Raw genomic sequence first — 56,107 nt, 5'->3', positions numbered from 1 at the left:
GTGTAAAAACTCACCTTCACTTTCATGCCACTCTCTGCGCGCCTGAATCTCGATCAGTTGGTAATCGTGCCTGCCACACCGCGAAAGTACGAGCCGAGCAGCGTGTCGATTGTTGCCGTCGGGTCGAGTGCCATGTGGTAGTGATAGGTGGCTGTGCCTAAATGGCGGGTCGTCGTCGTATGGCCATGGAGTTGGTCAAGAGTCGTTGCTGAGGCACCGGTGATGCCTGCGGCTGATCCGTCAGAGGTGCCAGTCGAGGCGGTCAGCGTGATGTCATCTGCAGTGGTCGCAGTTGCATTGTCGCATTTCTTGCCATAGATCAGATAACCGTCGAGCGCAATACCGATCAGGTTTGCATCGTTGTTGTCGGTTCCGCTTGCACCCACTTTTCGCACACCTGCATGGTGGTGGTAGACGCCCGCGTTCTGCGGATGGCCGTCAAAACCGTCAAAGGTTGCGGCCTCAGCAGCGAGTGTATCGGGCGGTGCAGCTGCATTGTTAAAGATCGCCAGGCCATTGACTGTCACACCGACGGCGACGTAGCCATTTTGCGTGCCGGTCAGCGTGCCCGTTTTGAGTGTCGGTGTGGCGGGAATTGTAAATTCGAGATTCTGAACGAAGATAGTATTGGTACCTGCAGAAGTGTTGCCGCTGGGTAGCGCGGCCCATAGAGTCGCATTGCGTTTATCGACTGCGCATGCACCGGCCGATATAAGACTGCAGTAATAAAAGCTCACGTGATTCGGCATATTCACACTCTTAAAGACATTGTTCGCGCCATTCACATAGGCGGTCTGGCATTTGAAATTGTCTCTGATTGCTGCCGGTAAAGCTGCATCCATCGTTGTGTTGACACTATCAATGCAAGTGGCACCCAAAGTTGCAGAAGTTGGTGTAACCGAAGCGCTCAACGTGCCATAGGTCTGGCTCATGCTGTAGGTAACAGTCTTCACGCTCGAGTCGTTGTTCCCGCTCTTGCAGGCAATCGCTCTGAGGTTTGTGGCATTACTGACAGAAACAGCCGCTGAATACAGTGTACCAGTAGTGCAGCCTGTTTTGGCTGCGTTGCAGACCGGCGTCGCCGAAGTGCTGTAGCAGATTGCCGCCCCCGAAGTTGTTGTGCTGATCGTGATATTGTGCGGGCCGGCAGTCGAAAACGCCGATACCGACGGCGTATAGGTCGGTGTCGAAGTCGTCGTGGTTGTCGTACTTGTGGTCGTGGTATTGGTCGTCGCCGTCGAGTCGCTGCTCGAGCAGCCCGAAATAGCGAGTATAGCCATAGCCGTAATTGCGAGTATAGTTGTTTTCATCATTTGCCTCTGGTACGGGGATAATCCACCCCAATATACCGGACACTTTTTTTTCGAGCATTTGTCTGGGCTGCCCTTTGGGCAGCCCAGACAAATGCGATACCTTATTGCCTTGACCGCTCCGCAAGGGCACGGCAGTTGCGTTGACGCTTTTTTGTTTAAGGAGATAACATGGGTGATAATGACAATGATTCATATAGTGAATCGAGCACACAATCATGGGGCAGCCGCCTCATGGGGTCAATCAAGGGAGTCGCATTCGGCCTCTTGCTGTTTTTCGCAGCATTTTTTGTTCTCTGGTGGAACGAAGGCCGCTCGGTAGAGACGTATAAGAGCCTGCAAGAAGGCAAAGGCGCGACGATAGCGGCTAAAGCCGACAGCGTCGATTCTTCGCTCGACGGTAAACTGATACATGTCTCGGGCCCCGTATCGACAGAAGAGACGCTGACCGACGACACTTTCAAGGTCGAAGCCGAGAAGGTGTTGTCATTGCGCCGCACGGTGCAGATGTACCAGTGGCAAGAGAGCTGCACGAGCGAGACCGAAAAAAATCTCGGTGGCAGCACAACCACCAACACCAAGTGCACGTATAAAAAAGACTGGGCCGGCAAAACCGATTCTGCTTCTTTTAAGAAGCCGCAGGGTCACACCAACCCACCGATGATCTACACCTCTGAAACGGTTACGGCCGCCAATGCAAAACTCGGTGCGTACCGCCTGCCGCAGAACCTGACATCAAGCCTCAGCTCGTTCGTGAAGCTCGAAGCGAGCGACGCGGTGCTTGCGAAAGTACGCACCGTTGCCGCAAAGCCAGTCGCTGCAACCAGCGAAGGTATCTTCATCGGCATGAATGCCTCAAACCCGCAGGTCGGCGACTACCGCGTTAAATTTGAAGTCGTGAAGCCCACCGATGCAAGTGTGATTGCGGTGCAGCAGAGCAGTTCTTTCGCGCCTTACACGGCTGATGCGGGTGGCAGCATCTATATGATTTCTCAGGGCGTCGTGACCGCGCAGCAGATGTATAAATCTGCCGAATCGTCAAACGCCTTCATCACCTGGGTTCTGCGCCTCGTCGGCTGGCTGATGATGACGATTGGCCTCAGTATGCTCTTTAAGCCCCTCTCAACCCTGCTCGATGTATTGCCGATTCTCGGCAGCATCATGAGCTTTGGCACGGGGCTTGCCTCGGCGATCGCGGCGTTTGCTCTGTCGGTGGTCACAATCGCCATTGCCTGGTTCTTCTACCGACCGGTGCTTTCGCTCATTCTCATCGGCATAGTGGTGGGAGTGATCGTGTTCATGCGCCAGCGCGGCGCGGCGAAGAAGGCAGCGAACTAAACGAAACCGATTATTTCCGGCGCAAGCCGGGAATAATCGGTTTCTATTTGACCCGGCGAATTTCGTCGCGGGTTCGTCGGCATGAACCTGCGCGAAAGCAATATCGAAAAGCTGAAAAAACGCCACTTTGATGTGATCGTCATCGGTGGAGGCATCAACGGCGCAGTTTCGGCTGCCGCGCTTTCGGGCAAGGGCGCAAAAGTTGCCCTCATTGATAAAGGTGACTTTGCTTCGTTCACGAGTCAAGAATCGTCGAACCTTGCCTGGGGTGGTATCAAGTATCTCGAGACGCTGGAGTTCGGCCTCGTGCGCAAGCTCTGCATGTCGCGTAACCACCTCATTCGCAGCTACCCATCGACGGTGCAAGAAATTCGCTTCTTTACCACCATCGAGAAGGGTTTTCGTTTCCCTGTATGGTTCATTTGGCTGGGTACCTGGTTCTATTGGCTCATCGGTAATTTTTTCACACGTACCCCGCGCTATCTGACGAAACGCAAGATCAACAAGCTCGAACCGGGCATCAACACCGCCAACGCTGCCGGTGGCTTTGAATATTCGGATGCATACCTGCACGACAATGACGCTCGCTTCGTTTTTGGGTTTGTGAGGCAAGCCATGAACAACGGCTGTATCGCAGCCAACTACGTCGCCGCAACCTCGGCAACAAAGGCCGACGGCAAATGGCAAATCGCCGCGAAAGACATGATGACCAAAAAGGCATTTCGTATCTCAGCCGATATTGTCGTGAATGCCTGCGGTCCCTATGCTGACTCGTTTAATGAAGCAGCCCAGGTTTCTACAGAGCACCAGCACGTATTCTCGAAGGGAATTCACCTCATCGTAAACCGACTTTCAAAAGAAGAGCGCGTACTGACTTTTTTTGCCGACGATGGTCGCCTGTTTTTCGCAATCCCCATGGGGGCTAAAACCTGTATCGGTACAACCGATACGCGGGTAACTGCACCCGAGTCATTCGTCACCCGTGAAGACCGTGAGTTCGTGCTGAACAATATCAACAAGCGGATGAAGCTTGCCGCTCCGCTGACAGAAAAAGACATTATCGCAGAACGCTGCGGTGTGCGCCCGCTGGTTGTGAAGAAGGGTAAAGGCGGCGGTAAAGACTGGATTCAGCTGTCGCGCAAGCATGAGATTGAAGTCAATAAAGGCCGCAGGCAGATTACGATCTTTGGTGGCAAACTGACCGACTGCCTCAACGTCGGCGACGAGGTGAGTGAGTTTGTCGAAGAGCTGGGTGTCGCTCTGCCTTATCCGAAACGGCGTTGGTATGGCGAGCCGCACGAATCGTTTCGTGACGAATTCTTTCATCAGGCCAAACTCATGGACCTCGACGGCTACACCGCGCCGCAGGCCTCTGAAAAACTCTCGACACGCTTCTGGCGGCGCTACGGAGCGCACGCGCTCGTGCTGCTCGAAGAAATTCGCGAGAACCCTGCCGAAGCTGAGCTTCTGATTGAAGGCGCCGAATACACGCGCGTTGAAATCAGAGAGGCTGCCGGCCGTGAAATGGTCACCAAGCTCGAAGACTTTCTGCGCCGCCGCTCGAAGATTGCGCTCATCGCGCGCAAAGAAGACATACGCAATTCAAAAGGCATGAAAGAAGCGTGCAAGATTCTGTTCGGTAAAGACGCACAGAAAAGGTTTAAAGAATACTTTGGTTAACAAATCCTGAATTTCGACCTTATCTGGCGCGCGGCAAACATCCGGAAAAGAGGCAAGCCTCGTCGTTTGCAAAGCCAAACGACTGATAAAGCGCTGCGCTGCTTGCCTCTTTTCCGGTGCCGCTCGCCAGCAGCGGGTTTCCCAAAGGGAAACCCTTAGCTATAACTTTGCGCTTGTTCGAAGAATCTTTGGTTCGCGTATTGTACCAATTGCCCGTTGCGAAGACGGCCGTCGGGCATTTGCGCGAGTTTCTTTTGAAAGTCGTTGTGAAGAGCCAAAAGGTTTTTCAGAAGATCGTTTAGGTAGAAATCCCTCACTGTGTCGGCGTTCCATTGTAGCTGCCATTTGGCTTTGTGGCTGAACACCTTGGGCGACCATTTGCGGTAGCGATTGAGCACGGCGTCAGCCGGCTTTTTCGTGAGCGGAAATATCAGCGTCTCAGGCCAGGGATAAAATACCATGAGGCAGATGCCGTTGGCATAGATGTATTCGGTAAACGGAATGCGGCCGCCGCGAAATTCGCTGGGTTTGGGGCGGCGATACCAGATGTGCGTCAGCTCGCGTGCTTCGGGGTTTATTGCTTTCAGAATCAGTTCGGTAAGTTCGGCGGGCTCGACGGGAAAGAACGCATCTTTTGAGGGAGCCTCTTCGACGACGAGCGGCAACACGTCAGATTTCTTGACGGGCATGAGCAGGTCGACCCGGTCAAACACCTTGTCGGGCGCTTCGTCGGGGTCGCTGCCGTAGATGCGGCTCTTATGCCATTCGTTCTTGTTCGTCAGCGGCATACTGATTTTTGGGTTAGAGACATGACGACAAACGCATAGCGTTTGTCGTCATGTCTAAACATATCTGTAAATGCAGAGAAAGTGCAGCACGCTGCCCGTCAGCACGAAGAGGTGCCAGATCATGTGGTGGTAGGGCAACCGTGCCATCGAATAGAAGATCGTGCCGGCTGTGTAGGCAATGCCCCCCGCGAATAACAGCCACACGCCGCCCGCCGAGAGGCCGATATAGACCGGCTTCACAAAAAAGATCACGAGCCAGCCCATGAGTATGTACGTCGTGAGCGACACTGCTTCATAGCGGTGGCCGAATATCATCTTGAACGTGATGCCAATGATCGCTAGGCCCCAGACGATGCCAAAGAATGTCCAGCCGATGGGGCCGCGCAGTGTCACGAGCAGAATCGGCGTGTAGGTTCCCGCAATTGCGAAAAAAATAGCACTGTGGTCCATCCGCCTTAAAAATTGTTTTGTTCTGGGGTGCCATAGCGCGTGGTAGAGGCTCGAGGCCATATAGAGAAAAACCATCGATGCACCGAAAAGGCTATAGCCCACGATTCGCCACGGGTCTTTGAATTCGACGCCGCGCACAATGAGAAACGCAGTGCCCGCGATCGCCAGGCCTGCGCCGATGCCGTGCGTCAGCAGGTTCGCAATTTCGTGGCGCATCGCGGTTCTGAAGCGCGCATGGTGGCCCTTGCGGCGCAGCTGCTGCGGTGGCAGTGCCTGCGCGACGACTTTACTGGTAGCTCTGGGCTGCTTGCGTTTGGGTGCTTTGGGTGAGGATTTTTTCACCACACGTTTCTTTTTCGCCAGGGTTTTGGCTTTCGCTTTCTTTCTCACGGGAGTCTTTTAGATGCATATCGGCGGCCGTGCGTTGCAAGAAATCTGGCTGCGTTGACTATTTCTGGCCGATCGCTGCAAAAAATTCTTTACCGGTTTCACCGTACATCGGTTCAGAGCCGGTGCTCATATTCGCGATCACCTTTTTCGTGTTGGGCTGCTGGTCGGTGATTATTTCGGGCAGGTTGTCGGGCAAGGCGATCGAAGTCGAATCGTTGCTCGAAGATTCTGGCCTTACCCGCATATTGAAATATATTTTCACGCACAACCCGTTCACCGGCTACCAGAAAGATTTGCGCATTCTGCTCTTTGGCGTTGCGGGGCTTGCCCTCATCGTCGCAGGTGTCGTGATTGCTGTCTATTTTGTTTTTGTGACCTCGGCCAGTACCGGCAGATAAACAACGATCAGGCGGTCGCGAGAATGCGGCGGTGCGCAAATCGGGCGCAGCAGACAAAATGAATTGACCGACTCGTTGCGCACCTGAGTCTTGCATACCTATGGCAAATGGCACCGCGGCGAAGACCAAGAAACCCTATTTCTGGCAGCGCAAATACTTCATCGACAAGCGCTTTCAGGGCAAGTTTATTCTGCGCTATTCGATTGTCGTCGCCATTTCGGCGGTTCTCGTAATTGGTGCCCTTTTTGCCCTCAAGAATAAGGCCTATAGCCTGCTACCCGACGGCGCATCAGTGCTCGCGCAAATGGATGTCGATAACCACCAGGCCCTCGCAAAAGACAAAGACGGCAAATGGGTAATCGTCGCCGAAGGCCAGGGACAAGAGTATTTTCCGCTCAAGGTGACCTCTGGCGGCTACAAGTTCTACAACGCGTTCGACCTCTACATATGGCCGGTGATTGTCGTCACGCTACTCAACATTCTCATCATCATGATCTACAGCGTGTTCTTTTCGCACAAGGTTGCCGGCCCCATCTTCAAAATCAAGAAGCACCTGAACCACTATCTGGCAACCGGCGACTATGAAGATATCAAGCTACGCAAAGGTGACAACCTCGACGACCTCGCGAGGCTGGTGAACCATGCAATACACCGGCACGAGCATAAGCACAGCTACGATAAACCTGGCCCGGGCACCGGAGGGCAGGCATAGCCGATGCGCCTGTTTCTGATTTGTCTGGCGTTCTCGTTAACCGGCACTCTTTTTGCCGAGACAACGCGGCCTGAAATTCTCGACCGTATTCGCGATTACGACATGCGTCACAGCGACCTCTTGGTCAAGATTGTGCGCGATGCCGAAACGCTGCGCTACGCAAAAGTGCGCGCGCTCGAAAAGATGTCGGTCATTTACCGGCAGTCAAAAGCAGACGGTGAAATCGTCGCTCCCCGCTATCTTGATGGTCTGAATTTTGGGCTCGTCAACAAGAGTCCCGATGTGCGCGAGGCCGCCTGTACTGCCGCGATCGTGTTCAACGAATCGGCGATCGCGCCAAAACTCGTGGTGAATCTTGCAAACACGCTCAAAGAAGAACTCAACCCGGCGGTTATCTATGCCTGCGCGCATACGCTCGCAACGTACACCAAACATGCTGAGATTATTGTGCCAGCTTTGCTCAGCCGCGTTGATCGCTATCTCAACGACTTTCAGAATTCATCTGCTGACGAAAAAGCGCTGCGTGAAGTCTGTCTTGCACTCAAGGGCATGCACGCGCGAAAGGCGTTTATACCCCTGCTCAAAGTGCTGCAGTCACGCTACGATGAAGATGTGAAAAGCGCCGCGCAAGAAGCGATACAGGCGATCAAAATACAATAATCGCTTATTGCCTCGCGGCTTCGGCCCTTTCATAGACGCGGTGCATGCGGTTTCGCCGCAGCATCGCCTCGGTCTTTTTTACCATCTTGTATTTCTGCCATTCAGCTTCGGTAAAGTATTCGGGTGTGAGCGCATCTTTCTGATGACAGCTCGCCGGCGGCTGCAGTGAAAACATATGGTTCCAGCTGGCGGTTGTGAAACAAAATGGTCTCGGGGGATATACAAAAGTTCTCGGTAAGTGCCGCACCGAAAAACTTCTGGGGTTATAGCGGTCTGCGTCTTCGTACGCGATCTTGACCGCAACACGTTTTGAATCCAACACCACTTCGATGAGTTCGATATCTGCCGGGCCAGACATGATGTCTTTAATCTTGAGGCCCCCCGTGTAGATCAGACGGCTCATGGCAGCGCCAAAGCCCGAATGCGGGTTTTTTTCGTCGTGATAAAAAGGGTGGTACGCAATGTGAATCTCGCCCGCCGCATTCTTGGCCATTCGGTAGAGCATTCGATCGGGCTTGCCATAAAGTGCATGCGGTTGAACAACAGGGGCAAACTCTGCGGCGAGCCGGTCATCGCGCAGCGGCGTAAAGTCACCCACCGACATGTCGGTTTCTGTTAAGGGGCGCAAAACCCAGAAAGCGACGACGCCCGACACGATCAAGAGGCTTGCAACAATTCGAAGTCCCTTGTGGCGCAGCGGTGCCGGCATATCAACCCCGCGTGCGGCGGTTCAGCACTAGTCGAAGGTCGATGCGCACATTTTTTTCGATGGGGTTGAGCGCGCTGTTATACGTGATGCCGAATTCTTCGCGGTCAATGAATATGCTGCCGGTGAGGGTGGTGCGCTGTTCGTTGCCCTCGCGCAGCAAACTGATTTCCAGACCCTTTGATTTGCCGCGAATCGTCAGGTCGCCTTCAACCGCGAATCGACTGGCTTTTTGCAAATTGGCGTTATCGGGCTTCACCGACCTGACCCTGAACGTGTGCTGCGGAAAAGCCGTGCAGTCAAAAAAGTCGGGACCTCTCAGGTGATTGTCACGGCGTTCGTTGTCAGTATCAATCGACGCGCACTCGATTGCGAGATCGCCGACGACATGGTAGTTGCCCGATATTTTGCCTTTGAAATCCCATTTGCGAAAAAGGCCGTGCGCCTTGATCACCCGCGACTGCGCGACGAAAGCGATTTGTGACGCGTCGCCGTCGATTTCATACCAAACCGTCTTGCCGGCAGCGTGCGCAGCGGCCAGAGCAAGAACACAGGCAAGAACGAGGCCAGTCAGGTATATGCGCATCGGTTTAACCCTGCCAGTTGCGGCGCCTTGACCACGCCCTGTATTGCCCGTAATGGTGTAGGCCGAAAAACAAGAAATAGTTGAGATAGACGACGGCATAGTAACCGCGCTGAATCCAATTGCTGACGAGCATCAGGTAGACGATAATTAGAGCCTGAAAAACTGCCAGAATCCACAGAGGCACTGGTATGAAGAAGAAGAGCAGCACTTCGTTGCGGGGGTATAGAGCAGCGACCGCAAAGAAAAGCGACATCTCAAGAGGCATGAACGTATCGATTGCAAGGCCCGTCGCGAGCGAATAGCCGACTGACATGATCAGGCCGATTAGAAAGTAGAGCGTGGTTTTGAAAGGGCCCCAGGCCTGCTCCATGATCTGCATGATAGAGTAGATAAAGAAGAGAACGATGATGATCCAAAAGTCATTGCTCAGCGGCAGTGCAATAAATGTGATCACCCGCCAGATCTCGCCGCGCATCACTAGCTCGGGAATCAGCATAAACTTCATTTTCGCGAGCGGTGAAATCTGGTACGCAAAGAAACCAAATGCCTGCATCACGACGAGAATTAGCCCGAGATTCTCAATACCGAAGCGGTAGTACTTGCGTTCAAGGTTGTCGATAAATCGCGGAGTTTGAATTGACATAAGGTTTGATCTTTGAGGGAAAAACTTCTATTCGCCATGCGGCGAATAGAAGTTTTTCCTTTTGGTGCTATAGTGTTTCGACCATACAGAAATTACGTTATCCGACTGATTGCCGCCGGTTTGTTCTGTCTGCAAATCACCGTCTGTAAGTCGGCGCCACAGTCGATCGGCGGGCCCCCGCCTAAACTGACAGTTGAGCAGTTTATGCTGCAAGACTGGCAGCGGCAGGTCGAATATCTTGAATCGATCGGCAAATTCGGCAGGTCGGGTGATGACGACAAAATTATCGGCGCTGCGCTGACCGACGATGATTCGGCAGTGGTCGTCGCGTCTTTGCAGGTCATTCTCAAACTCGAGCGCGATGAGCATCTGCCACAGGTTTTGCCCCTGCTGAAGCACGACGACGCCATGATACGCTGGCATGCGCTGCTGATCGTCGAGAGGCTCGCGAGCGACCAGCGCCTCATTACCGAGGTTGCCCGCCTCATGAGTGACAAAGAATGGCTCGTGCGCGAAGCGGCCTACCGCACGCTGCGCAAGTACAGCAGCGAGCGCAAGACCAAGACGTATTTCTATACAGTGTTGCTGAATCTGAAAGAGCGCAACACATCGGTCGTCGTCGAAATTTACCGCACGCTCGTGTGGTACGACGATGAGTCTGCCTGGCCATACGTGATCAAGCGCAGCTACCATTGCAAGTCGGCTTCTGAACTGATTTTGGTGATGCGCGAACTCGCCCGTACCAAAACCCGCGAAGCACAGGTGCGCCTCAAAACGCTCACCCGCAGCCAGAGCGTGATCGTGCGGCAAGAGGCCAATGAGCTGCTGAGAGAATATTATTAGGGTTTCCCTAATAATATACCATTCGGAAAACCGCTTTACAGATTAAATGCCTGCGGTCAGGTACGGATTCGCGTATGCGTATCTGCGGCTATATCGTGACTGCGTTGTTCGCCGGTAGTCTGAGTGTGTTGCATGCTCAGGCGCGATTTGTGACGCTGAAAGGTAAGGTACAGGTTTTCGAGGGTGGGCGCTGGGTTAAGGCGGCTTTCGAGAACAGGCTCACGCAAGAAAGTAGCGTGCAGGTTGGCTATCGTAGCGGGGCAGTAGTAGCGCTACCTGAAGGTAGCCAGGTGGCACTCAAAGAAAATACGGTGCTGAGTTTTAACGAGCTCGCAACCGATCTCTCAAAACCACGAACCGAGCTTTACATTCAGCAGGGTGGGCTGGGGGCCTATGTCAAAAAGCCTGCAAGCGGGCAGAAGAATTCTTTTATCGTCAAAACTCCCACCGTCGTGGTTGGCGTTCGGGGGTCTTTTATGGAGCTCGCCCGCCACGGCACACAGCACGAAGTCAAGGCGATAGAGTCCGCGGCCTTTTTGCGCAACACAGCAACGCCTGCAACCAACCGCGAGCGCCTGCAAAAAGCATTTGCGGTACTCGAGCGCGCATACCTCATGGATCGCGATGAAAAGAACCGTGCGGCAAAACTCGCAGAAAAAGCCCAAAATGACGATGACCGGCAGGCATTCGTCGCGCTGCAGCAGCCTTCTGTTGATACGCCCGAATTTGTTCAGGCACTCCAAGAAATTAAGGACCATCGTACGCTGACTCGCGAGCTATTGACCCGGCAAGAGAAGGTGTTTGAGGCGAACCAGGGCGACCGAAAAGCAGTCGTTCAGGCTCTTATGCAGGTACGCGCGCTGACCATGCTGCAGCTACTCTGGGCAGAGGCAGCCTACAAGGCAGAGCTTGAGGCATACCTCGTCGCGCTAAAACAGGCGAATCGTAAGAAAGAGCAGACAGACGATGACGACGAAGTATTCTTTAACAATCTTGAATCTGCTTATGTACCGCAGGGCGATTCGGCCCGCTCCAGCGGCGAACTGCATGGCCCCTATTCGACACGCACTTTTGATTCGCGTGCGGAGCGCAATTTTTCATCGGGGTCTTCGGCTGCAGAGCAGTCATTTCTCGGCAATATTACCGACATTCAATCTGGCTTTGGCAACGACGTTCAGGGTCTCTACAATTCTATCAACTCAGTCACCCAACCATCTTCAGTAGGCGAGCCCACGCTGCAGAAATTTTAGGGGGATTTATGAATTTCATGAGAGCCGTCGCGTGTGGGGGGGTAATCCTCACGATGCTTCTTTCTGCCGGCTGCGCCAAGAAGCAGCTGCCCGAGGCCAAGGTCAAAGGTCTGGCGAAGTTTCAAATCAATGGCGGGGCGCCCATATCGCAGGCTTCGAGCGATGAGTATAACCCGTACGTCATTCAGATGGGTAATAACTACCTGGTTTTGGTGTTCGGCTCGAACCGTGCGTGCGGTACCTGCACGGGGCATAACCTCTTTATCGCGCGTTCGGCGAGCGCCTACAACAACGATGCAGTTTTTCCCGCATTTGACAATCCCACTGTGATCACAATTGCCGGCACGCCGCTCAACTACGCGAGTCGCATACAATTCGCCGCGACCGCGACCGGCAACAATGTGCGCGTCTTTCTCACCAACACCGGTGGTAACGTGCAGCAGACCGCTGCGATTGTGCCGACCGGGCCATATGACACGACGCTCACGAACATCGCGAATACTGCAGGCCTGGCTTCGACTGTTCTCGGCGTCGAGATCACCGGTAATCGCCTCTACGCCCGCCAGGCAGGCAGCGTCTATGCAATCAACCATGCTTCGGCGGGCGACCCGCTGGCAGGCATGGCCACGGGGCAGACTGCGTCATCGGTTGCCAATCTCGATGGCAGCTTCACGTCGCGCAGTGACGGGTTCTTTTCGCTGATCGATGGCACTATAACGAGCATGTCACTTTATGGTAATGGCGGCAATCTGGCGGTGGTGAACAACGCGATCGCCAAAGCGCGTATCACGGCTCGGCAGGTCACCGTCATGGGTGGTCTCGGTGGCGGGTTCGGCGGAGCCCTCATGTTTATTTCGGGCACCGAATTCGGAGGCACGAGCGAAGACATGTATGTCGTCGACGGTCTCACTGTCTGGGAGATGTGGCAGCAGATAAACCCCAAGCCACCCGGGCCACCGAGTACCGGTGGTGGCGGCTCAACCGCTGTTGCCGAGCCGGCATATTCGCCGACTGCAGGGCATTATGGTATGCCGCTGAATGTTACGTTAAGCTCCACAACTTCGGGCGCTGTGATATGTTACACTACCGACGGCGTGACTGACCCCGTTTGCGACGCCTGCCTGCACCACCGGGAGCACCTACAGCAGTGCCATCAGTTTCTATAACCTGACGCGCACTTTTCGCGCACGCGCCTGCAAGGCAGGACTGACTGATTCGGCGGTCGTGGCTGCAACGCATGTTTCAGATGGCGGCCAGCCCAGTACACCCACGTCGCCCGTCGCCGATGGCACCACATCTTCGCAGGTGCAACTTACATGGGCGGCGTCATCAGACCCAGGCAACCTGACGCCGGTCTCGCAGCTCGTGTATGAAATCTGCCAGACGACGGTGAATAACGGATGTAATACGTTTACAGCTACCTTCACCAGCTCGGCCGGCGCGACGAGTTACAACTCCAACGGTCTCTCTGCTTCAACCACTTATTACTACCGCATTCGTTCGCGTGATCTCGCCGGTAACACCAGCGGCTACACAGCGCAAGTGAGCGCCACGACCGCCGCCGGGCCGACAGTGAACGCGCCAACTTTCAGCCCCGTAGCCGGTACATACAATACAACACAGAATGTGACGATCAGCACCACAACGGGCTCGGCAACAATTTGTTATACGACCGATGGTGTTACGAATCCCGTTTGCGATGCGACACCGACGTGCACGACCGGTACAACCTATAGCGGCGCGGTGGCCATTTCAGCCACGCAGCAACTCAGGGCAATCGGCTGTCGCAACGGCTATACCAGCTCGACTGTCACGAGTGGCACCTACACCATCGACTCTGTCGCACCCGTCATCAGCGCGACTGCCCCCGCGTCGAGTGCGACTGTGTCAAATACGCAGGTGAGCTTCACGTTCTCAGAGGCCTGCGCCTCAGGCAATGTCACATGGACGCGAACGGGTGGCTCTGTCGATGGCGGTTCGCCTCACATGCGCTCGCTGGTCGGCTCAGAACTCACGTCGGGTGCGCACAATAATATCACACTGACCAACAACCCAACCCTTGTTTCAGGTGCAATCTATTCGATCGCATTCAATTGCACTGATGCCGCTGGTAATGCGGCGACGACGGTCACGAGCACGAATGTGACCTTTAGCGCAACCCCCGGCGTCACGCGCATTTGGGAGACCAATGGAAGCGTCAATACATCAGTGATCAGCGGCAACACGCTCTATATCGGCGGGAATTTCACGTTTATCGGCCCTCAGACAGGTGGCGGCGCACCCATTGATACCTCAAGCGCGGCGATCTCCCCGACCAACCACCTGTACAATAATGGCAGCATCTACGCCGTCGTTCCCGATGGCGCCGGTGGTTGGTATGTTGGCGGCACGTTCACTCAAATCGGCGGCATGGCGCGCAACCGGCTTGCACGCATTAATGCCGATGGCACGTTGCATCCATTTGACCCCGATGTGAACAACATCGTGTACGCAATGCAGCTCTCGGGCACCACGCTTTATATTGCCGGCACGTTTACCTTTGCCGGTGGCCAGACGCGTAATCGTTTAGCAGCTATTGATACGACGATTGCAACTAACAATGCAACGGCATTTGATCCTGCGCCGAACGGTGCCGTTTATGGGCTGCTCTTGAGCGGCACGACGCTCTATGTGGGTGGCGGATTTACAACCATTGGCGGCCAGACGCGCAATCGCATCGCTGCGCTCAACACAACGCTCGACACAAACAACGCCACAAATTGGAACCCGAATGCAAATAATTCAGTTAGCGCAATGGCAATTTCGGGTACCACTATTTATGTGGGTGGTACATTCGGCAGCATTGGCGGCCAAACGCGCAGCCGTATCGCGGCCCTGGATATCACTACCGGAACCGCCACCTCGTGGAACCCCAACGCCGATTCAACCGTTACGGCACTCGTGGTTGCTGGCACTGTCGTCTACGCAGGCGGTGGATTTACGACGATCGGAGGGCAGGCGCGCAGCCACATTGCGGCAATCGATACAACCTCAGGTACGGCGACCACCTGGAACCCTTCGGCTAACAGTCCGGTAAACGCCATGGCGCTTTCAGGTTCTACGGTTTATCTCGGTGGCGATTTTACTATGGTCACGGGATTCGTTCGCAACTACATCGCCGCGATCGATTTGGTCACGGGAGCCGGCACGGCGTGGAACCCCAATGCGAACAACATCGTCTACACGCTCGCCATTTCGGGGACGACCGTATATGCTGGCGGGTCGTTCAACAATATTGGGGGACAAGCCCGCAATTATCTCGCTGCGCTGAATGCTACGGTGAATACCAACAATGCAACCGCGTGGAACCCCGGTGCGAGCACAACAGTGAATTCGATCGTCGTAGCGGGAACAACGCTCTATGCAGGAGGCAATTTCAGTACGCTGGGCGGGCAATCACGCGCCTACATCGGGGCCGTCGACACGACGATAAATACCAACAACGCAACCACGTGGAACCCGGGTGCAAACACCGTTGTGAACGCCGTGGCGATTTCGGGCACGACGCTTTACGCGGGCGGCTCCTTTACTTCAATAGGTGGCCAGACACGCAATTACATTGCGGCGCTCGATACAACCATAGATACCAACAACGCCACAGCATGGAATCCGAATGCCAACGGCATCGTGAATGCATTTGTCAGTTCGGGCACTAACATCTACGTCGGCGGACAGTTTTCTTTCATCGGCGGGCAGGCGCGAAATTATGTTGCGGCACTCGATACCGCGACGGGCAGCGCGACGGCATGGAACCCATCGGCCAACAATACCGTCAGCACAATCGCTCTTTCGGGCACAACACTCTACTTGGGTGGCTCTTTCACGAATGTCGGCGGTCTTGCGCGGAACCGACTCGCCGGGCTCGATACCACGATCAATACCAACAATGCAACAGCCTTCAACCCCAATAGCAATGGCATCGTGCGCACGATTTCACTCTTGAACCAGACCCTTTATGCAGGGGGCGACTTGACCATCATCAATAGCAAGACCCGCAATCGCCTTGCGGCAGTGGATTTGGTAAGTGGCACCGCCTATTAGCACAATATGAAAGACTTACTCAGAATCGCAACAGCGTCGGTGATGCTGGCGTTAGCCGCCGCTGCGCAGCCCCTCAGCGAAAACCTCATTCTCGATGAAGAGCTTTCGGCGCTCCGTGCAATTACCGTCACCAAAAAAGCCACCTTCTCAGACCTCTGCAAAATGGTGCTGATTCACCGCAATGAGCTTGAGAAGTATAATACCGACGAAGAGCGCTGCGCGCGCCTGGCCGAGCTCAAAATATACGATACCACCTCGGTGGGGCATATTCATCTGAAACCTGTGACCAAGGGTGCGGTCGCGAAAGCCGTTCTGAATCTTTACAACCTCGAAAAAACCCTGCTCTTTCGGCTGACCGGTATAGAATGGTACGCAATCCAAAATGCTGAAATTCTTTCTCTGATCGAAAAAGGCTCGAATAGTTGGGATAACCTAAGCGGCGAAGAGTTGGTGACAATTATGGATATCGCGATGCAGCGTGCGCAAGAACAATCAACCTGGATGCTGCCAAAGAATCCGTACAAAGAATTTGGTTTCGAGACTTACCCCGAAATGGAACAGAAGACCAAGCCACTTGAGCCCGAGAAAAAATCTGAAGAAAAAGCAGACGAACCTAAACCGGCCGCGCCGCCGGCTGAAGACAAGTGATGCCCATGAAAGTTCGATTGTACTCTATTTCTCTCGCGCTGCTGTGTGCCGTCTTGGTTGCACCACTGATTGCACAAGCTAAGCCTGCCGTGAAGCCCCCGGTTGCCAAGCCTGCCGCGGGTTCTGAAGCCGCCCCGCCAAAGAAAGTTTCGCCACCTGTTTCTGCGCCGGCTTCTGAGAGTGACGACGAAGCCGATGAAAACCCCGAGGTGAAATCTGAAGCAAAACCTGAAACTAAGCCAGAGGTCGAATCCACCAAGAATGAGAGTGCGCCGGCACTGGTTGTGACCCCACCGCCCGCAGACGCAGACGAGCCACAGAACCACCACTATCTGCGCGGTGGACTTATGGCAACGAACACGTATTATATCGACCCGGTCATCAACCCTGGACTCTTCGCCGGCTTTTATCGCCCGTTCGCTAAGTACGCCTACAACGAAAAATACAGCGCCACGGCGCGCGGTCTCTTGACTGTGAAGCACTATATCGAACCCATCGGCGCTCGGCAGCAGACGAAGGGCACCGGCAGCTTCGAAATACTCGCGGCCGAAGCAAAATATGACCGGCATACTTTCACTGCAGGCCGCAGTTTCTACATGATCGAGCAGGGCCTGTTATTCGCCAACTTTGCCGACGGTTTTGGCTACACGGGCAGGTTTCCGTTCGGGCAACTGCGCGGCTTTGCCACCTATTCGGCCGAATATGGCGCCGCAGCCTGCGCGTTGAATGTCACAGGTTGCAACGGTGACCCGGGGCCATTCGTGAATACGCCGAACCTTTTGCCCGATTCGGGTGTGCAAAATTCTGGCCGGCGCATATTTTTCGCCGCTGAATATTATACGCCAGAGTACCTCGGTGCGCAGGCGACGGCATACGCGCTCTATTCGCGCGACATGATTAGCGAAGATGCCTCACGCACGAAGTATGCGTATCATCCCTGGTATGGCGGTTTGGGTCTGAGGGGATATATCGTGAATTCGAACCTGCGCTATCGTGCAGATATGATCTACCAGGGTGGCAGTACGTACAATCTCGTGCTCAACGGTGTCTCTGCGCCGGCGACAATTTCTGCCATGGCCGCTCTCGTGAATTTCACCTATAATCTTCCCGTTCTGACGCAATACGATTCACAACTGACTGCTGAAGTTGCAGCGGGCTCAGGCGATGCGGATGCCTCACGCATGACGAATGCTTCGCAGTCGAATACCGACGGCTCTTATACCGCGTTTCACAACTTCGGCAGCTTCTCTGGTGGTCTTGCGTTAAAGCCGCGACTCGCCAACCTGCAAGTCGTAAGGCTCGGCACGTACTTTCGTCCGCTGAAGCCGAACTTTGCCCTTCGTAACCTCGCCGTGCAGCTCAAATACAGCTATTACCGCAAAAGCGTCGCGCCGGGCGGCATCTCTGACCCGGCGGCGACTGAGGCGAGCAGCGATGTGGGTCATGCGGGTGATCTCGCGGTGACATTCAACCCGATGGCCGACCTGCAGTTCTTTTGGGGCTTTGGTGTGTTTAAGCCCGGCTCGGCTTACCCAGTGCTCAACTTCGATGGCACAGATGGCCAGGCCTGGCGCTATGCGCACCTGATTAGTCTCACGCTGATTTTTTGATTTGACGCGGCGCACACAAACATCCTGTGTGCGCGCATGACGCCCGAACGCCTGATTGTTAACCCTCTTTTAGAAATCCGCCTGAAGGGCACACAGGCGCAGATGGGCGCGCAATATGGTGAAATTCTGGCAGCCGAGGGTGGTTACGAACCGCTGCTCGATTTTTATCCACGCATGGCAGAGTCGCTGCTCCTCTCAGGAGTGCCGCGCCGCCTGCGTAACGGGCCCCTGCGCCGTGTCGCGGGCCAGCTGATGCACTGGGCCGTGAACTCGATGTCGAAGGGCCGGCTGCCACAATTTACCGAGCGCGCGCATGCGATCGCCCGCGCTGCGAATCTCTCGCCCGAGATGGTGCGGCACATGCTGGTGATGGATGTCTTTCAGAACAGTATCGGCGTTTTGGGCCGCGTCGGCGCCCTTCGACAGGTGCAGGGCGATGCCGGGTATTCGGGCCGACCGCTGGTGCACGCACTTGGCGCGTGCACTTCTGCAGTCACATTCGGCCCGCTGTCGGCAGACGGCGAACTGATGCATGCGCGCAACTTCGATTTTCCCGGTGTCGGTGTGTGGGATAAATCGCCGACGATCGTTTATTGTTCACCCGAGCATGGCATACCCTACGGTTATATCGGCGCGCGTGGTGCGGATGTTCCCGGTATTACGGCCTTTAACGCCGAAGGGCTGACTGTCACCTTTCACACGCGTTTTCACCGCGACGTCGATTTCACCGCCACCGGTGTCATCGATCTCGGGCACGAAATTGTCAGCAACTCGCGCACCATTGAAGATGCGATCAACATTGTGAGCCGCCACAAAGTAGCGTCGACCTGGGGTATCATGGTGACATCCGCGAAAGAAAGGAATGCCGCCGTTATCGAGACGACTGCCAAAAAGATGCGCGTCACCTGGGCGAAAAACGGCCGGCATGGCCAGACGAACCATTACCTGCACAGCGACATGGTGCCGGGCGAAATCGCCACGAGCAACGGTTGGACATCGTACACCGTCGATCGCCTGCGCCTCTTAGAGAAATTTTTTGCCGAAGCAGAACAGCGCGGCGGTGCCACGCTGACAGATATGCAGAATCTGCTCGGCGCCGACTTCGAGGTCGATGCACCCGGAGTGCCCCGCATGCTCGGCTCGCTCATCGGCTATGTCATGTCGGTGCAGTCAGTTGTGTTCAAACTGCAGTCAGGTATCGTATCGCTGTCGCTGGGTGAAGCACCGACAGGCTGGGGCCCTTATTACAACCACGAGATCAATTGGTCAGGTGACGCATTGAAGCTGGTAGACCCGGCGAAACAGAAGCTGAGCGCTGTCACCGCACACTATGCGAGTGGTGAAGCGTTGGCTGCGTACCGCCATTTTCAACGCGCGTTTCTCACTGATTTTCAATGTGGCCCGCTCGAACAAGTGCGCGAACATGTTGCGCAGGCTTCGGCTTATGCAAGCGAAGACAGTTCGCTAAAATTTGTCGAAGGCGCGCTCGCGCTTGAGGCGCGTGAAGCCGACGTCGCATACCGACATCTGGTGCAAGCGGCGCAGCGCGAAACCTCACCCTACCGCAAGGCGCAGGCATTGCTCTGGGCGGCGCGCGCGGCAGCTGCATCGGGTCGCGGCAGCGAGGCAGCAAGTCTTCGAAAAGAAGTCTTCGTACTCAGCCACCACAACATTGCGCACTTCAAGCAGGCAGCGGCGAAAGACGCAAACCAGCTGATTACGAAGCGCAACTATTCTGATATGGTGCTGAGCCTGAGCATGTTAGATGCTGCTTAAGTAATCAGCAAAGCCTGATTACTTAAGCAGCTTTCGAATTGCCTGAAAAAAGTGCAACCTTTCGAGCGGTGCATTCAGCCAGCCACACGTGATGCAGTAATATTTGTCGTGCGGTGCCGCATGGTGAACCGCGTGGTGCGCCACTGGCAGAATGACGTGCGCGCTTTGCAGCGCGCCGACGAGCCTGGGCGGTGAATCCATATGCGACCATTTGTGAATCTGGTTTGTCAGAAATATACTCAGAAAAAAGAGCACGAAATATAAACGCAGCAAATAATCATGCGTGGGCGATGTCGCGACCCAGATGTAGATCATCGGCGGCAGCGAAACGAGGCAATTGGCGCCATTGGTTTCAATAAAAGAGTGGCGCGTGATCGCCTTCGGGTCGACATGGTGCTCGCGAAAGGCATAAATGAAAACTTTGCCGAAGAATGGCGTGTCAGGGTTGCCGAAATTGTCTGCGAGAAAGTGAACCAGGCCCGAAACAAAATCGGCGCTGAGCCAGGCGGCAAGCACCATCAGCAGAATTTTTGCGGCGAGAAATTCAGAATTTTGTGACGTTACCGCAAAGCTCGTGATGCCCGAGTAAATCAGCAGCGCCCCGAAAAGAGCGAAGAGTGCAATCGCAGCCGAATCGAGCGCGAGCTGCCATTTGGGATATGCCTGAGTTTCCATAGTTGTCCGTCAAAGCTATACGATGGGGCCGCTAAATCAGATTTCACATAAACCGGCACGCCGAGGGCCCGAGCCCTGTTGCGGCAGCGGCTCTGTTGACGTTTACCAATGTACCGAAGGTCGGACTTGAACCGACATGGGGTTGCCCCCACCGCATTTTGAGTGCGGCGTGTCTACCATTTCACCACTTCGGCGGCTTGCGAATAAAAAAACCCGCTAACGCGGGTTTATTTATTCGCAATGCGCCGAAAACTATAAATCCTGCTCTATGTATTTGCCTTTGCCTCGAGCGACGATCTTGCCGATGTCGTCTTCGAGTTCGGCGCGGTTTTCAATGACGCGCTTGTTCTTCTTCACAAAATAACCACGCAGGTAGAGAGGCTCATTGACTTTCGCAAGCTGCAGGTAACGGATTGTGACTTCGCCGGTATTGACGTTCAGATTCAGCGCCTGGTTGATTTTCATCATAACTTCGTCGAGCATGACCGCAATAATGCCTGGGTGCACGCACTCAGGCTGGTTGCCCTGAAAATGCACGGGCAATACAATTTCACCGTATGCTGTTTTGGTGTCTTCGTCGAAGCGCAGGTCGAGTTTCAGCCCTTGCTCGTTGTCGGGGCTGGTACCGAAACTCAGATTCTTCTGTCTTCTCAGTACCTTCATGGGCCAGTGTTACCTTTTGTAACACTTTGTCAAGAAGTATACAGGGTGTGCACTATTGCTCCGGCTTACATTCCAAAACGAAGTGCGATAGGGCTGCGAAAGTAGACCTCGGCCGGGGTTCGGTAATTCAGCCGCTTGCGTGGTCGGTTATTTAGTAATTTAAGCGCTGCGTCAACCTGTTCCTGGTCGATGCGCCGAAAATCTGTGCCTTTGGGAAAAGACTCGCGCAGCAGGCCGTTCGTGTTTTCGTTCGTACCTCTCTGCCATGGCGAGCCGGGGTCACAAAAGTAGATGCCGCAGTTCAGCACTTGCTGCAGGTCGCGGTAGCCACTCATCTCGGTGCCCCGATCGTAAATGATACCCCGCAGCCGTTCGTTATCGATGTCGGCGAATAGGTCGCGCGCTGCAGCGTTAAACTGTGTCACCAATTTGCGCTCCAGTTTCGCCGCGAGCAAGTAACGCGAATGCCTTTCGACGAAAGTTGCAATCTGCCCGGTGCCCATTTTACCCTCGACCAAATCGCCCTCCCAGTAGCCGGGTTTGCGTCGCGTCAAAGCTTCGGCTGGCAGGTCGTGAATGCGAAAAAACCCTTTGTTTTCAGCCTCAATCCTCACTTTGCGCTTGTATGGTTTGCCTTTGCGGCGCAGGCACAGGCGATAAAAATTCGATGTGCCGGATTTCTTGCGCACATGATTGTAAATCGTCTGCATGCAGACACCGTCGAAACGTTCTAGGCGCATGCGGCCTGCGATCTGTTCTGGTGACAGCGTCGACTTGAGCGATGCTCCGATCTCTGACCAAAGCTCTGGTGTAACCTTCGCGGCGTTGGTATTAGTCTGGCGCTTTCGCGCCTCGTCTCTGGCGCACCGCGCGCTGTAATGTCGTGGCATTGAATTACGCCGAATCTCTCGAAAAATAGTGCTCGGGTGTCGCTTAAGATTTCTGGCGATTTGGCTGGCCTTGAGGCCCTCAGCAAGGCTTTCTTCTATACGCAGTCTTTCATCATTTGATAGTTGAACGTAGGGTCGCATCCGGGGGCTCCGTGGTCGTTTTTCGCAAATCAACCTCGAAACCCGGGAGCGGCCTTACATTACTTTATCCCTTTCGCACTTCGTTTTGGAATCTGCCCGGAGTGTCGTACAAGCAGTGGCTGCGCCGTCGAATGATCGTATTGAGGTTGGATAGATGATTTATATGTGTCTTCGTCGCTGCGCGCTGGCCTTTACTGCAATTCTGCTGGCGGGTTGCGCCAATATTGGCTTGCTCGACCAGCTCGAAGACCCGGCCGGCGCGAACAGATCATGCGGTGCTGATTGCCGCATTTTCGTCACACAGGCCAACTTCAATGCGAACCTCGGCGGTGCCCCTGGCGCAGACCAAAAGTGCAAACAAGACTTTAATAATCCACGGGGGCCAGGTGTGGGCCCATGGAAGGCGATGCTCGCCGTGGGTGCTCCCTCGCGCCTTGCGTGCACCAGCACAAATTGCACGGTAGGTGGCGCTGGCGAGAATATCGACTGGGCGATGAAAGGCAACACCACCTATCGGCGTCCCGATGGAACGTTGATCGGCGTGACAAACGGTAGCGGCATCTTCGCCTCCGGAATTTCGAATTCGATCAGCAGCACGCTGTTTAACGTCTGGACAGGCCTCAACAGCAACTGGCAAATCAACACCAACTGCAACGGCTGGGCAGACAGTACCGCTGCAGCGGGCACAACCGGCACTTCGACGAGCCTTTCTGACACGGCGATCAACGCTTCACAGCCGGGCTGCGGCAGCGGTAATCACCTGTATTGCGTAGAGCAATAGTCTGGCCGTAATATCCTCGCCGACGCAACACTTGCTTGTCGGGGCGTCTCAACACGGTAATTGTGCGCCGATGCTGCGTTCGACACTGGCAAGCTCTACAGTTGTTCTTTTGAGCCTTGTCGCCTCAGGTTGTAGCAATATTGGCCTGCTCGAGCAGCTTGAGAACCCCGGCGCAACAAAAGTTGAAAGCTGTGGCTCGAATTGTCGAATATTTGTGAGCAGCAATACCTACACCGGTGCCCTCGGCGGCCCCGCTGGCGCCGATACGAAATGTATGAACGACCCCAGCAGGCCTTCAAGCAAGACCATATGGAAGGCTTTGCTCGCGCATCCGTCGCAGCGTATTGCTTGCACGTCTGCTAATTGCGGTGGCGGCGCGGGAGAGAATTCTAATTGGGTCTTAAAACCGAATTCAACCTACAGCCTATTGAACGGTGCAATCGTATCAACGACTAATAGCAGTGGCATTTTTAACTTTCCGTTCACGACCGTAATCGGCGGAGCCGGTGCTGGGGTATGGACCGGAATTGCCAGCAACTGGCTTCAAGGCGGCAACTGTACTGGGTGGACATTAGCGGATTCATCGCTCGCAGCCGTCGGCAATGCAGGCGATTCGACCATGCAGGCAATCAACTGGACGAACTCAGTGTGTACGTCGGGCTCACTGCTGTACTGCGTCGAACAATAGCCGCGTTTTTGGTGCTCTGGCGCAATAGAAAGCAACTACTGCTTGTCGGTGCGTCATGCCCTGCGTGGGCTGCGCCTATGAAACCATGCAGGCTCATGTCCCTATTCTTGACTTTGTGGATATCGAATTGTATGAATATTGGCCTACTTGAGCAGCTCGAAACCCCCGGAGGAAAAACGGTCAGCTGTGGCAGCGATTGCCGCATTTTTGTCACTTCTCTTGCTCACTCAGGCGGCATGGGTGGCATCACGGGGGCCGACGCGAACTGCAATAACGACCCCGCAAGGCCACAGGGAAAAACAGTATGGAAGGCCATGATAGGCTCGACGCCGCTGCGTACTGCATGCACCTCAGCCGATTGTGGGGTAGGTGGCGCAAGCGAAAACTTTAACTGGGTGCTCAGACCGAATACGTCTTATAAGCGGGTCGATGGTGCATTCATCGGCAACACGACTGGCAACGCAATCTTTGCATTTCCCCTGCAGTCAACATTTGACCCCAGTGCGACTTTCGTTTGGACGGGGATGACGGGTTCTTGGCAACCATCGGGCAATTGCACGAATTGGTCGGTTGCCGATTCATTGCTCGTTGCGACCGGCGATGCAAGTTCTTTAGGCACGATCGCGCTTTTTTCAACAAATTCAGCATGCAATTCGAGTTTTCGTTTGTACTGCGCAGAGCAGTGAAAAGAAAGCAGCGCGTGAGGTCGGCATGAAATATTTACACGCTATGGTTCGGGTTCGTGACCTCGAAAAGTCTCTTGCATTCTATTGCGGTGCGCTGGGGCTTGTTGAGAACCGGCGCAAAGATTATCCCGAAGGCAGGTTCACTCTGGTCTATCTCGGTGCGCCGGGCAACCGCGAGGCCGAAGTCGAGCTGACGTATAACTACGACGACGAAGATTATGGCGGCGCGCGCAATTTTGGCCATCTGGCATTTGAAGTCGAAGATATTTATGCCGCCTGCGCGAAACTGCAGCAGCACGGAGTGACGATCAACCGCCCGCCTCGTGATGGTCGCATGGCGTTCGTGCGTTCACCCGACAATATCTCGATTGAACTGCTGCAAAGGGGAAATCCTCAGCCACCGCAAGAGCCATGGCTCTCGATGCCGAATACAGGCAAGTGGTGAGGGACACACAATGCCAGCGATAATTGCCGCCGCTGCTGATGCGATTCAGCGCGAAATCGAAGTTCAACTTACGGGTGAGTCGACGTACAAGTCGCTGCTGCTCGAAGAAAAGCTCTCGCTCTTCATCAATACGGCGGCGACGAAAATGGCGATGGGCATTGGAACCGACTTTGCCGCATTGCGCCCCTATATCACTGACTTCGTGAGCTGCGGCGCTTCGATTTACGATGCCCACCACACGATGGATACCGTTAAGCGCGCTTCGCACCTTGGGCTTTCGGGCATAGAGGTGCATAGCGTAGATTTGGGCGGAGCGAGTATTCCCGCGGCGCTCGAAATCGCGCGCAGGCTTTGCGAGAGCGAGCCTCGCGCGGTGCTGATTGCCGGGTCTGAGGCACCGCGCAGTCTCACAGCGAGCAGTCGCTATTACCGCGAAGTGAATGATGCGCTTTTGCACAAAGAATTAGAACTGCATACGCAGGCGAACCTGATCTCGCTCTACGCACTGTTTGCCGACCGGCTGATGTTTGATCACAACCTGACGCAGGCGCAGGTCGACGCCATCACCACATTCTATCGCAACCAGGCGCAGGCCAACCCGAGGGCCGCGACCTGCGGCAAGCCATTGCGCGAAGGCGAGCTGCAAAGATTTCTGGCAGGCCCTTACGCTACACCGATGGTTGCCGTCGCGACCGACCATGCGGTGGCAATTCTGGTCGTCAGCGATGCGCTGCTGCCCAGATTGAAAAAAGAGCTGCAGCTTAAGCTCGCCGACGAACCGCTCTATATTGCCGGCGTTGGGTCTAACTTCACCGACAAGTACGTCTCGCTGCGGCGTGATTTTTCTACCCCAGCCAAGGTTGCCGCTGAGCGTGCGTTTGCGCGCAGCGGTGTCTCGCCACTCGACATCGACTACGCGTGGATCTATGACTGCTTTACACTTATGCTGGTGAAGCAGGCTGCGCGCTATTTTAATCTCGAGTTCAACAGTGTTGCAGACTCTCTTGCCAAAGGCTATATCGAGCTTAACGGCAAAAAAGTTTTTGTGAACCAATCGGGGGGTATTCTCAACACGCAGGCGGCAATTTCGCTCTCCGCTGCCACCGGCCTCATCGATATTCTCGAGCAGGCACAGAAGAATCCGCAGGCCCGTACGTTTCTTTTTGGCGGCAATGGTGGTCTTGATACAGTGAACTCGGTGGCTATTCTCACCCGATCGCCACGCGCCCCGAAGCCAGCACTGATTTCTGAAGAGCGTTTGCCTGCGCAGCGCGCACAGGCCCTGCGTGAAGGTGAGGTCGTGACGCTCTACGCCGCTGTGATGGTGCGGTTCAACCCTGGTACAGATACACCGTTTGCGCTCGGCGCGTTTCGCCGTGGCGACGGGTCGCTTTGCCTGTTACACATTCAAGACCAGGCAGGCAAGGGACTCAAAGAAACACACTCATTGGTGAGGGATAAAACGCAGGCGCAGATTCGTTTTGTCGAAAACAAACCGCTAGCGGTATTGTTGGACTAATTGGTTTCAGCGCAGAATTGATTCAGACTGCCCCGTAACCCGACAGACATGCGAAAGCCTCGGCGTTTGGCCGCGCAAACGCCTGCTAAAGCGGCCGAAACGGCCTGCTTTCGCCTGTCACGATTAACTTGGTTCATTGACTGTAGCGGGTTACGGGGCAGTCTCATTCACCAATCGATCGGCTTGTAGTCTTTCAGAAATTTTCCCCAAACGTGTTCGCCGGTGTTGATGCCGTGCAAGAATGGATCGCAGATACGGGCGGCGCCGTCGACGATATCGAGCGGCGGCTGAAAGTCGTGCACCTGCTGTTTCAGCTCTGCGAGCTGCGCCGGGTCTTCGTCGGTGACCCAGCCGGTGTCGACGGCGTTCATGAAAATACCCTCTTTAGCGAGATCACCTGCCGAAGTGTGCGTCAGCATGTTGAGTGCAGCCTTTGCCATGTTCGTGTGCGGATGGCGGCTTTCTTTGGTGAAACGATAGAATTTCCCTTCCATCGCCGAGACGTTCACCACATGCTTCTTGCCGGTCTTGGTTTCGCGCATGAGGCCGATCAGCCGGTTGCACAAGACAAATGGCGCAACCGCATTGACGAGCTGCAGTTCAAGCATCTCGGCGGTGTCGATTTCACCAATCTTGAGCCGCCAGCTGTTGGTCGTTCTCAGGTCGACCTGCTGCAGATCGGCGTCGAGCTTGCCCGTCGGAAAAAGCTGCTCCGCTGGTTTTAGCTCGTCGTGGTTATACGGTACCTGCGACAGGCTTGCCGATTTTCTGATACCCACGCCGGGGGCTTTGTCTTGCCACAGGGCCGGCAGCGCCGTTGAAGTTGGCGTCAATGAGGATTGTCTCGCGTTCAGCTGATTCTTGCAGTTTTCAAAATTCTCGAGCAGCTTCTGCGCTCCCGGCGGCAAAGCGCTGAATTCGAGCAATTCACCGGGCATGAGGTGACTGTAAAACGCCGGTGGTCGCCGCACCGTTTGGGCAGCGTTGTTGAGCAGCAAGTCAAGGCTCTGGTAACGACTGATAAAATAGTCGCAGAATATTTCAACGCTCGGTATGTGCCTCAGGTCAAGGCCGTGAATGTGCAGCCGGTGTTGCCAACTTGAGAAATCCCCCTCTTTGCTGAAGCGCAGGGCAGCATCGACGGGAAACCGGGACGTGACCACGACACGCGCACCCGACTGCAGCATCATCAGCGCTGCCTGATACCCTATCTTCAGCCGGGCCCCGGTGATGAGCGCCGTCATGCCCGTGAGGTCGGCGCGCTGAAAGCGCTTCGCATAATTAAAGTCGCCACATTCGCTGCACATCGAGTCATAGAAGTGGTGCAGTTTTGTGTATTCTGCCTTGCAGACATAACAATTGCGCGGCCTCACCGCCTTCGCCTGGTTTTCGCCGGCCACATCTACCAGAGAGGGTTGAAGGGTGAGAACCCGCTGCGGTGCAGTAAACACCGTCGCCTGCCTTGCCGCGCGTATGCCCGTTTGCGCGCGGGCTGAGCGTTCGGCCTGAACGATGGCGAGCAGTTCGCGTTTGCGAATCTGCTTCTGCCGCTGGCGCACATCGGCGCGATTCGGGCGTGAAATCTCGCCGCAGAGTTTCATGAGCTCAATGCGCTGCTCTTCACTGAGTTCGGCCCACGCTTCGGCGTCTGCTGCGAGCGCCTTCAAAACTTCGAGGCTACTATCAATCTGTTCAGGGCTGTGTCGGGTCGCAGGTGAGGAGCTCATAGTCTTCTGTATTCGGGCAAAAACTGGAAGGCGGCGCGCGTTTCGCGTATCTTGATCGGTACGCGAGAGAGCGCGTAAAGAGCTATCATGAAACTAAACCCTCTGACTGACGAAGAAGCGCGGGTGATTCTGCGCAAAGGCACCGAATACCCCGGCACAGGCGAATTCAACAAACACTACGCGCCGGGCGTTTACACTTGCCGGCAGTGCGATACGGAGCTCTACCGCTCTGAATCAAAATTCGATTCGGGTTGTGGTTGGCCGAGTTTTGACGATGAAATTCCAGGGGCCGTGAAGCGCGTGCCCGACGCCGACGGCCGCCGAGTCGAAATCATCTGCGCAGCTTGCGGCGGCCACCTTGGCCACGTTTTTGAAGGTGAACGCTTCACGCCGAAGAACACGCGCCACTGCGTGAATTCGATCTCGCTGAAATTTAGAGCTGCGAAATAACTGTTGCGCGCTACACGCGCAACAGTTATTTCGCCTTATGCAAAAGAAGGCAATTCTCGCCGGCGGATGTTTCTGGGGGCTCGAAGAGCTGCTGCGCTCTCAGCCAGGGGTAATTGACACCGAATGCGGCTATTGCGGCGGTCAGGTTGAAAATCCCACTTATCGCAACCACGAGGGTCACGCCGAGGCGCTCGAGATCACCTATGACGAAACAAAAACGAATTTCAGAAACCTGCTGAATTTTTTCTTTCAGATTCACAACCCGACAACGCTCAACCGCCAGGGCAACGACATCGGCAGCTCTTATCGCTCGACAATTTTTTACGCGAACGAAGAAGAAAAACGCGAAGCTGAGGATTTCATAAAAATCGTCGATGCATCAAAGCGGTGGCCGAAGCCTGTTGTCACCACGCTTGAACCTTTAGGCGAAGAGTTTGGTGCTGCGGGAAAATTCTGGCCAGCAGAAGACTACCACCAAGACTACCTGCAGAAAAACCCAAACGGCTATACGTGCCATCGCATATATTTTAACAGCTATATTTAGTGAAGAGTTTCTACGAATTAGGGTTATCGCCTGCACTTGTGCAGGCGATAACAGACATGGGGTTTCGCGAGGCGTCGCCGATACAAGAGAAGGCCATACCGATTCTGCTCGAAGGCCACGACCTCATCGGGCAGGCGCAGACCGGCACAGGCAAAACTGCGGCATTCGCGATTCCGGTGATCGAAAAAATCACGTCAGCAAAAGAGCTTCAGGCAATGGTGCTTTGCCCCACGCGCGAACTTGCAATGCAGGTTGCCGCCGAATTCAAGAAACTTCTGAAATATAAGAAGGATATCTTGGTTGCCACAGTCTATGGCGGTCAGCAAATCGGTACGCAGTTTCGCGATCTAAAGCTGAAGCCTCAGATCGTCGTCGGCACACCCGGCCGTGTGATGGACCACATGCGCCGCAAGACCATCAAAATGAACACGGTGAAGTTCTTCGTGCTTGATGAAGCCGACGAAATGCTCGCGCAGGGCTTTCGCGAAGATATCGAACATATTCTTTTAGATGCTCCCAAAGAACGGCAGACGGTGCTCTTTTCAGCGACCATGTCGAAAGAGATTCTCGCAATCACTTCGCAGTTTCTGAACAACCCGCAGCGCGCAGACGTGCTCGCCGGGCAAAGCAACAAGCCGAAGATCGAGCAGTTTTTCTTGCTGGTTCCCGAAAAGAACCGTGTCGAAGCCACCATTCGCCTAATGGATTTTTACGATTTCAAATCGGCGCTCATCTTTAGCAATATGCGCTCGCAGGTCGATTCACTGACGCAGCAATTCAACGAGCGCGGTATGACCGCAGAAGGCATTCACGGCGACCTCAACCAGAACCAGCGCGATAAGGTTATGGGTAAACTGCGAAGCGGGCAGGCGCGCCTGCTCGTGGCGACCGACGTTGCCGGCCGCGGCATCGATATCAGCCATATCGAAGCGGTCTTTAACTTCGACCTGCCGCGCGACGTCGAAGATTATATTCACCGCATCGGCCGCACCGGCCGGGCCGGCAAAAGCGGGCGCAGTTTTTCATTCGTACGCCCGACCGAGCTGAACAAGCTCAAGCGCCTCGAAAAGCTGCATAGCATTCGAATTCTGCCGCACGACGTGCCCGCCGCAGAGGCGCTGCAGAAAAAGAAGGTCTCTGCCTTGCTGGGTGAAATCGGCGAGGTGACAAAACGCGCAAAACTCGCGCAGTACCTTGAATACGTGCAAGACCTGACGAACGATGAGGTTTCGGCAGAAGAGGTCGCGGCAGCAGCGATCAAGATGTTGCTCGAAAAAGACAATAAGAACTATGACACCAAGACGCAGTTTATCTCTGCACAAGACGAGATGAAAAAAGCGAAAAGCGACAACCACCGCCCTGGAAACTATCCACCCAGGTCGGGAAAGAAGTTCTATAAGAATAAGCGCCGCAAAGGCTGAGAGCCGATCGTCGTTGACTGGTTGTCGCTCAGCATTAAATCTACGGCGTGCAAAAGTCAATCGTGCTGGCTTGTTGCCTTGCCAGCAGTGCATTGGTCGCCGCCGACCCCGTGCCAACCCCCCAATGCCCCACCGGCGACCCCGAAGACATACAGTTTGAATACCGCGGCCGCTGCGAAGATGGCAATTTTCGATCGTTCGACGACGATGTCACCATACGGACTTTTCTCGAAGTGCCAGTGTATAGTTTTGGATTTCAGGATATTTCTTCGCAGAAGCGTTCTGATGCCATCGATGGCAAGTTAATCGAGTTTGAGCCGAATATCAGTACAAACTTCGGGCTCGGCATCGCGTACCTGGGTTACGGCATTTCGGGCTCGTTGCCGTTATCGAATGCGAACAACGACACGAACAAATATGGCAAAACGAGTTACTTCGATTTTCAATTCAACTATGCATCGCGCCGCTGGGGGGCCGACTTCTTTTATCAGAACTACCGCGGCTTCTACCTCAAAGACCCCGAAAAATTTGCGAATGACTATGCACCCGGTGCGCCCAACCCGCAGTTCGGCGGTTTAAGCATTCTCAATACCGGGGTTGGGGCATTCTATAATTTTAATGACAGATACTCTGCCAACGCCGCCTTTTCTCAGGGGGAGCGCCAGCTGACATCGGCCGGCTCGTTTGTTGCCGACACATCGGTTACCTACACGCAGATTGACACCGGGGCGAGTCTCGTACCGCCTTCACAGGCATCGCTGTATCCTGACCTTGATCGTTATCGCGGTGGTGAATACTGGCTATGGGTCGCCCGTTTGGGCTATGGCTACAATTTTATCTACCGGCGCATGACTTTGGGTGCGCTCTTCGCTCTGGGCCCGAATCTGCAACGACAGAAAAATTTTACCGACAGCGGTTCAAGTTCAGACTGGCAGGTCAGTTACAGCGCGCGCCTGCGCGCTTCACTTTGGTTTGAATTTCGCGACGAATTTCTCGGTGTCGTCGCGATGATCGATGCGAACCGTATTGTCATCGATGAGTTCGCGCTCAACTCGAGAACGTCGCGCCTTCAGTTTTTCTACGCCCGTCTTTTCGATGGGTTATTCTGACGGTTTTCTGCCGGCTTCAGCGCATGGCTTAGGCCGAAGCAGCCAACCTGATGAAGATCGCTTCGTAATGCACGGCCAGGTATAGCAGCGTGAGCTGGTTGCCATAGACGAGCACGGGCAGAGCCCAGACGAGTGCTGAGTAAAACCCCTGGTGCCAGCCAATAAAAACCAGAAAGAAAGCGAAGCCAATATAGAGATCGATGCCGATTTGTTTTCCCCAGTAATACCCACCGATTTTTCGCAGCGCCCTGAAGAAGTCTTCGTGCTTCGTTGCGTAGAGGCCATAAGCAACAAAGGCAAAATAGGTGAGCCACAGCACATACTTGCCGACCGAACGTGCTCCGTTATATTGCCACAAATTCGGCGACCAATTGGCCGAAACTGTCACGGCTGAAATCACAAAGAAAATTGACCAGATGATTTTTGGTATCATGGCCAAGGCAGCATGCCTGATAATCCCGCGTCAAATAAAAAAATATTGTCACGGCATATATAATAACCGGGTATTATATTATGGCTCTACACCGGCGAAAAGAAACCACAAAGCAGACTGCAAAGCGATCTGCCGGCCAGCCTCGCATTGACCCGGCAGCAGTTTTAGAGAGACGTTCAGTGGGGTTGCCGCCTTCTTGGTGGCGAGAGGTCGATGCACTTGCCGCCCGCGGCAAAGTGAAAACAGCGGCGATAGTCCGCCTCGCCGTCGGCGTCTATCTTAAACGCATGCGAAAGATTGATAAGGTTATAAAAGAAAAACGCCGCCGCGAATGATTGGCAACGTGGTTAATCCCACTTGCTAAACATCTTCTTCACCGAAAAGACTGCAAGGTGCAGTGATGCCTTGATCCAAGACAGTGGGCCGCGCGGGGCCGAGAATATCAGTGCGGATTTCAGGGCGTTATAGGTCTCGGGTGAAAAGGGAAACCACCACAGGTTGCGCGGCGGGTTCATGATGTCCCAGTTGACGACCTGCGGCTGTGTCATCTCTTCGAGGCCGAGCGCCGAATGTGTGCGGCCGAGGCCGCTTTCTTTGAAGCCACCCCATGGCGTTTCTGAAAGGCCGTGCGTGTAGAGGTGGTCGTTGATGGTTATCGCTCCCGCTTGAATTTGCGGCGCAATCTTCTTCGCCAGTTTCGTGTTCTTTGTCCAGATTGAGGCGGTGAGGCCCATGGAACAATCGTTGGCGAGGGCTATGGCTTCGTCGATTTCTTCGAATTTCATCACAGGCAGAATGGGGCCGAAAGTTTCTTCGCGCATCAGAGGCATGCTGTGGTTCACGTTCGTGACAAGCGTCGCGGGAAAAAAATTGCCGGCCTTATTCGCACTCGCCGCAGCCTGCGACTCGGCGACGACCTTCGCACCTTTTTTAACCGCGCTCACCAGATGCGATTTGATCGTGTTATACTGGTCTTTGGTTGTAACGGCGCCCATGTCGACATTAAAGTCGACATCCGCTCCATGGCGAATCGCGCTGGTCTTTCGCGCGAGCAGCTCGACGAATTCTTTGTAAACACCGCTTTGCACATAGATGCGCTCGACGCCACCGCATGATTGCCCTGCGTTTTGGTAACCCGCCCACGCTGCGCCATTCGTCGCGCGTTCGAGGTTCGCATCGCTCAGCACAATCATCGGGTCTTTGCCGCCGAGTTCGAGAGATAGCGGTACAAGTTTCGCCGCCGCCTGCGCCATCAGCTTCTTACCCGTGGGCACAGAGCCCGTGAAAAAGATCTTGTTGATACCCTGATCGATCATGGCAGTCGAAACCTCGCCCCCAGAACCGATGACGTGCGTGAAAAGTCCTTCGGGTAAATCTGCAGAACGTACTATATCCTCAATGGCTTTGCCGCAAGACAGCGTCACGGCGGCGACTTTCAGAATAACGGCATTGCCCGCCATCAGCGCCATGATGACTTCGCCGAACGGAATCGAGAGCGGGTAGTTCCACGGGCTGATGATGCCGACGACGCCCCAGGGTACGCGAATAACTTTGGATTGTTTGTTGAAGAAGAGCCAGCTCGAGCGGCTGAGGGTTTTCTCTTTCAAGACGGCAGACGCGTTCTGGGCATACCAGCGCACCGAAAGCGAGCACGGTATAACTTCGGTTGCAAGGGCGTCGGTGCGCGACTTGCCGTTTTCGAGCGAGACGATGCGAGCGAGTTCGTCGGCGTGTTCGGTTATGTAGGCGCGCATGCGCAAGACATGTTTGGCGCGCTGGCGCATCGGCAGTTTTGCCCATTCGGCCTGCGCCTTGCGCGCTTTCGCGACAATTGCGGGAAATTTCTTGAGATCGGTGTTTGCATACTCGGCGACCTTTTCGCCGGTCGCGGGGTTGTACGTAACGGTCGTCTTGCCGGGTTTTGCCTTTGCGGTCGGTTTCTTCATGCGCGAGCTGGCAGAAAATCTGCCGCCGCGTAAAGTTGTTTTGTATCAGATTTTTCAGGGTAGCATATAGGCCCGTACGGTTTGTGTTTTGCCCTTCGGGTTAAGACGATAGCGCTGGCTGAATGGCAGCTTGTGCATCAGCCGATCATAGGCATCTGAAGAAACGAATACTTTGCCCGGTGGGCAGGCCTTTTCAAGCCTTGAAGCGGTATTCACGACGTCGCCGATTACCGTCTGCTCTTTGCGCAGATAGTTGCCAACAGTGCATCTTATGACATCGCCATAGTGTATGCCAAAACGAAAGGTCAGCCTTTCGTCATCGGGTAACTCTTGTGAAAGCGCAGAGACCTCTTTTTGTATGCGCAGGGCCGCGCGAACGGCAGCATCGGGGTCGGTGAAGAGCGCGAGCACTGCGTCGCCGACAAATTTGTTGATCTCGCCGTCGTTCTCAAAAATCGCAGTGACGATGATGTCGTAATAGCGGTTGATGCCTGCCACGACCTGTTCTGGTGTATGCGCTTCGCTGAAGCGCGTGAAGCCGCGTGCGTCTGTCATCAGCACTGCCAACGGCAGCTCTTCATCTTGCACCACCCATTCGCCTTTAGCGACAGATTCTTCGACGTTCGCCCAGGTTGAAAGCGGCATGTAAGTTTTTAGCACGCTCTCAAAGAGTATCGATTTTTTGGCGGAGTTAGCGAGTTCTGCGGCAACCGCGTCGCGCTCGATCATGTCCATGGCACAAGCTGCGAGTCGCGAGAGCTGTTTGAGCTGTTCTGCGTCGGGCTTCTTGTTGTTGCTATCCAAGAGACATAATGTACCGATGGCAAAGCCTTCTTGTGTTTTCAGCTGAATGCCCGTGTAGCTTCTGAGATTTGGGTCGCCTATGACAAACTGGCTGTCTTGAAAGCGGGGGTCGGTCGTCAGGTCGTCAACGACCACGGGCGCCTCTTCGTTGATGGTATGCGTACAGAATGAAATCGAACGCGGCACCTCGGTGACCTGCAGACCCTTGCTCGATTTGGTCCACTGGCGGTGGCTGTCGATCAGATTTATCATGGCGATATCCATACCGCCGATCGACGCTGCCACTTCTGTCAGCATGTCGTAGCGCACTGCCCGGGTCGTGTCGAGAATGCGCAGCTTTTTCAGCGCTTCAAGCCGCGCCGCTTCATTGGCAGGCATGCGTGCTTCAGGCATACTCGGCCATCCCTTCAGATTTCATGGGAAGAATTTCAGAGCTGCATTTGTGGCGTAAACAACCATACACCCGCACATATACTCTTTACAGCGGCGTACAACCTAAGAAACCACCGCCCATGCGCGCATTCGCACGCCTCTGGTACGCGTATCAAAACTCAGGCAGTCGCCACTTCACGAGTGCGACAGATCTGAAGCGCAACCGTATCCTCAATATGCTCTTCTCAATGAGCTTCATGGGCGGCATTTATATTGCCCTCATCGAACTCGCATTTGCTGCCGTTTTGCTGCCGCGCGACTACGATCGCTATATTGTCTACCTGCCGCCCTTCGCCATTGCCACGCTGATTTATCCCCTGATGGTTGCGGTGACTGTACTCATTAAGAATCTCACGGGTTCGTTTCAGGTCACCTTTCTGAATAATATTTTTGTGAACCTGTTCTGTTTCACACTTGCCCGCTTTCTCGGCGAGAAGGCGAATATGCACCTCATTATTCTATCACAGTTTCTGATCATCTTTCTTTTCTACCGTTATGGCAGCTGGTGGTCGATCAGCAGCCATATTGCACTCGCAGTATTAGGAGTTACAGCGACATTAATCTCGTACCGTGTTGCAGCCCCGCTGTATCCCCTGCCCGATGATCTCGCCGATCTGCCGGGTTACCTCTGCTGGATAGCAACATTCTCGATGCTGGTTTGGTATTCTGTATACAACTGGCGTGAAGTGCACATGACTGAGAAGCTGCTCGAAGACGAGCGCGACCAGACCAAAGAACTGCTCAACGAAACGATTCCGATACTCGAAAAGACCGAAGCCAAATACCGCCACCTCGTCGACGATTCTTCAGACCTCATCTTTCAGCTCGATGCCGATATCAATATTCTCAGCATGAACAAGACGTCGCAGAGGGTCTTGAGCTTTCTTCCTGATGACATGGTTGGCAAGAGCATGCTCAGCTATCTCGCGAGCGAAGAAGGTGATGAGCCTGATCTCAACGTGCAGCTGTTCGCGAAGAACGTCAACGAGGTGCTCAAAGGGCATCGATCAAATAGGTTTCGCGCGCGCTTCAGGCATAAGCACCGCAGCGACGGCGTCGAGCTGCACGTGATTTTGCAGCTTGCAAAGTTTCAGGGCGCCACCGAGATCATGGGGCACGCGACCGAGGTTGAGCCTGAGGTGACACTTCAATTTCTCGACCAGGAGCGCGGTCGCTACACGTTAACGAATAACATCTTGCACGCCGATATTCTCGCACAGCGTATTGCCGACCGCATCTCAATCCACTTTACGCTGCAAGAGTTGAACGCCGTCAGAACTTGCTTTCGTGAGATCGTCATCAACGCAATCGAGCACGGCAACCTCGGTGTCACTTTTGAAGAAAAAACCCATGTTATCGAGAACGGCGACTTCATGGAGTTCTTGTATGAGAGGCAGCGCGATGCACGCTTCGCGTCGCGCCGGGTTCGGGTATTCTATTCGGTCAGCAAAACAAACCTGGTTCTGCGGGTTTCTGACGAGGGCGATGGGTTTGACCACAAATCGTTTCTCGCGCGCGCGCAAAGCGACGACAGCCTGCTCTATCTCGAACACGGTCGTGGTATTACTATGGCGAGAAATGCTTTTGATTCTGTCGTGTTCAATGAAAAGGGCAACCAGGTCACCTTAACTAAGACACTGCGTGGCCCGAAAAAGCTCACTTAAGTATATAAGAAATTGCTGCCCACTAAGGCCTGAGGTACCCCGAGTCTCTCGGGCGTAAAGCTCGTTTTTAGAGGGGACAAAATGACAAGTTATGGGTAGTTACTGCATTAAAGAGCTATATTTTATAATGAGCAGGATAATTTATCAATAAGGATCATCGACCCGTCCCTTGAACATACGTTGCATATCGTTGCTGAATTAAGAACGACAATGGCAAATATCCGAAAAGGCACGCCAGAAAATAACCGTCTTTTTTCGATATCAGGAAATGGCATCTTCCATGAAGGACACTCAGATTTTGTTGAAACTACAGTCAAAATCGCGTCGGTCACTAACACGGAACCTTCGGACGTAATCGAGATGTTGAAGGAATCTATCAACGCCTACGCGAATAATATGCCATATCCCCTATCCTACGACCGTGAAGACCACTACAACCCATCAAATTTGTAACGATCATGGCATATAAAAATTCTGCGAGGAAAAAATAATGGAAAAATACAAAATAATCCTGTTCGATGCGGATGAGACCTTGTATGATTATAAAAAAAATGAAGCTACGGCATTTACACTGGCTTTACGAGATAAAACAGAATTGGATCCGAGTAAGTTTGCAGCGCTTTATCAAGCATATGTCAGAATTAATGAAAGCTTATGGAAGTCTTACCACAATGGTGAAATCACCAAGGAAAAGCTATTAACCGATCGATTTAGCATCCTGTTCCATGAATTTAATCTGTCGGGGAATAGCGCAGAATTTGGTGAGTATTATCTTTCGCTCTTGGGCGATCAAAATTTCCTAATGCCAGACGCTGAGCAGGTTTGTGCCAGATTATCGGAGTCATGTACCTTGGCGATCGTCACGAATGGGGTGTCGTCAGTTCACAAGAAGCGCCTGAACAATTCGAGCATCAATCCGTATATTGCTGCAATCATCGTTTCAGGGGATTTTCCGGAAAAGAAAGATTTTCAGAAACCGAATCCGGTGATCTTTGAATACGCACATCAGTTAATAGATGCCGGTACGCCAAAAGAACAGATATTGATGATTGGAGATAGCCTTACCAGCGATGTCGCGGGTGGAATACGATACGGCATTCATACCTGCTGGTTTAACGCAAGGCAAGAATCGAACACGACGGATTTCAAACCAACTTATGAGATAAATAATCTCAAAGAGCTTTTTCCGATCGCGGCAGAGCAAACATAAATCACAAATGAAAATTACGTCGATGTTGCTATCCGTATATCATAAAGATGGGTTGGAAAGTATCCTGTCGCCATTGCGGGGAATGCAGATCAAGTTATTCGCAACGGGTGGTACCGCAGAATATCTCATTTCAAACGGCTTCCCCTGTACAAATATCGAGACGAACACAGGATATGGAAATATTATCTCAGGACGGGTCAAATCTCTACATCCAAAAGTCTTCGGTGGTATTGTCGCGGACAGGTCGGCAGAACACCTCGCTGACCTGGAAACACACGATATCCCCCTCATGGACTGTGTCGTTGTCGATTTATACCCTTTTGAGGCAACCCTCAAGCGTACTCAGAATGAGGAAGAGCTCTTAAAAAAAATCGATATTGGCGGCGTTGCGCTCATAAGAGCAGCAGCCAAACATTACCGCAATGTGGTTGTAATTCCATCGCGTCGGCAATTTAGCATTCTGCAAAGCATTCTGATTGACGGAGGCCAGTTTGATTATACTATCCGAAAGCAATTAGCTCGAGTATATAAGAAATTGCTGCCCACTAAGGCCTGAGGTACCCCGAGTCTCTCGGGCGTAAAGCTCGTTTTTAGAGGGGACAAAATGACAAGTTATGGGTAGTTACTGCATTAAAGAGCTATATTTTCCATGATCGGTGCCTCCGTTCGGAATCTTAAAATTATGGATTTGTATCAGTGCATAAGCCAATCAAGCATGCCAGCACAGGTTCGATGGCGATAACGCATGGCCCGGCAGTACCATTAGCGATTTTTGCGCATTCAGCCTGCTGAGCATTATACTCATCAACCTTTGCGGAAATCAAACTCGTAGTCACGGTCTTGGTTGAATATATTAAGTAGTCAGCCACACCGCCGCAAGACCTGCGCCCATAGCCTATATATTTACAATCCTGCACGCTTGAACAAGACTTGTCTTTGGTAATATCCAAAAGCTCTTGTTTCTTGGAATTTAGTGCTTCGCAGGCATTGGGCTTCTTAGCCTCTTCTGTAGTTTCGGCACAACTCCACAGAGCGCATGCCCATATAATGGCTATTCTGATCGGCTTTAGAATGTGCATATAATCCTACTCCATCAATGTGTTATACGCTCGGAACAGCGCGTAGTGCCAATTTTTTACATACGTAGGATAAAAATCTGCATAACGAATATCCCCATTACGGGCATGGCGCCCGCATGGAGGCGGGCGGATAACAAAGGCGCAACTATGTCAGAGAACGGTGGATTTACCTGACGTCGATGGTGCGCCGCACAATAAATGCAGTCTTCTTAGTGAAGCCGCTCTTGGCGCGCCATCGATGTGCCGCAGGTGGCTGCGTTGCGCCCGCCAATAAAGCTCGATAGAGCGCGGGCGTCAACGCATTTCAGGCCACCGGAGGCCGAGCACGCGAGGAGCCACGGCACCGCAGCGAGCGCAGCAGGTAAATCTTGTTGTGTGCAGTAGCAAGTTCGTCACCAGATATATGTCCAATTCATGCCGTAATAAGTTTTGAAAACTAACCCCTGGGTCAGTTGAGAATAAAATAGGCTCCTGACAGAAATAAACGGGCTCAACAATACGTTTTCGCTTACCCGTATTTTCAATGCCGGATCGATGCTGTACGCGCCACCATCATAATAACTTGCATTGCGCTCACTGAGATTACCGAAGGTGCCAAAATTAAATTCGTAATAGATAAATACCGGTATCGCAAAGGCCAGATTGTCCGTTATCATAGTATAGTAGCCAATACCGAGCTTAGGATTCAATTGCGCATATGAACTAGTGTAGTTAAAGGTCTGGTGGCGGGTTGTCTGATAGAAATAGCCGAGACTCAAGCCACTCGCCACGAACCAATGCGTTGAAAAATAATATGAAAAAGTAGGTGCCACCTCGAGACCAAATGATGTGTAATTGTATTGGTTCTGGGTCGTGCCGCTAAACCCGCCGCCGATCTCCTTAGTATCCTTGTGCAGAAAGTTCGCTTGCAGCTGTGTTGCCGCACACAGCCAAATAATCACTAAAGAAGTCTTGCTTAATGTTTTCAAATCTTCCTCCTTAAGGTAAGTTTGCTTTCCTTGCTATTGCACACAACGTAGAATTTACCTGACGTTTGGTGACGCTTGTGTCATTATTTCAATCTGTAAAGCCAATTTGCGTCACCAAATGTGCCCGAAGCGCCTGCCTGAGGAGCACCAAACAAACGTCCCGTTTGTGCGACGAAGGCATCTTTGGCGCGTAGGGCCGAGCACCCGAGGAGCCACGGCACCGCAGGGAGCGCAGCAGGTAAATTTTGTTGTGTGCAGTTGGCTGATAGTTTCATAGGAGCTTTAAAGTCTTGATGATGTTTAGTTTCGCCAAGTGTCGTTCATCGATTTGATCGATATTTTCAATAATCGCGCGGGCCATTTTAGCACCGTCGAATAGAATTACATTTCGTTCAGTATATAAGAAATTGCTGCCCACTAAGGCCTGAGGTACCCCGAGTCTCTCGGGCGTAAAGCTCGTTTTTAGAGGGGACAAAATGACAAGTTATGGGTAGTTACTGCATTAAAGAGCTATATTTTTTTTCGTGGCATGACGCCGTGGCTTATTCTGGCGATCGTCGGGCTGTTTGTCGGTTATCTCATATTCGGATGGCTGATGACGAGCAAGTGCCCGAAGTGCAAAACTCGTAAGCTGAAGGTTACCGGCAAATCATTTGACAACCCAAAAGATTACGACCCCGGTCTCTTTTCACGCGATGTGCACTGGGATGAAATCTACCATTACCAATGTTCCCACTGCGGCTATGAAAAAGACGACGTCTACAGCAGTTTCTGGAGCTGGCGCAGAAGCCAAAATGATTAACGCCGCGCCGATATCTCGATGTGCGAACCTACACCAATTGCATTCGCTGTAGGTGACATGATGTTCAGCGAAGTGATATTTGCTGCAGTGTTGTTCCATGAATTCCCAATTATCTGCATACCGACTACGGCGCCAGGGGAGACATGGTAAATTTCGGTAGCATACAGAACCCGCGCATGACCCGAAACCGCGTATAAGGTGGCCTGTGTTTCGCAAGTCGTACCGGCGGTCGCAGTGCACGTATTCATACCGATCGTCGCGTTAGCCCCGGTATTATTTAAGTATATAAGAAATTGCTGCCCACTAAGGCCTGAGGTACCCCGAGTCTCTCGGGCGTAAAGCTCGTTTTTAGAGGGGACAAAATGACAAGTTATGGGTAGTTACTGCATTAAAGAGCTATATTTAGTATATAAGAAATTGCTGCCCACTAAGGCCTGAGGTACCCCGAGTCTCTCGGGCGTAAAGCTCGTTTTTAGAGGGGACAAAATGACAAGTTATGGGTAGTTACTGCATTAAAGAGCTATATTTTTAGTATATAAGAAATTGCTGCCCACTAAGGCCTGAGGTACCCCGAGTCTCTCGGGCGTAAAGCTCGTTTTTAGAGGGGACAAAATGACAAGTTATGGGTAGTTACTGCATTAAAGAGCTATATTTTTGGCCTAAAACGCGATTTTTCGTTCGTTTTTGCGAATGGCGTGTAACATCCCCGCCGCAGTGTTAATGCGTAATAAGTGCTTATTTGAAATGCCAAGGGAATATTCTGGTCTTTAAGGCGGTGCTCTAGTCGACTTCAGGAAAAAATATCCGTCGGCGAGAAAATACTTCGTTCTCAGGCGCTTTTCAAAACGGAGCGCGTCCCGCGCAAATATAGCGAATGTGCGCATATTTCTCTGGCAAAGTGGGCATGCCGTCGGATTCGGTGCATCGAATGATGACTTTATCCCTTCTGCCCACAGCGACGATTTTTCCGCTTGTTCGATAGCGGCGGTTTTCGCCGGCCGCACGTAGATGCCGTAATAGCGTATCGATTTCTCATGCCGGTCGGGTAGAAAAAAAAGCATTCGGGCCATAAATTCATGAATAGGCATTGTCATTTTACTGAATGTCTTCTCCCGGCTCTGAGTGTCTACATGGCTCTTGAACCTGAAAGTGAGCGTGTTTCTTTCATCGTCGACGTTTTCGATTTGACTGTTGTGAAAGAGGCCAAACGCAATGTATTGCGCCGTTTTAAATATCACGTCGTCCGATTCGCCGGAGATTTTCTGAAAATAGACGTGAAATCCCTTTGCGTACTTTTTCAAGAAAAAATCATATTCATCCTTTGAGATGATCTGTCGTCGCCGCAGGTAGCGACAAACTGCCCGCTGCCAGTCATACCGTATGGTCTGGTAGGGCATGAAGTTTACTTCTTTGATCTCCCCCGTCTTTGGGTCTACAAGATCGCGCGTAGCGATGGTGTGAACATGGGGGTTGAAGTTCAGACTATTGCCAGCGAGATGAACAGTGCTCAAGACACCTGGCTTGAAATTTTCATTGACCTGTGCCGTGGCACGTTGCCGTTTCGCGTAAACCCTAGCGCTGAGAAGATTCAAAAAACGTGGGTTGATTTTTCGTTTGAAAAGCAAATCTGCGAGCTGACCCGGCATGGTGAAAACTACGTGAAAGTGCAAAAGCGCCGGGTTTAAAACCTTCGATAGGTGAATTGACCAGCCGAAGAGACGTTTTCGGTAGCACGAAAGGCAAAGCCGGCTTTTACACGAGAAAGGCACCGCCAATACGACTTTGCACGATTCGCATTCATGCCATTGAAAACCTCGCCCGAACTGGCCGCAGGTCAAAAGTTTCTTCGCTTCATGAATTTTCCATTGATCAATCTTGCCGAATTTCGTTTCAAAATTCTTGGCATATCCGGTCAAAAAATCTGACCAATACCTCTGCCATAATTCTTTATAGTGACTATGTCTGCTAAGCGCTGGTCTGTAGGGTCGTTGACCCGATTTTGAAGAAATGTAGATAATCTGCTCCGGAGAGCATGATCGCTCCTCTACATATTAAATACCAGAAAATGGCTGATTTTTCTCACAATCGCGCCTCGTTTTCCAGAGGCATTCTCTTTTGAGGCTTCAATCCTGGACGTCCCGGCCTACCTGGCGGCAGCTGCGCAGACGCCCAAAGTCAAGACGTACTTCGAGCCCAACGTTATCCAGCTACGTTCTTTTCGCGTTTCACAACCATGAGCACAAGCATCGCCATGCCCACCGCGGTGAGGCAAATGCAGAATCCCGCAGGTACGAACCATGTCCATGCCAGTGGCGTGAAGGCTGCGATGAGCGCCATGCTGATCGCCGAGGTGAGAAATCCTACTAAAGCCGAAACCTGGTCTACACGCGAGAACGCGAGTACGTAGAGGCCAACTATGCCACCCGCGAGAATGGACGCGAGCTTCAGCGCAATCACCACAACGGGGCTCTTCTGGTCGGTAAAGAGCAGTGCGATCAGAACAATTGCCGCAGCCCAAAGCAGCGTGAGCGCGCGCGAGAGCCGCAGGCGCTTCTTTTCGATAACGGCGGTGTTGGGCTCGGCTTTACCAAAATGGGGCAGCAGGTCGAGCATCGTCGACGAGGCGAGCGAACTCAGCGTGGCCGAAAGCGTCGACTGGCCCGTTGCGAAAATCGCCGCGAGCACCAGACCTGTGAGGCCTGCTGGCAGATGCTTTACGATAAACGATGGAAACACCGCGTCAGGCGTCGCGAACGCCGCCCCCTGAAAAAATGCGAACAGCCACACGCCGATGATCAAGAAGAGCAAGAACTGCAAGTCGACGAGAATGCCGCTCGTGATCATCGCCTTCTGAGAGTCTTTGAGGTTACGGCAGGCGAGAGATTTCTGCACGATCAGCTGGTCGGTGCCGTGCGACGAGATCGCGAGCAGCGCACCCCCGACTATGCCGGCCGCAAGGTGAAAAGGCTGCGTAAAGAAGGATTGCCAGCCGTTCTCAAAACCGGTCGCGATGAATTGGAATTTTTCTGTGGGCACTGACAGAAGAGGCACGCCGCTGAAATGCAGCACCATGACCGCGGCAAATGCGCCGAGCAGATAGACGCCGGTTTGAATGAATTCGACCCACATTGCAGCCCTGAGTCCACCGAAAAAAGTATAGGGCAGGGTGATGACTGTAAACACGAGAATCGACGTCGTGATTGACCAGCCACTAATGAGGCTGAGCGGCAGTGCAGTCGCATAGAGGCGCACGCCGGTGCTCAAGAGGCGCGTGATTTGAAAGAGCACGGCGGCCAGGCGGCGCATGCTGACGCTAAAGCGCTGTTCGAGAAATGCGTAGACTGTTTCAATGTTGCCCTTGAAGTATGCAGGCAACAAGACAAAAGCGACAACGATGCGGCCGACGACAAACCCGAACGCCAGCTGCATGAAAGTGAGGTTGCCCGTGTACGCGAGCCCCGGTATCGAAATAAAAGTGAGGCTCGACGTTTCTGCGGCCACGATCGAAGCAGAAACGACCCACCACGGCAATGAGTGGCTGCCCGACAAGAAATCACTTGCGCTGCTCTTGCGTCGGCTGACCGCAAAGCCCACGAGCTGCAGCAGCAAAAAGTAGGCGGCGAGTACGGTGTAGTCGAGGGGTTGCATTGAATCAGCAAAGAAGGCTTATTGAGCAGGCAGAAAGATAAGACTCGCTGACCCGACAAACTTACGAATCTTTAAGGTGTAAAGTCTGTTTCGAGCATCTGGGGTCGATAGACAATAACTACAAAATATAAGTTTACGGTCTTGCGGGCGCAGATCAGGCAGGGTTTTGAGCACGATGCCAGAAAGAATAATACAATCGGTGAGCGCTTTAGAGGCCTGCGTCGGCAAGACTCCCGGGCCGAGAGATCTGAAGGTCATCGACTTTCTCGACGCTGAGGCTTTACGCTGGATCTCCGCATCGCCCTGCCTTTTTGTCTCCCGCGCAGGCAAACACGATAACCGTGCACAGGCAACGATAGCCGGTGGGGAACCCGGCTTCGTGAAAGCACAGGCCAGCCATCTCACGATTGCGCGGGCTTCGATCGACGGCGCAGATAGTTTTGGCATCGGTGATGGCTTTGGTTCTCTTTTCGTAATCCCCACTCAAAAAGAAAGTCTGCGTGTGAACGGAACCGTGACCGGCATTTCAGATACCGAAGTCACCGTTGAAGTTGCGCAATGTTATCTGCATTGTGCCAAAGCCTTTATGCGCTCAAAGCTCTGGCAAGAATACGAGCCGGGCTCTGAGGTGAAAACCGAAAGCGAGTTTTGCGAAAAAACGCGGTTTATGCTGGTGGCGACGAGCGATCGCGACCGCAGGGCAGACATGAGTCCGAAGGGTGACCCTGCGGGCATGCTATTGCAGCTGCATGATGGGCAGTTTTGGTATTCAGACCGACCGGGAAATCGCCGGGTCGACGGATTTAGAAATATACTGAACCAACCGCAGATTGAAATTCTTGCTTTGCTCGCGGGCAGCCCGCAGATTCTGCGCATCAGCGGCGAGGCGGTAATGTACGCAGAACATCAGCAAAAAGACCGATTCATTGTCGCCGAAAAAGAGCCCTTGCTCGTCGTGAGGATTCACCCCGAACACGTGTCGTTCGAACAGAGCGCAGCATTGGCGCGCGCGAAACTCTGGCCGCCGCACGAACCGAAGCTCAAATTCAACCCAACAGAAATCTGGAAAGGCCATATGAAGCTCAGCAAAGTGAGTGGAGTCGACGCGACGCTGGCCAAAGCGGCGGTGTCGATGCCAGGTGTTTTGCAGACCGGGCTGGATTGGGATTACAAGAATAATTTGTATTAAATTTCAATCACCACATTCCCCGTCTTCGCACCCGACGCGACGTACGTATATGCCTCGGCAATCTGATCGAGCGCGTAAGTGCGATCGATCACGGGCTTGAACGCGCCCGAGGCGAGCAGCTCTGAGATGAATTTTATGCTGCGTTTGATATCGAGCGGCAGGGGAAATTTGACAGTCTTGCCCGGCAGAAGCGGCGTGAAGAGCGCGAGCAGCGGGTTCTGCAACCACGGCCCCGGCTCTGAAGAGATATAGACTCCCTTTGGTTTCAGCAAGTGTCGGCATTTGCAGAAGGTGCTTTTACCCACGGCATCAAAGACAAATTCGAACCGGTCTTCGATTCGGGTGAAATCCTCAATTTCAAAATTGATCACCCGCTCGGCGCCAAGTTGCTTTACGAGCGCGAGGTTCTTTGTGTTGGCCGTCGCCGTGACACGCACACCCGCGTGCCGCAAAAATTGCACCATCGCCGAACCGATGCCACCGGTCGCGCCGTTGACCAAAACCTGTGCGCCCGCAGTGTGCTTCACCTTACTCAAAAAGTTATACGCATAGTGCGCAGCTTCGAGACTTGCAGCTGCCTGAGGATAGCTCACGTTCTGTGGTATCTCGGCAACTGCCTGCTGCTCGCTCACCGCGACATATTCGGCCTGAGAGCCAAGGCCCTGGTCGTTGAAGCCAAAAACGCGCTGGCCCTTCTTAAAGAGAGAAACTTTATCGCCGACGGCAACAACCTCGCCGGCAAAATCGGTGCCCGGTATCGGTGATCTCGGTTTCATGAGACCGGTGAAGAAACGCATGATGAAGGGTTTGCCGGTCATTACCGCGCAGTCTGTACGGTTCACGGTTGTGGCGTGCACTCTGACGAGAATTTCATCGGGGTGCGCGACCGGCTGCGCGACTTCGCGCACGGTGAGTGCGTCGCGGTAATGTTCGCGGTAGGCTGCTTTCATCTATGACCTTTCGCTACACGGCGTATAAGGCCACAAGCTGTTGAACAATAATTCTGAATGATTCATCGACGTTCTGCGCAAGGCCAAAGCCGCCGTGTTTTTCGAGCATGACAAAACCATGAACGGCGCTGCGCATGAACCTGAGCGCATGGACTTTTTCATCGGCGGTCAATCTCTCAGACAAAGCTGAAGCGAAAACCGCCAGCATTTGCTCAGCGGCTTTATAGACCTTGGCTGAGCGCTTTACATGAGTCTCTTGAAACGCATCGTATTCGCCGGGAAATTCTTTGGCAAAGTCACGGTAAGCAAAAAGAATATGTTCGAGACGGTTGCTGGCGCTTTCTTCCGCCGCCGAGGCGATAGCCGCACTCAGCTTTGACATACCCGATACGGCGAGCGCGTCTTTGATTTCGCCAAGGTCGCGAACGTGCTTGAAAAGCGAAGGCGGTTTCACGTTCAGATGCGCCGCTATGTCTTTGAGACTCAGTGCCGCAAAACCGCGCTTGTTTGCCAACCACGCGGCTGCAGCGTAGACTTTTTCTCTATTTAGGTTTGCGCGTGGCATGCTCTGCGCGCTTTTTCAGCGCGGCATTCATCGCTTCGAATTTTCTTTCTGTGTCGCCCAGCGGAAAAAAAGGCACAATAAGGCCATTGAATTTCTCATTGTGATAAAAGACTGTCTGTCCCTTCTCTGTCTGCTCGAAGCGAAATTCATGCTCGCCGGTGAAAATACCCGGCATCAGCAGTCGGCCGCGCCAGATCAGGTGGCGATTCGAGGCTTCAAGAACCGTCGGGTTCATCTTGAACCAATCGTCGCCGCTGCGGTGAAATGCAACGGCAAGTTTTGAACCGGGCTTCATTTCGCCGCTAACCCTGAGAAACGGGTTCCATTCACCGTATTTGTCAAAGTCGCTGAATTCAGCCCATACCACTTCGGGCGGTGCCTCAATTTCAATTTTGGTTTCGATGCTCTTGCAATGCATTAACATCACGAGAGCCGCCATACAATATTTCATAAATCCTCCCTTAAAGCTAATCTAATTAGCCAAAAGCTAATGATATTAGCTAATGGCGGCAACTTTTTCCGCGACAAAGCCCAAAATTCGCCTCGGCAACTTTGCTTGCCGGCTCGATCAGGGCCCGTCACGGAGTGCCATGCGAAGTTTAATCCCTGGTTTGCCGAACGACATTCTCCCAAGACTCTTCAGCCTTTTGACTCTGCTGATTCTCTTGGTTTCGTCGATTCAGGCAGACAGTTTTCAAGAGCTGCGTAAAGTCAAGACGCAGAAACAGGCCGAGGCGTTTATCGCAAAATACGGAATCAACAAAATCTCGGGCGACGGCGCCACACTGCTCTCGTACGCTGCGTACAATTCTGATCTGAAAATGGTCAGATTTCTGCTCAGCAAAGGCGTCGACCCGAATATCACGAGTGAAAATGGCAGCAGTGCGCTTTCGGCGGCGGCTAACCCTCAAGGCTTTGAAATCATGAAGGCCTTGATCGAATCGGGTGCTAAAATCAACTACGTTCGCGGTGCAAGCCCAAACTCTGCGGGTAGTACAATACTGAGTGACCTTTTCAGAAGCGGCTGGGGCAAAAAAGCAGATATAACTCCGATGCTGATCGAAATCGGTGCCGACGTGAACCACCGAAATAATCGTGGAGAAACACCACTGATGGCAGCACTCTCTTCAGATTACGGCCAGCAAAAAGCAATAGAGATTCTGGTTCGCTCTGGCGCGAATGTGAATGCGCAAGACAACTTTGGGCAGACGGTATTGCATCTCGCCGCCAAATCGTACGAACAGTCGATTTTCCAGAAACTGCTCGAATTCGATCCCGACGCCAATCTTAAGTACAAAGACGGCGAAACGCCGCTATTTGCGCTGGTGCTTTACGGAAAAGCTGAGGGTGTAAAGATGCTCGTTGCCAAGGGTGCCGATGTTGATGTGCGCCTTGCCAACGGGAAGTCATTGCTAGAATTTGCTATCGCAGTGAAAGAACACCGCGCCAAAACTCTGCCACACCTGCTGCCCGCTTCTAAAAATATCAACGCACCAGATTCAAAGGGTAATTCTCTGCTCATGACGGCTGCGATGCTCAATCAACTCGATGTGGTGAAGCTTCTTGTTGAGCACGGTGCAGACATGAATGTAAAAAACCAATACAATGCGACACCGCTGCAGATCGCGAAAATGAACAACTACGAGGCCATAGTGCGGTACCTGACATCAAAAGGCGCGCAATGAACAAGGGCCTCAAAGGCTCACGAGTAGAGAAAAAAATCCGCACAGTGGTGGCGAAATTCTTTCTCTTCGGCGAAATATGCCTGGCGAAATTCTTCGAGCTGCCCGCCGGCCTCGACGTTGAGCCTGAACTTTTCTGAACCGCTCAAGAGGTCAATGGCGAGTTTATCGGCGACGTATTCATACGGCTCGCGCCGCCAGTCGAAGTGTTTCGGGTAAAGGTCGTGCGCGGTTTTCACCATCGTCAGGCCAGTGTAGAATGACTCAAACTCGGCAACATCGGTCACGTGCACGAACACTCCCCCACATGCTTCGTCTTTGTACTTGTGAAACGTCGGCTTGAAGTAGAGCGGGCGAAAATAGACACCGGGGAGATGCAGTGCGTTCAGGGCTGCGGCATATTCTTTGGGATGGATAAACGGTGCGCCGATAATTTCGAACGGGCGGGTTGTGCCCCTGCCTTCTGAAACATTGGTCGCTTCAAAGAGACATGTGCCGGGGTAGACAATCGCGGTATCCACTGTCGGCATGTTGGGAGAAGGCTGTACCCACAGGCCTTCGGTCTGTGGGTACAACCAGTTGCGGTTCCAGTTTTTAAGTTCGATTACTGTGAGCTTCGCATTCCATTTCTCTGTTGCGTTCAGCAGGCGGGCGACTTCTCCGATGGTGAGAGCGTGCCGCACGGCAAGGGGGTAAGCTCCCACAAAAGACTCAAAGCCCTTGTGCACGATGCCGCCTTCGACCACCACGCCACCGAGCGGGTTTGGCCGGTCGCAGATGATTACCTCGATGCCCAGTGCGGCGCAGGCTTCGATGCAGAATGCCATCGTGTATGCATAAGTGTAGTAGCGGCAGCCGATGTCCTGTATATCAACGACGAGTGTTTCGAGGCCCCCGAGGTCGCTCGCGCGGGGTTTGAGCTCTTCTTTGGTCTGTCCGTAGAGGCTGACAGCCTTAAGACCCGTGAAGCCGTCGACCTCATCGGCTACAGTGATCTGGTCTTGCTCGGTGCCGAAGAGCCCGTGTTCGGGAGCAAAAATTTTTTCGGGTTTGTAGCCCTGTGCGATGAGCGCTTCGAACAGGTAACGGCCATCGGCCGCGACCGAGCTCTGGTTGACAAGCAGCGCAAAGCGTTTGCCCTTCAGGTACTTGCCGGGGTCGGCGAGCAGCCGGTCGATGCCGAAGGTGGTGCGCATGTCAGAGAATTTTCACCAGCGAATCTTTGACGCTCTTCCAGAAACCGCCCTGGTCGGCGTTTTGCAATTGGCGCGCAAATTCTTCAGGGGTGTAGACGAGCAGGTCGATGCGTGGCCACACTTCATAAACCCGTTCAAACTGGTGCGGCCGTTCGTGAAAGGGTAAAGCTGTTTGAGCAACGACAATCAAATCGATATCACTGAGGGGTTCATGATTGCCCGAGGCGAATGAGCCGAAAATATACGCTGCTTGCACCTGATCAGCCAGCATGCTACGCAACATTTCGACCAATTGCTCGCGATCTTGTTTTACCAGATTCTGTTGGTCTGGAGTAAAAACAATGCTCATCAGTTGCCAGCCGCGTGAATCATTTCTGCAATCAACGAAAATAGCCGCTCAGCGCTGGCGAGAGCACGTTCTGCCTGCTCGCGGGAAAAAAAATCTGAAGGGGGCATATTGTCGGGCAGGCTATCGGGATAACGGGCCGATATATAGAAAAGATCCAGTTCACGGCCGATGGTCTCTATTTCACCGTTGATGCCAAGTTGTTTCGCCAGCGCCGTGATCGAATGCCCGCGTGCGCTTTCAGCTCCTCTTGAATATGCCAATGCCTTCAGAGACTTTTCACCGATCTGCTGCGCGATGAAGCAGCTGCGGGAGAAATGGCCGTGCCCGAGGCTATCCCTTGCCCAGAGGATATCCTGTTCAGCCTCTTTCAGCCATGCCTGAAACAGCTTCATAGATGCTCATCAGCGTTTTGGCCGATCAGCCCGGCAAGTAGATTCATAGCTCGTTCTTGAAGTTAAACCTATGCTCGACATATTTCACCACCGGCGTCGGGGCAAACTGCCAGCGCGCGATTTTTGCGGCAAGGCAGTTTTCGAAAGGGGCATTCTTTATGTCTGAGCGTACAACCTCGGGCTTTAGCGTGTCGCCATTCGTGTCGATCTGCCAGTCGAGAGTGACGCTGCCGTCTTTGAGCTGCGGGTTTGTCTTTAGGTATTCGAGGTAGCAGGTGTGCAGCTCACCATAACCCTTTTGAATGCGGTTTTTCACTGGGCCAGCGAGATATGCGTCGTTGCCCCTGCCGCCCCGTTCATGCCTGCCCGTCTGGGCGGCAAGAGCTCCGCTCATGGCTCTAAGCTCAAACATGAGATAGCCTGCCATTACGGTGCTGGCAAGCGCCAGACTCGCAAGTGCGACAGACAACGAAGATTTTGTCAGCCATTTGTGTTCAGTCATTTTACATGTTCCTGAGTAGGTAGAGCGTGCATGGTTGAGCTACTGCGTTACGGTAAACGCGCAGCCCGACGCCATTTTGATCTGCTTAATCTTTGACCACAATACGGTACCAGATTTCGGTGTTTCTTTTACGACAAAGTTATTAAAGGTGAATGTGTACGCCGATTTGTCATGGCGTTGCATGTTCATGTTAAACGAGAGATCCAACGAGTTTTTGGTTTTCTTCGCTGCTTCAGCTTTTTCTTGCAAGGCGGCAGTCGCCTGCTGCACGCAATTGTTGTCAATCTGGTCACCGTCTGCGCACACGAATTTGAGTGTTGATTCGAGGTTAAAATTGGCGTGCAGATTCGCTGAGACTGCACCCGCTGTGATTTGCCAGCTGCCCATGCCCCGCACAGAACCGGCTTCGCTGGTGATCGCAAGGTCTGCCATCATCAATTTGTTACCCCCAAGAAATGCGTAGAATTGCGACTTAGCGGCACCGAATTCGCCGCCTTTGAAATCCTCAGGAAACTTTTCGCCGTCAAGCAGGCATTCTGTGGTTTCAGCAACCTCTTTCTTCATTCTCTCTAGCAGTTCATTGCCCGGTTCATAGCACTCGAATATCATACTCGTCGCATCGAAGCAGATCTTTTCGCCGGCGTAGTGCCAGTTGCCTCTAACCTTCTCGCACTGGCACTCTTCTGAGGGCAACAGCACTTTACCGGCAAAGGTTCGGTTCTTGTAGAGTGTAAAAGTTGACTTGCAACAGTTGTTGCTGCTCAGGTTGTAAGGCACATTCTCACTCAGATCATATTTGTTACCCACGAATACGGGCCCCTCGGGCATCGAGTTAGACAGAAAACCGTCGAATACATAACTCTTCTGGCCCTGAGCATCTTGCACCAGCCGCCAGTTGCCCTTGACGCCACCGATCTCTTCTTCTTTCACAGGTGCTTTCGCGACCGTGATGGCCTCTTGAAACTTATAGACCTTCTTGACGTCAGATTTGGCGTCGGGTAGCGCGCGAGCCTTGAGGCCCGATTGGGGGGTGACATAGAATGTCAGTGTATCGGGTGCGGTGTTCGTGTCGGGCTTGCGGCAATTCGATACAATAGCCGTCACCATGAGTGCCATAAGCAATGTTATTGTCGTTGTTTTTAGTTTCATAAATCACCTATTGATATTCTTAAGATTTTCGAGATAAGCTGGATGCTACCTTACTTTAACCGAAACACATGCACCGCGCCGGCACCTGACATCGACGTGTCGCTGCTGGCCGTTGGGCCGTTGGTGATGGTGTTTTGGTTGCTGCTGTCGCCGTAGGCGTAGACCGCGACGGTGTCGCCAGATATCGAAAGACCTGCTTCACCGAACCATTTGTTTGCCTGGGCGACGGGTGGTTTAAGATACGCTTCCTGTGACCAGGTTGTGCCATTTCGTCTGAAGATGAAAGCTGCTCCGGTGTCATTGACAGAGTTATCTGAGCTGGCGGTACTCCCATTAGTGACGGTGGTTTGGCTGCTGTCATCGTACGCGCAACTAACTACAGCGACATTACCCTGAAGCGCAATGGTGTAGCCAAAGCCATCATTGCTTTCGGCATTCGATGCTTTAAGATAAGCTTCTTGACTCCAAATGCCTGCGGTGCGCCGGTATATATAGGCTGCGCCCGCTTCAATTACCGAATTGTCAGTGCTGGCTGTTGTGCCATTGGTGATGGTCGTTTGTCCGCTGTCATCACCACCTGCGCCAACCAATATCGTGTCTCCTGAAATCGCGACCATATATCCAAACAAGTCTTCAGCATCAGGGTTCGGTGCTTTAATATATGCTTCTTGGCTCCAGTTGACACCCGATCTGCGGTATACGTAGACGGCCCCTGAATTCGTGATCGAGTTATCCGAACTTGTCCCTGACCCATTCGTAATGGTAGATTGCCCACTATCTTCGTTGTAAGCACCCACGACAATCGCGTCGCCAGATATGCTCGCGCTATAGCCGAAAAGGTCCAAATATTCTGAGTTGCCTGCCTTGATGTACGCTTCTTGCGCCCAAGTGCCACTTGTCCGGCGGTAGACGTAAACTGCGCCTGAATTTGCGGTTGACGTATCGGTGCTCGCTGTTGGGCCGTTGGTAATCGTTGTTTGTGCGCTCGATTCACCCTTGGCACCTACCACCAGAGTATCACCAGACATTGCTAGTGCGTAACCGAATTCGTGGCCGGCCGCAGCATTGGGCGCTTTTATATAAGCCTTCTGTTCCCAGTTTGTTCCATTCTTTTCGAATATATATACCGCTCCGGCATTCGCTTGTGTGTTGTTACTACTGGCAGTGCTTCCGTGCGTAATGGTTGTTTGATTAGCATCTTCATCTGGCGCCGCTACGGCGATCCGACCATTTGATATGGCAACCGCCCAACCGAACTTGTCTCGCTCATCCATATTAGATGGTTTCAGATAGGCCTCTTGAATCCATATATTTCCCGTTCGACGGAATACATATGCAGCACCGTTGGTGTTACCTGCGTTGCTTGAACTTGCGGTTGAACCTTGAAGAATGGTATTTGAGTCACTGTCTTCAGCGTAAGCACCGACAACCATCAGGTCGCCTTCAATTGCGACCGCAGAGCCAAAACTATCGGATCCATTCGCATTCGACGCCTTTACGTAAGCTTCTTGTTGCCAGCCAGTTACTTCGCAGGTAATCGCAATATTGGTCACATTCCCCCCAGTAATGGTGCCGCTGGCGTTTGCCACGGCGCAGATTTGGTCGGGGTTCACGGGCTGGGTTTTGACAGCCACCGCATAGGTGGCACCGCCTGCGAGGCTGCCCGCGACCGATACCGTGCCATTTGCCGAGACAGCGATGTCTGTGGCCGAATTGAGCGTTAGCACAAGGCCCGTGCCGGTGAGGCCCGAAACGGTGGCGCTGACTGAAAAGCCTGAGCTGGCGGCATTGCCGTTGCCCTTATCTGTATTCGCGTTCTCGTTCTTGGCGCATTGCAACGTGGCAATGCCCGTAAGCAATATAACGGCTAAACTTCTGGTGTTCATAGCGCTTCTCTACCACAAAGAGAAGCGCTTGTCCATAGGGCAGCGTGCCCTATGCCATCATTAGGCAGGGGTTTAAACCCCTGCCTAATGAAAGCTAGTTATCTACCCATTCGCGCATCAAGCTCTTTGGCTTTCTTGAGCATGATCTTGCGCAGAATGAAGCCCACGATAAACAGAATGCCGCCGATGATCACGGGAAACCAGGGAGCAGTGGCGCGCTGAAAAAAGTCGTTGATAACTGCCGTACGAATTGGGTCGGCCGGGTCATAGAGCACTTCGACCTCTTGTCCCTTGGTGTACTTTTGAAAGCTGTGGTTCCAGAAGAGTTTGTCTTCAAATTGCACTTTTTTGCCCTTACTATCTTTGAACTCGACCAATGCCTTGCGGTAGGGTTCGATCACGGCGAGGTCATAGACCTTGCCCTTGGTCTTGATGCCGACTGCATCGAGCTTCTTTTCGATGGTGAGATTGTAGAGTCCATAGCCCGTCACGACGAGACCGATGAGAAAAAGCACAAAGCCCACATATGAGGCGTTTCTGAATCCGTTCATGGGGTTACCTTGGCCGGTATCGTCGCGCGGGTCAAGCCGATTTGTTCAAAATACGATTGCAGCCCTGAAATGCGTGCCCGACCCGTAACCGATGAAAATCCTCAACCGCGCTTTGATTCTTGGCATTACCCTCACGCTCTGCAGCACGTTCGTTCTGCTTGCGACGCAAGAGACCGTGATTCAAAGCGAGGCGCGGCAATTCGGCGAGCGCGCGATTGCGAAGGGTTACCAGTGCCGCACTGAGGTTCACCAGACGGCGGGCAAGGCGTTCGAAGTGAAGATGCCGATGGATAAAAATATTCTGTATTATATCGCGGTTGTCACCGGGCGTGGTGAAAGAACGGCTCACGTGAAAACCGCGACGCTGGTGAATGAAGAAAGAATGAATATTAGGATTGAGGTGCAGAACACGATCTTTGGTTCTGAGTTGAAGCTGCACCCTCTGGTCACGGGACAAAAGACGCTGAAATTTGAACTCGATGCCAAGTCGAACTATTCAGTCGTGCTGTGCGCTAACTATGCTTCGCTGTTTCACACGGGTGAAAAAGACCCGGTTGTTGACGATCACTCGCATTTCTGATATCTTATTTGATGCGTGTGCGAAGCGCACGCATCAAATAAGAACATCCACATAAGTTGTACCGGTCGCTATGCTCGACGAGGGCTTAGCGGGCTGGCCTTTGATCAATACCTTGTGCTGAGTAAAGAGCGCCTTGAGCGCTGAGCGGCTGATGTCGCACACCTTCTTGTTATCAGTCTGCTGGCGCATCGCCTCGAGTAAAATGCCGTCGAGCCGGTCGCTGCGGCGTTCGAGCACCAGCGTGATGCGCGTTGAGCCCGGCGGTTGTGGGGGCAGGTTATCTTTCATTAGGCAGGCAATAAATTGCCCGCCTAATGAAAAGAAGAAAGAAATCTGCGAAAATACTTGCCGTTATATCTAATAGATAGTATCTATTAGTTGAATGAAGCGCGAGAACAAAACCCAGTACGCCCTGCTTGGCATTCTGACGCAATACGAATGCAGCGGCTACGATATGAAAAAGTTTATCGAGACGAGCATCGGCTATTTCTGGAATGAAAGTTTCGGCCAGATCTATCCCAAT

At 53.1% G+C, this 56,107-nt stretch carries 60 protein-coding genes and 1 tRNA gene (2 of these 61 running past the window's edge); 29 read left to right on the top strand and 32 right to left on the bottom strand.

Annotated elements, in window-relative coordinates:
- The 3 genes in view from TURPA_RS05245 to TURPA_RS23970 are tightly spaced (at most 27 nt apart) and all read right to left on the bottom strand, a layout consistent with a single transcriptional unit that may run on beyond the window.
- Positions 1–26, bottom strand: the 5' portion of a protein-coding gene (locus TURPA_RS05245; protein WP_014802247.1) for a toxin-antitoxin system YwqK family antitoxin. 598 nt of this gene lie to the left of the window's left edge; 26 of the gene's 624 nt are visible here — the first part of the coding sequence; its start codon is at positions 24–26; its stop codon lies beyond the left edge, outside the window.
- 27 nt (positions 27–53) lie between these two features.
- The gene (locus tag TURPA_RS22485) at positions 54–1,100 is read right to left on the bottom strand and encodes a YHYH protein (RefSeq protein ID WP_425358594.1); all 1,047 of its coding nucleotides are present in this window, start codon (positions 1,098–1,100) and stop codon (positions 54–56) included.
- Positions 1,006–1,371, bottom strand: a complete 366-nt coding sequence (locus TURPA_RS23970; protein ID WP_041948315.1) for a hypothetical protein — start codon at positions 1,369–1,371, stop codon at positions 1,006–1,008. Before TURPA_RS23970 ends, TURPA_RS22485 begins: the two co-directional genes overlap by 95 nt.
- A 110-nt stretch (positions 1,372–1,481) precedes the next feature.
- Between TURPA_RS23970 and TURPA_RS05230 the strand changes: the two genes are divergently transcribed.
- Together TURPA_RS05230 and TURPA_RS05225 are read left to right on the top strand one after the other, a co-directional pair.
- Positions 1,482–2,648, top strand: coding sequence for a TMEM43 family protein (locus TURPA_RS05230; RefSeq protein ID WP_014802245.1), 1,167 nt, complete (start codon positions 1,482–1,484; stop codon positions 2,646–2,648).
- 81 nt (positions 2,649–2,729) lie between these two features.
- Positions 2,730–4,328 carry a glycerol-3-phosphate dehydrogenase/oxidase gene (locus TURPA_RS05225; RefSeq protein ID WP_014802244.1) on the top strand — a complete coding sequence of 533 codons (1,599 nt, stop codon included), beginning with the start codon at positions 2,730–2,732 and terminating at the stop codon, positions 4,326–4,328.
- A gap of 155 nt (positions 4,329–4,483) precedes the next feature.
- Here TURPA_RS05225 and TURPA_RS05220 read toward each other — a convergent pair whose 3' ends face one another.
- Together TURPA_RS05220 and trhA are read right to left on the bottom strand one after the other, a co-directional pair.
- On the bottom strand, positions 4,484–5,116 hold the full coding sequence (locus tag TURPA_RS05220; protein WP_014802243.1) for a hypothetical protein: 633 nt from the start codon (positions 5,114–5,116) through the stop codon (positions 4,484–4,486).
- A 54-nt stretch (positions 5,117–5,170) separates the two neighbouring features.
- Positions 5,171–5,956, bottom strand: coding sequence for a PAQR family membrane homeostasis protein TrhA (trhA, locus tag TURPA_RS05215; RefSeq protein ID WP_014802242.1), 786 nt, complete (start codon positions 5,954–5,956; stop codon positions 5,171–5,173).
- A 29-nt stretch (positions 5,957–5,985) separates the two neighbouring features.
- Between trhA and TURPA_RS05210 the strand changes: the two genes are divergently transcribed.
- The 3 genes from TURPA_RS05210 to TURPA_RS05200 all read left to right on the top strand — a co-directional run bounded on the left by TURPA_RS05210 (position 5,986) and on the right by TURPA_RS05200 (position 7,726).
- Complete coding sequence (locus TURPA_RS05210; RefSeq protein ID WP_014802241.1) at positions 5,986–6,354, top strand: hypothetical protein; 369 nt, start codon at positions 5,986–5,988, stop codon at positions 6,352–6,354.
- Positions 6,355–6,454: 100 nt separating this feature from the next.
- Positions 6,455–7,066 carry a hypothetical protein gene (locus TURPA_RS05205; protein ID WP_014802240.1) on the top strand — a complete coding sequence of 204 codons (612 nt, stop codon included), beginning with the start codon at positions 6,455–6,457 and terminating at the stop codon, positions 7,064–7,066.
- A 3-nt stretch (positions 7,067–7,069) separates the two neighbouring features.
- The gene (locus TURPA_RS05200; RefSeq protein ID WP_014802239.1) at positions 7,070–7,726 is read left to right on the top strand and encodes a hypothetical protein; all 657 of its coding nucleotides are present in this window, start codon (positions 7,070–7,072) and stop codon (positions 7,724–7,726) included.
- A 4-nt stretch (positions 7,727–7,730) separates the two neighbouring features.
- Here the strand turns inward: TURPA_RS05200 and TURPA_RS05195 are convergent, their stop codons facing one another.
- The 3 genes from TURPA_RS05195 to TURPA_RS05185 are packed head-to-tail and all read right to left on the bottom strand — an operon-like array spanning position 7,731 to position 9,661.
- On the bottom strand, positions 7,731–8,435 hold the full coding sequence (locus tag TURPA_RS05195) for a hypothetical protein (protein WP_014802238.1): 705 nt from the start codon (positions 8,433–8,435) through the stop codon (positions 7,731–7,733).
- Between the two features lies 1 nt (position 8,436).
- Positions 8,437–9,018 (bottom strand): YceI family protein, encoded by a 582-nt coding sequence (locus TURPA_RS05190; RefSeq protein WP_014802237.1) that lies wholly within the window; start codon positions 9,016–9,018, stop codon positions 8,437–8,439.
- 4 nt (positions 9,019–9,022) lie between these two features.
- Entirely contained in the window at positions 9,023–9,661 is a 639-nt protein-coding gene (locus TURPA_RS05185; protein WP_014802236.1) for a hypothetical protein, read from the bottom strand.
- Positions 9,662–9,697: 36 nt separating this feature from the next.
- On the opposite strand from TURPA_RS05185, the gene TURPA_RS05180 reads away from it, so the two are divergent.
- The 7 genes from TURPA_RS05180 (at position 9,698) to TURPA_RS05150 (ending at position 19,868) form a co-directional block, all read left to right on the top strand.
- Positions 9,698–10,504 (top strand): HEAT repeat domain-containing protein, encoded by an 807-nt coding sequence (locus tag TURPA_RS05180; protein ID WP_014802235.1) that lies wholly within the window; start codon positions 9,698–9,700, stop codon positions 10,502–10,504.
- 74 nt (positions 10,505–10,578) lie between these two features.
- A complete protein-coding gene (locus tag TURPA_RS05175; protein WP_014802234.1) occupies positions 10,579–11,754 on the top strand; it encodes a FecR domain-containing protein in 1,176 nt (391 codons plus the stop codon).
- A gap of 8 nt (positions 11,755–11,762) precedes the next feature.
- On the top strand, positions 11,763–12,920 hold the full coding sequence (locus TURPA_RS05170; RefSeq protein WP_014802233.1) for a chitobiase/beta-hexosaminidase C-terminal domain-containing protein: 1,158 nt from the start codon (positions 11,763–11,765) through the stop codon (positions 12,918–12,920).
- Positions 12,921–12,978: 58 nt separating this feature from the next.
- On the top strand, positions 12,979–15,834 hold the full coding sequence (locus TURPA_RS21450; RefSeq protein WP_014802232.1) for an FN3 associated domain-containing protein: 2,856 nt from the start codon (positions 12,979–12,981) through the stop codon (positions 15,832–15,834).
- 6 nt (positions 15,835–15,840) lie between these two features.
- Positions 15,841–16,482, top strand: coding sequence for a hypothetical protein (locus tag TURPA_RS05160; RefSeq protein ID WP_014802231.1), 642 nt, complete (start codon positions 15,841–15,843; stop codon positions 16,480–16,482).
- 5 nt (positions 16,483–16,487) lie between these two features.
- Positions 16,488–18,092, top strand: a complete 1,605-nt coding sequence (locus TURPA_RS05155; RefSeq protein ID WP_157210403.1) for an alginate export family protein — start codon at positions 16,488–16,490, stop codon at positions 18,090–18,092.
- Between the two features lie 36 nt (positions 18,093–18,128).
- Complete coding sequence (locus TURPA_RS05150; RefSeq protein WP_014802229.1) at positions 18,129–19,868, top strand: C45 family autoproteolytic acyltransferase/hydrolase; 1,740 nt, start codon at positions 18,129–18,131, stop codon at positions 19,866–19,868.
- Between the two features lie 18 nt (positions 19,869–19,886).
- Here the strand turns inward: TURPA_RS05150 and TURPA_RS05145 are convergent, their stop codons facing one another.
- The 4 genes from TURPA_RS05145 to TURPA_RS05130 all read right to left on the bottom strand — a co-directional run bounded on the left by TURPA_RS05145 (position 19,887) and on the right by TURPA_RS05130 (position 22,237).
- Positions 19,887–20,543: a fatty acid desaturase CarF family protein gene (locus TURPA_RS05145; protein ID WP_014802228.1), complete on the bottom strand. Its 657-nt coding sequence runs from the start codon at positions 20,541–20,543 to the stop codon at positions 19,887–19,889.
- A 111-nt stretch (positions 20,544–20,654) separates the two neighbouring features.
- Positions 20,655–20,737: transfer RNA gene (locus TURPA_RS05140), tRNA-Leu, on the bottom strand.
- A gap of 58 nt (positions 20,738–20,795) precedes the next feature.
- Positions 20,796–21,206 (bottom strand): PaaI family thioesterase, encoded by a 411-nt coding sequence (locus tag TURPA_RS05135; RefSeq protein ID WP_014802227.1) that lies wholly within the window; start codon positions 21,204–21,206, stop codon positions 20,796–20,798.
- Positions 21,207–21,271: 65 nt separating this feature from the next.
- Positions 21,272–22,237 (bottom strand): IS30 family transposase, encoded by a 966-nt coding sequence (locus TURPA_RS05130; protein WP_014801511.1) that lies wholly within the window; start codon positions 22,235–22,237, stop codon positions 21,272–21,274.
- Positions 22,238–22,400: 163 nt separating this feature from the next.
- On the opposite strand from TURPA_RS05130, the gene TURPA_RS21445 reads away from it, so the two are divergent.
- The 5 genes from TURPA_RS21445 to TURPA_RS05105 all read left to right on the top strand — a co-directional run bounded on the left by TURPA_RS21445 (position 22,401) and on the right by TURPA_RS05105 (position 26,356).
- Positions 22,401–23,018, top strand: a complete 618-nt coding sequence (locus tag TURPA_RS21445) for a DUF1554 domain-containing protein (protein WP_157210402.1) — start codon at positions 22,401–22,403, stop codon at positions 23,016–23,018.
- A gap of 70 nt (positions 23,019–23,088) precedes the next feature.
- Complete coding sequence (locus tag TURPA_RS21440; protein WP_014802225.1) at positions 23,089–23,706, top strand: DUF1554 domain-containing protein; 618 nt, start codon at positions 23,089–23,091, stop codon at positions 23,704–23,706.
- A 131-nt stretch (positions 23,707–23,837) separates the two neighbouring features.
- Entirely contained in the window at positions 23,838–24,392 is a 555-nt protein-coding gene (locus tag TURPA_RS23345; RefSeq protein ID WP_053332121.1) for a DUF1554 domain-containing protein, read from the top strand.
- Between the two features lie 25 nt (positions 24,393–24,417).
- Complete coding sequence (locus tag TURPA_RS05110; RefSeq protein ID WP_014802223.1) at positions 24,418–24,837, top strand: VOC family protein; 420 nt, start codon at positions 24,418–24,420, stop codon at positions 24,835–24,837.
- 10 nt (positions 24,838–24,847) lie between these two features.
- Positions 24,848–26,356, top strand: coding sequence for a thiolase C-terminal domain-containing protein (locus TURPA_RS05105; RefSeq protein WP_014802222.1), 1,509 nt, complete (start codon positions 24,848–24,850; stop codon positions 26,354–26,356).
- A gap of 167 nt (positions 26,357–26,523) precedes the next feature.
- Here TURPA_RS05105 and TURPA_RS05100 read toward each other — a convergent pair whose 3' ends face one another.
- On the bottom strand, positions 26,524–28,083 hold the full coding sequence (locus TURPA_RS05100; protein WP_014802221.1) for an SDR family NAD(P)-dependent oxidoreductase: 1,560 nt from the start codon (positions 28,081–28,083) through the stop codon (positions 26,524–26,526).
- An 87-nt stretch (positions 28,084–28,170) separates the two neighbouring features.
- On the opposite strand from TURPA_RS05100, the gene TURPA_RS05095 reads away from it, so the two are divergent.
- Genes TURPA_RS05095 through TURPA_RS05080 form a run of 4 tightly spaced genes read left to right on the top strand, consistent with a single transcriptional unit; the run spans position 28,171 to position 31,607 of the window.
- A complete protein-coding gene (locus TURPA_RS05095; protein WP_014802220.1) occupies positions 28,171–28,533 on the top strand; it encodes a methionine-R-sulfoxide reductase in 363 nt (120 codons plus the stop codon).
- Between the two features lie 37 nt (positions 28,534–28,570).
- Complete coding sequence (msrA, locus tag TURPA_RS05090) at positions 28,571–29,077, top strand: peptide-methionine (S)-S-oxide reductase MsrA (RefSeq protein ID WP_014802219.1); 507 nt, start codon at positions 28,571–28,573, stop codon at positions 29,075–29,077.
- Entirely contained in the window at positions 29,077–30,498 is a 1,422-nt protein-coding gene (locus TURPA_RS05085) for a DEAD/DEAH box helicase (protein WP_014802218.1), read from the top strand. Before msrA ends, TURPA_RS05085 begins: the two co-directional genes overlap by 1 nt.
- 47 nt (positions 30,499–30,545) lie before the next feature.
- On the top strand, positions 30,546–31,607 hold the full coding sequence (locus tag TURPA_RS05080; protein ID WP_014802217.1) for a DUF4421 family protein: 1,062 nt from the start codon (positions 30,546–30,548) through the stop codon (positions 31,605–31,607).
- A 28-nt stretch (positions 31,608–31,635) separates the two neighbouring features.
- Here the strand turns inward: TURPA_RS05080 and TURPA_RS05075 are convergent, their stop codons facing one another.
- From TURPA_RS05075 to TURPA_RS21435, 3 genes are all read right to left on the bottom strand, one after another.
- Complete coding sequence (locus TURPA_RS05075) at positions 31,636–32,040, bottom strand: hypothetical protein (RefSeq protein WP_014802216.1); 405 nt, start codon at positions 32,038–32,040, stop codon at positions 31,636–31,638.
- A 347-nt stretch (positions 32,041–32,387) separates the two neighbouring features.
- Complete coding sequence (locus TURPA_RS05065; protein ID WP_014802214.1) at positions 32,388–33,986, bottom strand: aldehyde dehydrogenase family protein; 1,599 nt, start codon at positions 33,984–33,986, stop codon at positions 32,388–32,390.
- A 54-nt stretch (positions 33,987–34,040) separates the two neighbouring features.
- Positions 34,041–35,168 carry an adenylate/guanylate cyclase domain-containing protein gene (locus TURPA_RS21435; protein WP_169314401.1) on the bottom strand — a complete coding sequence of 376 codons (1,128 nt, stop codon included), beginning with the start codon at positions 35,166–35,168 and terminating at the stop codon, positions 34,041–34,043.
- A 134-nt stretch (positions 35,169–35,302) separates the two neighbouring features.
- On the opposite strand from TURPA_RS21435, the gene TURPA_RS05055 reads away from it, so the two are divergent.
- The 3 genes from TURPA_RS05055 (at position 35,303) to TURPA_RS05045 (ending at position 38,652) form a co-directional block, all read left to right on the top strand.
- The gene (locus tag TURPA_RS05055; protein WP_014802212.1) at positions 35,303–36,886 is read left to right on the top strand and encodes an ATP-binding protein; all 1,584 of its coding nucleotides are present in this window, start codon (positions 35,303–35,305) and stop codon (positions 36,884–36,886) included.
- Positions 36,887–37,376: 490 nt separating this feature from the next.
- Positions 37,377–38,096 carry a YjjG family noncanonical pyrimidine nucleotidase gene (locus TURPA_RS05050; RefSeq protein WP_014802210.1) on the top strand — a complete coding sequence of 240 codons (720 nt, stop codon included), beginning with the start codon at positions 37,377–37,379 and terminating at the stop codon, positions 38,094–38,096.
- Between the two features lie 7 nt (positions 38,097–38,103).
- On the top strand, positions 38,104–38,652 hold the full coding sequence (locus TURPA_RS05045) for an MGS domain protein (RefSeq protein ID WP_014802209.1): 549 nt from the start codon (positions 38,104–38,106) through the stop codon (positions 38,650–38,652).
- A gap of 124 nt (positions 38,653–38,776) precedes the next feature.
- Here TURPA_RS05045 and TURPA_RS05040 read toward each other — a convergent pair whose 3' ends face one another.
- Together TURPA_RS05040 and TURPA_RS05035 are read right to left on the bottom strand one after the other, a co-directional pair.
- Positions 38,777–39,175: a hypothetical protein gene (locus TURPA_RS05040; RefSeq protein WP_014802208.1), complete on the bottom strand. Its 399-nt coding sequence runs from the start codon at positions 39,173–39,175 to the stop codon at positions 38,777–38,779.
- Positions 39,176–39,567: 392 nt separating this feature from the next.
- The gene (locus TURPA_RS05035; protein ID WP_014802207.1) at positions 39,568–40,143 is read right to left on the bottom strand and encodes a hypothetical protein; all 576 of its coding nucleotides are present in this window, start codon (positions 40,141–40,143) and stop codon (positions 39,568–39,570) included.
- 529 nt (positions 40,144–40,672) lie between these two features.
- Here TURPA_RS05035 and TURPA_RS05030 point away from each other — a divergent pair.
- Positions 40,673–40,945 (top strand): hypothetical protein, encoded by a 273-nt coding sequence (locus TURPA_RS05030; protein WP_014802206.1) that lies wholly within the window; start codon positions 40,673–40,675, stop codon positions 40,943–40,945.
- Here TURPA_RS05030 and TURPA_RS24125 read toward each other — a convergent pair.
- From TURPA_RS24125 to TURPA_RS05015, 3 genes are all read right to left on the bottom strand, one after another.
- A complete protein-coding gene (locus TURPA_RS24125; RefSeq protein WP_281054945.1) occupies positions 40,942–41,064 on the bottom strand; it encodes a hypothetical protein in 123 nt (40 codons plus the stop codon). The genes TURPA_RS05030 and TURPA_RS24125 overlap by 4 nt on opposite strands.
- Positions 41,065–41,712: 648 nt before the next feature.
- Complete coding sequence (locus tag TURPA_RS24310; protein WP_014802204.1) at positions 41,713–42,861, bottom strand: IS91 family transposase; 1,149 nt, start codon at positions 42,859–42,861, stop codon at positions 41,713–41,715.
- A gap of 283 nt (positions 42,862–43,144) precedes the next feature.
- Entirely contained in the window at positions 43,145–44,593 is a 1,449-nt protein-coding gene (locus tag TURPA_RS05015; protein WP_014802203.1) for a sodium:solute symporter family transporter, read from the bottom strand.
- Positions 44,594–44,768: 175 nt separating this feature from the next.
- Between TURPA_RS05015 and TURPA_RS05010 the strand changes: the two genes are divergently transcribed.
- Positions 44,769–45,782 (top strand): pyridoxamine 5'-phosphate oxidase family protein, encoded by a 1,014-nt coding sequence (locus tag TURPA_RS05010; protein ID WP_014802202.1) that lies wholly within the window; start codon positions 44,769–44,771, stop codon positions 45,780–45,782.
- On the opposite strand, the gene TURPA_RS05005 is transcribed toward TURPA_RS05010, so the two are convergent.
- Genes TURPA_RS05005 through TURPA_RS04995 form a run of 3 tightly spaced genes read right to left on the bottom strand, consistent with a single transcriptional unit; the run spans position 45,779 to position 47,715 of the window.
- Positions 45,779–46,732 carry an NAD(P)-dependent alcohol dehydrogenase gene (locus TURPA_RS05005; protein ID WP_014802201.1) on the bottom strand — a complete coding sequence of 318 codons (954 nt, stop codon included), beginning with the start codon at positions 46,730–46,732 and terminating at the stop codon, positions 45,779–45,781. The genes TURPA_RS05010 and TURPA_RS05005 overlap by 4 nt on opposite strands.
- Before the next feature lie 13 nt (positions 46,733–46,745).
- On the bottom strand, positions 46,746–47,297 hold the full coding sequence (locus TURPA_RS05000; RefSeq protein ID WP_014802200.1) for a TetR/AcrR family transcriptional regulator: 552 nt from the start codon (positions 47,295–47,297) through the stop codon (positions 46,746–46,748).
- Positions 47,275–47,715: an SRPBCC domain-containing protein gene (locus TURPA_RS04995; RefSeq protein ID WP_041948976.1), complete on the bottom strand. Its 441-nt coding sequence runs from the start codon at positions 47,713–47,715 to the stop codon at positions 47,275–47,277. Before TURPA_RS04995 ends, TURPA_RS05000 begins: the two co-directional genes overlap by 23 nt.
- Positions 47,716–47,887: 172 nt before the next feature.
- On the opposite strand from TURPA_RS04995, the gene TURPA_RS04990 reads away from it, so the two are divergent.
- Complete coding sequence (locus TURPA_RS04990) at positions 47,888–48,982, top strand: ankyrin repeat domain-containing protein (RefSeq protein WP_169314400.1); 1,095 nt, start codon at positions 47,888–47,890, stop codon at positions 48,980–48,982.
- Between the two features lie 17 nt (positions 48,983–48,999).
- Here TURPA_RS04990 and TURPA_RS04985 read toward each other — a convergent pair whose 3' ends face one another.
- The 7 genes from TURPA_RS04985 to TURPA_RS04955 form a co-directional block, all read right to left on the bottom strand.
- Positions 49,000–50,175: an exo-beta-N-acetylmuramidase NamZ family protein gene (locus tag TURPA_RS04985; RefSeq protein WP_014802197.1), complete on the bottom strand. Its 1,176-nt coding sequence runs from the start codon at positions 50,173–50,175 to the stop codon at positions 49,000–49,002.
- A gap of 1 nt (position 50,176) precedes the next feature.
- Positions 50,177–50,524, bottom strand: a complete 348-nt coding sequence (locus tag TURPA_RS04980) for a nucleotidyltransferase domain-containing protein (protein ID WP_014802196.1) — start codon at positions 50,522–50,524, stop codon at positions 50,177–50,179.
- Positions 50,524–50,916, bottom strand: coding sequence for a HEPN domain-containing protein (locus TURPA_RS04975; protein ID WP_014802195.1), 393 nt, complete (start codon positions 50,914–50,916; stop codon positions 50,524–50,526). Before TURPA_RS04975 ends, TURPA_RS04980 begins: the two co-directional genes overlap by 1 nt.
- Positions 50,917–50,959: 43 nt before the next feature.
- Complete coding sequence (locus TURPA_RS04970; RefSeq protein ID WP_014802194.1) at positions 50,960–51,418, bottom strand: AgmX/PglI C-terminal domain-containing protein; 459 nt, start codon at positions 51,416–51,418, stop codon at positions 50,960–50,962.
- Between the two features lie 39 nt (positions 51,419–51,457).
- A complete protein-coding gene (locus TURPA_RS04965; RefSeq protein WP_014802193.1) occupies positions 51,458–52,567 on the bottom strand; it encodes a hypothetical protein in 1,110 nt (369 codons plus the stop codon).
- Between the two features lie 50 nt (positions 52,568–52,617).
- Entirely contained in the window at positions 52,618–54,453 is a 1,836-nt protein-coding gene (locus TURPA_RS04960; protein WP_014802192.1) for an FG-GAP repeat protein, read from the bottom strand.
- Between the two features lie 98 nt (positions 54,454–54,551).
- Entirely contained in the window at positions 54,552–55,004 is a 453-nt protein-coding gene (locus TURPA_RS04955) for a DUF3592 domain-containing protein (RefSeq protein ID WP_014802191.1), read from the bottom strand.
- A gap of 91 nt (positions 55,005–55,095) precedes the next feature.
- Between TURPA_RS04955 and TURPA_RS04950 the strand changes: the two genes are divergently transcribed.
- Positions 55,096–55,584 carry a hypothetical protein gene (locus TURPA_RS04950; protein ID WP_014802190.1) on the top strand — a complete coding sequence of 163 codons (489 nt, stop codon included), beginning with the start codon at positions 55,096–55,098 and terminating at the stop codon, positions 55,582–55,584.
- Between the two features lie 33 nt (positions 55,585–55,617).
- Here the strand turns inward: TURPA_RS04950 and TURPA_RS04945 are convergent, their stop codons facing one another.
- On the bottom strand, positions 55,618–55,872 hold the full coding sequence (locus tag TURPA_RS04945; RefSeq protein ID WP_014802189.1) for a hypothetical protein: 255 nt from the start codon (positions 55,870–55,872) through the stop codon (positions 55,618–55,620).
- A 94-nt stretch (positions 55,873–55,966) separates the two neighbouring features.
- On the opposite strand from TURPA_RS04945, the gene TURPA_RS04940 reads away from it, so the two are divergent.
- Positions 55,967–56,107 carry the 5' end (the start) of a PadR family transcriptional regulator gene (locus TURPA_RS04940; protein ID WP_014802188.1) on the top strand. 435 nt of this gene lie beyond the right edge of the window, so the window shows 141 of its 576 coding nt (coding positions 1–141); the start codon lies at positions 55,967–55,969; the stop codon falls past the right edge of the window.

The organism is Turneriella parva DSM 21527 (assembly GCF_000266885.1).
Lineage (GTDB): Bacteria > Spirochaetota > Leptospiria > Turneriellales > Turneriellaceae > Turneriella > Turneriella parva.
Note: the sequence above shows the minus strand (reverse complement) of the source record. Positions and strands in the feature narration are given on the sequence as shown.

Coding starts and splice junctions, on each gene's coding strand:
- TURPA_RS23970 (WP_041948315.1), bottom strand. CDS start 1,371: ATGCTCGAAAAAAAAGTGTCCGGTATATTGGGGTGGATTATCCCCGTA.
- TURPA_RS05230 (WP_014802245.1), top strand. CDS start 1,482: ATGGGTGATAATGACAATGATTCATATAGTGAATCGAGCACACAATCA.
- TURPA_RS05225 (WP_014802244.1), top strand. CDS start 2,730: ATGAACCTGCGCGAAAGCAATATCGAAAAGCTGAAAAAACGCCACTTT.
- TURPA_RS05220 (WP_014802243.1), bottom strand. CDS start 5,116: ATGCCGCTGACGAACAAGAACGAATGGCATAAGAGCCGCATCTACGGC.
- TURPA_RS05205 (WP_014802240.1), top strand. CDS start 6,455: ATGGCAAATGGCACCGCGGCGAAGACCAAGAAACCCTATTTCTGGCAG.
- TURPA_RS05200 (WP_014802239.1), top strand. CDS start 7,070: ATGCGCCTGTTTCTGATTTGTCTGGCGTTCTCGTTAACCGGCACTCTT.
- TURPA_RS05195 (WP_014802238.1), bottom strand. CDS start 8,435: ATGCCGGCACCGCTGCGCCACAAGGGACTTCGAATTGTTGCAAGCCTC.
- TURPA_RS05190 (WP_014802237.1), bottom strand. CDS start 9,018: ATGCGCATATACCTGACTGGCCTCGTTCTTGCCTGTGTTCTTGCTCTG.
- TURPA_RS05185 (WP_014802236.1), bottom strand. CDS start 9,661: ATGTCAATTCAAACTCCGCGATTTATCGACAACCTTGAACGCAAGTAC.
- TURPA_RS05180 (WP_014802235.1), top strand. CDS start 9,698: ATGCGGCGAATAGAAGTTTTTCCTTTTGGTGCTATAGTGTTTCGACCA.
- TURPA_RS05175 (WP_014802234.1), top strand. CDS start 10,579: ATGCGTATCTGCGGCTATATCGTGACTGCGTTGTTCGCCGGTAGTCTG.
- TURPA_RS05170 (WP_014802233.1), top strand. CDS start 11,763: ATGAATTTCATGAGAGCCGTCGCGTGTGGGGGGGTAATCCTCACGATG.
- TURPA_RS05160 (WP_014802231.1), top strand. CDS start 15,841: ATGAAAGACTTACTCAGAATCGCAACAGCGTCGGTGATGCTGGCGTTA.
- TURPA_RS05155 (WP_157210403.1), top strand. CDS start 16,488: ATGAAAGTTCGATTGTACTCTATTTCTCTCGCGCTGCTGTGTGCCGTC.
- TURPA_RS05150 (WP_014802229.1), top strand. CDS start 18,129: ATGACGCCCGAACGCCTGATTGTTAACCCTCTTTTAGAAATCCGCCTG.
- TURPA_RS05145 (WP_014802228.1), bottom strand. CDS start 20,543: ATGGAAACTCAGGCATATCCCAAATGGCAGCTCGCGCTCGATTCGGCT.
- TURPA_RS05135 (WP_014802227.1), bottom strand. CDS start 21,206: ATGAAGGTACTGAGAAGACAGAAGAATCTGAGTTTCGGTACCAGCCCC.
- TURPA_RS05130 (WP_014801511.1), bottom strand. CDS start 22,237: ATGCGACCCTACGTTCAACTATCAAATGATGAAAGACTGCGTATAGAA.
- TURPA_RS21445 (WP_157210402.1), top strand. CDS start 22,401: ATGTGTCTTCGTCGCTGCGCGCTGGCCTTTACTGCAATTCTGCTGGCG.
- TURPA_RS21440 (WP_014802225.1), top strand. CDS start 23,089: ATGCTGCGTTCGACACTGGCAAGCTCTACAGTTGTTCTTTTGAGCCTT.
- TURPA_RS23345 (WP_053332121.1), top strand. CDS start 23,838: ATGAATATTGGCCTACTTGAGCAGCTCGAAACCCCCGGAGGAAAAACG.
- TURPA_RS05110 (WP_014802223.1), top strand. CDS start 24,418: ATGAAATATTTACACGCTATGGTTCGGGTTCGTGACCTCGAAAAGTCT.
- TURPA_RS05105 (WP_014802222.1), top strand. CDS start 24,848: ATGCCAGCGATAATTGCCGCCGCTGCTGATGCGATTCAGCGCGAAATC.
- TURPA_RS05100 (WP_014802221.1), bottom strand. CDS start 28,083: ATGAGCTCCTCACCTGCGACCCGACACAGCCCTGAACAGATTGATAGT.
- TURPA_RS05095 (WP_014802220.1), top strand. CDS start 28,171: ATGAAACTAAACCCTCTGACTGACGAAGAAGCGCGGGTGATTCTGCGC.
- msrA (WP_014802219.1), top strand. CDS start 28,571: ATGCAAAAGAAGGCAATTCTCGCCGGCGGATGTTTCTGGGGGCTCGAA.
- TURPA_RS05075 (WP_014802216.1), bottom strand. CDS start 32,040: ATGATACCAAAAATCATCTGGTCAATTTTCTTTGTGATTTCAGCCGTG.
- TURPA_RS05065 (WP_014802214.1), bottom strand. CDS start 33,986: ATGAAGAAACCGACCGCAAAGGCAAAACCCGGCAAGACGACCGTTACG.
- TURPA_RS21435 (WP_169314401.1), bottom strand. CDS start 35,168: ATGCCTGCCAATGAAGCGGCGCGGCTTGAAGCGCTGAAAAAGCTGCGC.
- TURPA_RS05055 (WP_014802212.1), top strand. CDS start 35,303: ATGCGCGCATTCGCACGCCTCTGGTACGCGTATCAAAACTCAGGCAGT.
- TURPA_RS05050 (WP_014802210.1), top strand. CDS start 37,377: ATGGAAAAATACAAAATAATCCTGTTCGATGCGGATGAGACCTTGTAT.
- TURPA_RS05045 (WP_014802209.1), top strand. CDS start 38,104: ATGAAAATTACGTCGATGTTGCTATCCGTATATCATAAAGATGGGTTG.
- TURPA_RS05040 (WP_014802208.1), bottom strand. CDS start 39,175: ATGCACATTCTAAAGCCGATCAGAATAGCCATTATATGGGCATGCGCT.
- TURPA_RS05030 (WP_014802206.1), top strand. CDS start 40,673: ATGACGCCGTGGCTTATTCTGGCGATCGTCGGGCTGTTTGTCGGTTAT.
- TURPA_RS24125 (WP_281054945.1), bottom strand. CDS start 41,064: ATGCAGATAATTGGGAATTCATGGAACAACACTGCAGCAAATATCACT.
- TURPA_RS05015 (WP_014802203.1), bottom strand. CDS start 44,593: ATGCAACCCCTCGACTACACCGTACTCGCCGCCTACTTTTTGCTGCTG.
- TURPA_RS05010 (WP_014802202.1), top strand. CDS start 44,769: ATGCCAGAAAGAATAATACAATCGGTGAGCGCTTTAGAGGCCTGCGTC.
- TURPA_RS05005 (WP_014802201.1), bottom strand. CDS start 46,732: ATGAAAGCAGCCTACCGCGAACATTACCGCGACGCACTCACCGTGCGC.
- TURPA_RS05000 (WP_014802200.1), bottom strand. CDS start 47,297: ATGCCACGCGCAAACCTAAATAGAGAAAAAGTCTACGCTGCAGCCGCG.
- TURPA_RS04995 (WP_041948976.1), bottom strand. CDS start 47,715: ATGCATTGCAAGAGCATCGAAACCAAAATTGAAATTGAGGCACCGCCC.
- TURPA_RS04990 (WP_169314400.1), top strand. CDS start 47,888: ATGCGAAGTTTAATCCCTGGTTTGCCGAACGACATTCTCCCAAGACTC.
- TURPA_RS04985 (WP_014802197.1), bottom strand. CDS start 50,175: ATGCGCACCACCTTCGGCATCGACCGGCTGCTCGCCGACCCCGGCAAG.
- TURPA_RS04980 (WP_014802196.1), bottom strand. CDS start 50,524: ATGAGCATTGTTTTTACTCCAGACCAACAGAATCTGGTAAAACAAGAT.
- TURPA_RS04975 (WP_014802195.1), bottom strand. CDS start 50,916: ATGAAGCTGTTTCAGGCATGGCTGAAAGAGGCTGAACAGGATATCCTC.
- TURPA_RS04970 (WP_014802194.1), bottom strand. CDS start 51,418: ATGACTGAACACAAATGGCTGACAAAATCTTCGTTGTCTGTCGCACTT.
- TURPA_RS04965 (WP_014802193.1), bottom strand. CDS start 52,567: ATGAAACTAAAAACAACGACAATAACATTGCTTATGGCACTCATGGTG.
- TURPA_RS04960 (WP_014802192.1), bottom strand. CDS start 54,453: ATGAACACCAGAAGTTTAGCCGTTATATTGCTTACGGGCATTGCCACG.
- TURPA_RS04955 (WP_014802191.1), bottom strand. CDS start 55,004: ATGAACGGATTCAGAAACGCCTCATATGTGGGCTTTGTGCTTTTTCTC.
- TURPA_RS04950 (WP_014802190.1), top strand. CDS start 55,096: ATGAAAATCCTCAACCGCGCTTTGATTCTTGGCATTACCCTCACGCTC.
- TURPA_RS04945 (WP_014802189.1), bottom strand. CDS start 55,872: ATGAAAGATAACCTGCCCCCACAACCGCCGGGCTCAACGCGCATCACG.